Source organism: Lentibacillus sp. L22 (assembly GCF_040812445.1).
GTDB lineage: Bacteria > Bacillota > Bacilli > Bacillales > Amphibacillaceae > Lentibacillus_C > Lentibacillus_C daqui.
The window spans coordinates 1-49835 of sequence record NZ_JBFNXI010000023.1; the positions used below are offsets into that span (position 1 = coordinate 1).

Genomic DNA, 49835 nt, shown 5'->3' on the forward strand with positions numbered 1-49835 from the left:
CATGGTAGGGTTTCTCCTCTCTTTATTTGTTGTCCAATTTTGAGGATACCCTACCTCTTTTTTTCGTCTCAAATATTTTACACAAACTATTTTACGTCATCAAGTAATAAGAAAGATATTTATTCATAAAATGCTATATTAGATGATTAATTGTGTTTGGATAAGGTTCTCTTTGATGTTATGAATTAAAACGCGAAGGATGGATCGTAAAAAAAGGATGGATCGTAAAAAGTGGAAATTAATTTAAAACGAATGCTAAGCGATTTTTCTACAATTATTAGCTATACAAAATCACCAAATAATGGCTGTACTCGTTTTTCCTATAGTGATGAAGATAGGCAGGCAAGGAACTATCTTTTCTCACAGATAGAGAAGCTTGGTCTTTCGGTAAAGATAGATGCAGTTGGAAATATTCGAGCCATGTATGGGAAGGAAATTGACAAGCCCTCCATTATGATCGGCTCACACATTGATACTGTAGAAAATGGCGGAAAATATGATGGACTGACTGGTGTTTTGACAGCTTTGGAGACGATTAGAGTGTTAAAAGAAGAACAGGTAAACCTGCACCGCCCGATCGAATTGATTATTTTTGCCGAGGAGGAAGGATCAAATTTCGGTATTACCATGCTGGGAAGTAAGGTATTGACCGGCCAGTATGGATTGACTGCTCTCCAAACGATCACAAATGGGGCGGGTGATTCAGCTTATGATGTGATAAAAAAATTTGGCCTTGATGTGGAGCGTACCGGAAAGGACATTCTTGGCAAGGATGAAATAAATGCGATGATTGAACTACATATTGAGCAGGGTGCGGTGCTGGAGACGCAACAACAATCAATTGGCATTGTTCAGGCAATCGCCGGAATGAAAACATTTAAAATTACCTTGAAGGGTGAATCCAATCATGCGGGCACTACACCAATGAATTTGCGACAAGATCCGTTGGCGGGAGCAGCAAGTATTATTTCGCATATACGTAAGGCAGCCAAAACGCAAGCTTTACCAACAACGGTTGCCACGGTTGGTAAAATAACCTGTCAGCCAAATATGCCGAATGTGATCCCGCAAAAGGTAGAGTTCTACGTGGATGTCAGAGATGTAGAGACAAAGGGAATCGATATCATCGCCAACGAGATAAGAGAAAAAGTAAATGCCGTAGCTGATGAAGACAAACTCCATAGCAATATCGAATTGATTGGTGCATCTGATCCCGTAACACTATCGCCAAGAATTATTCAAGTGATTGAAGAAATAGCAAGCAAGCGTGACTATAACTATATGAAAATGAATAGCGGTGCAGTTCATGATGCGGCGATGATGACGGACTTGACCGATGTGGGGATGATTTTTATTCCAAGTATGGGAGGAAAAAGTCATTGTCCTGAGGAATATACAAGTAATGCAGATATCAAATTGGGAGGTGATTTGTTACTTCATGTAGTTAAAGCTTTAGCTACCAAAAAATGAGAAAACACAGACGACACCAAGTTAAACACTTGCAAATTTTCTAAAAGGAGGATATACATGCGTACATTAATTAAAAACGGAACCATTGTAACCGCAATTGATGAATTTGTTGGAGATGTATTAGTTGAGGGAGAAAAAATAGTTGCTGTCGGGGAACAGTTGGATACGTCTGCTGATGAGATCGTCGATGCCCAAGGGAAATATGTTCTTCCTGGTGGGGTCGATCAACATGTCCATTACTCCTTTGAATTTAAAGGGGAACGGGTACGAGGATTTGAAACTTCCAATGCTGCGGTTGCTGGAGGAACGACAACGGTTGTGGAATTTGTTAATCAGGAACAGGGAAAAGGCATGGCTGATACGATTTTTGAAATGGACAAAAATGAAGTCGCTCCCCAGGCGATGGCAGATTATTCATACCATGCGGTTGTCTGTGACCCGGTTGATGCGACTTTCGAGGAAATTGCTGAATTGCCAAGCCGAGGGATTTCTACGGTTAAATTATTTATGGCCTATAAAGGAATGCCGTTCCATAGTGATGATGAGGCTCTTTATAAGGCTCTAATAGCGGCAAAAAAAGCCGGCGTTACGGTTATGGTCCATTGTGAGAATGCCGATGTGATTGATTTTCTCCAAAAGAAAATGATAGCCGAGGGCAAGACAGATCCATATTATCATGCGTTATCCAGACCGGCACGGGTAGAACTGGAAGCAACCCAGCGCGTGATTCAGCTAGCAGCTTTAGCCGAGGCCCCGGTTTATATTGTGCATGTCACAGCTAAAGAAGTGATGGAAGCTATCCGGTCTGCAAAAAATGATGGATTGCCAGTGTATGGCGAAACTTGCGTCCAATATCTGATGCTTGATGAAAATGATTTAGCCAAGCCCAATTTCGAAGGGGCAAAATACGTGATGTCCCCGGCATTACGAACCAAGGATGATCAGGAAGCTTTATGGAAAGCAGTTGATCGTGGCTGGTTAAACGCCATCAGTACCGACCATTGCGGATTTGACTGGGAATCGCAAAAACATATGGGTGTGAACGATTTTACCAATATTCCAAACGGCGCACCGGGTGTACAAAACCGGTTGGGTATTCTGTGGACATATGGTGTAAATACTGGAAAAATCTCCAGACAACGGTTTGTTGACTTATTTGCAACCACGCCGGCCAAAAACATGGGGTTAGACCATTGCAAAGGACATATTGGTGTTGGTATGGATGCCGATATTGTGTTGTATGACCCGCATGGATCGTCCATTATCTCCAATGAAAATAGCTTGCATGGCGTTGATTATGACACATTTGAAGGATACAAGCAGGAAGGGAAAGTGGATAAAGTATTCCTTCGCGGCAAACTCGTGGTTGACGATGGGACATTTGTTGGCAAAAAAGGTGATGGCAAGTTTATCCCGGGAAAACCATTTGCACTATGTTTTGATGATACGAAGGCCGATAAGGAGTTAAAGCGGGTGTAAAATTATAGACGAAATCTAACTATGCAGCTTGTAAAAAAGTAACTACCCAGTATAGGCTACTACGGGTAGTTACTTTTTTAGAGGATGTTCAAAAAGTCCGGTAAAAATGACATGCCCCTTCAAAAGGGGTATGCCGACGCCTGAGCGCAAGCCCGTTTTTAGTCGGCCTTCCTTTGAAGAAGCTCGTTGGCTTGCTTTTCCGCTCCTCATGTACCCTTTTGTACATTCCGGTGCTCAAAGCTACGCCGCCTCCTTTTTGAACATGTACTTTCAGGTAAAAACCTTATAAAAAAATAAAACGAGTTGCTAGCACTGAAAGACTGTTGTCTGACCAACCAATCTTTTGATTAGAAAACTGGTTGCTATACAAGTCAGCATAAAACCTACTTACCCTGCTTTTTTGATAATTGGGTTCTATCTTCCATTTGGGGAGGTTCTTCCGTCCACCCGTGTTTAATCATGAGATCTCCTCCATCATTTGCAAAGGTAAAAGTATCCTTACCAACCACTGCCATTTTTGCTGGCAAGTCCTTCCTCAGGCTAAAGGAAGTGCCGATAGCATTGCTGCCTAAACCAAAGCTAGTCAAAATGGATGTATTATACATCATAAGCTTATCTGAAAAGGGTGATACTGTTGAGTCTGAAACTATTCCGGCTGCCGTAGACGGAACATTAATATCGCTATCCAATAACACTTCACTGAATTTCTCAATGATTGTTTTGGACAATTCCTTGCCTCTGAAAAAGTATTTTTGAACGTCTTTATGCTTAGCCGCTTGGGCAAAGCCCGTCATTAATTTCATCCCTGCAACATTTGATTCAATCGCTTGATAAAGATAAGCCACTTCAACCGTACTTAATGATCTTCTATGGCCCATCATTTTAAAACCTGACCGATAATCCTTCCCATCCGCAAATTCTACTTTGTTGGGTAAAGTAACCCCGGGTGATTTTGGGAGCAAACCTTTTTCTAATAAAAACTGTGTCGTCTTTATGCAAAATTCCTCTGAAAATGCCGAGAATCTTTTGTGCATCTCCATGATGTCCTTCCGATAACTCATAGACATGTGTAATGCATGAAGACCTGTAGCAACTTTCATCATTGTTCGTAAATACATGATTTCAAAAACATCATCAAACAACCTTGGAGCACTGTGATTCACATCATTTTCTGTAAACTCTATCGGAACAGCTGTACCCTCTTGTATGAAAACATTACTCAGTTCATTAACAAAGTTGCTTTCTCCATCGTGAAAGGTTTGCAATATTTCTATAGCTTCTGGATCTTGATTATGTGATAAAAAAGATTCAATCACTCTTAGCATCATGGTTTTTTTCTGATAAACAATCCAAAGAGTTGCAATCTCAGATGAAGTTATTGGATCAGTTGTCATTGATTTTTTCCTCCAAATCGAGTTGAAAGTATGGTTGTCAGTATCTTTTACCAACAGTGGAGAAATATTCATTTTCATAATGTAGTGGTTGGGGATAGTCAGGCAACAAGGTAACAATAATGGTAACGGATCCGATAAAGAAAATCAGGAATGTGACAGATGAGACTGTTCGTGGCAATTTTTACCGATTTAATTGGATTATCGGTAAGTCATTTATTAGTCAAGTATTTTTCCCATTGGACAATTTGTAAAATAATTCACTGTTGATGTTTAACGATTACTATTACATTCAATAATACTAGATTCCAGATCGTCGGAATAATCCAATTCTTCTTGTAATATTGCTCGTTTACATACATAAATTTGTACTAGGCCAGATTTTGATGAAATTGACCTGTCATACTTAAGTATTTGGGGCGAAGACTATGTCTACTAAGGACAATGGGGTGTGATTTTAGGCTCCAGTTTAATCTATATGATTAGTTACATGGGGGCTGTCGCATGTCGTTGACGGGCATACCACGATCATTGCCAAAAAACATCGACAAAAATATCAATCGCGATATCAGTCCTGAGGCAAAGGTTATTTCTACCTATATCTATAAACCAGTAAAAGGGTGAATGATATTGAGGATCATTAACGCGGAACAACTGGGCTTTAGCCAGGAGGAAATAAAACAGCAGTTGGAACAGTTGGATCAGGGGAGAACGTACCAGGCACAACGGCTGGTATATTATCCATATATAATTTTTGAATTCACAATTGATAGAAGAAGGTTCTTTCATCCGTTAAAAGGATATGTCGGTTGTACCATTGATGGCGTGAATAAGATTGGGGCTTTGGCGGATACATTCCCAGAGCTTGCAAAAGTGGAAGTATCCGACCAGAACATCATTGCATTGGACCTGACATTTGCCGAGGCAAAGAAAATAGCGGAGGACTTTTTATACAATTCTATTTCTGCAAGAAAGAAAGTCATTACCGCTCCTAAACTAAACTTAACCAAACAGGAACTATTTTACCGGCCGTACTGGGTTGTGGAAGGTGACGTAGATCTCCCCAGTCATTTTTTTATTACGGTTGATGCAGTAAGCGGAAAGTTTCATCCGTTATAGTACAGCTGATCCAAATTACCATTACAAAGTGACCAACAATCGTTAGCAATCTTTTTACACCATGTTAAATATATAATTAACTCTAAAAAAATATATAAGTGAAATAGGCAATGTAAGCGTTTCGAACTTTTTTTCTCTTAATAGTAAGCTATTTCTACAAAATGATATTTAGGGGGTGATTTTCGAATCAATTATCACTTCAGGTTAATGAAGGATTGTACAGGAGCTTTAATAATGAATGTGTTTTAACTGATGATCTTTGAAAGGAGGGCTTTTATTGGAACATGTATTGCAAAATATGTTGTCAGCAAATGATCTTGCAAAGAATTTTGATGAATCGAAGCCCAGTTACAATGCGCAGGAAGCCTTGGATGAAGCTAATCGCTGTCTGTACTGTTATGATGCACCCTGTATCAAAGCCTGCCCGACTGGAATTAATATCCCTGGTTTTATTAAAAAGATTGCATCCGGAAATGTAAAAGGGTCGGCAACAACGATTATGGAAGAAAATCCGATTGGAGCAAGCTGTGCGCGTGTTTGTCCAACAGAAGAATTGTGTGAGGGAGCTTGTGTACTCAACCATTCTACCAAACCGATCATGATTGGTGACTTACAACGATTTGCAACAGACTGGGCGATGAAAAATGAGCAAGTGTTGTTTAAAGCTGGAGAGAAAAACGGAAAGCGGATTGCGGTTGTTGGCAGTGGTCCAGCAGGGTTATCATCAGCCCGTGAACTGGCTCGACTCGGTTATGCGGTGACGATTTTTGAAGCTAAAGAGGAGGCGGGCGGTTTAGACACGCATGGGATTGTTCCATTTCGGCTGCCTAAGGATATTTCTTTATGGGAAGTGGAACAGGTGGAAAATTTGGGTGTTGAGATTCGTACGGGTACCGAAGTGGGCAAAGACATTTTGGCAAAGGATCTTATACGTGATTATGATGCGGTGATCGTTGCTGTCGGCATGTCCAAGGTCCCTATGTTAGGCATTGAAGGGGAGGATTTAGCTGGAATTTACGACGCCATTGATTTGGTTGAAGAAGTAAAGAACGGAAATTATCCAACTGAATTTGTCGGGAAACGTGTCGCGGTTATTGGGGCTGGAAATACAGCGATCGATGGAGCAACGACATCCGTCAGACTTGGAGCGGAAAACGTTAAAATTCTCTATCGACGGACGGAAGCGGAAATGTCGGCGTATGATTTCGAATACGAATTTGCCAAACAGGATGGCGTTGAATTTAGATGGTTGGTTACACCGAAACGCCTGATTGGTGATAATAGTGGCCATATCAAACAGATGGAATGTGTTCGCATGGAGTTAACAGAAGCCGAATCTGATGGACGGAAGCGACCAGTTGAAATCAAGGGATCCGAATTTCTCATGGATGTGGATATCGTTATTAAAGCGATTGGTCAGACACGGCATCATCAGCTAATCGAAGCATTCGGTCTGGAACATAATGGTGGTGTTGTGAAGGTAGACCCTAAAACCTTTCTTACTTCTCATCCGAAAGTATATGCTGCGGGTGATGTGGTTTTTGCCAAAGGTGTTGGGGAAGCGATGGCCGTATCCGCTGCACAACAGGGAAAAGAAACAGCCTACGTGGTACATCAGCAATTAAAAGAATCCAAGGAGTAAGTATAGAAAGATTGGAGGAATAAACATGGCCGATATCAGTATCAATTTTGCAGGAATTAAGTCCCCTAATCCCTATTGGCTCGCATCTGCGCCACCAACGAATACAGGGTACCAGGTTCAGCGTGCGTTTGAAGCTGGATGGGGTGGCGCAGTATGGAAAACACTTTGTGAACCAGTGTTGAATGTGACTTCTCGTTTTGGTGGCTATCATTTTAATGGTCAGCGGGTAGCTGGTTTTAACAATATTGAATTGGTTTCCGACCGGCCCATTGAGGAGAATCTACAGGAAATTTATGAAACAAAGAAACGATTCCCTGATCGGGTCATCATTGCCTCATTAATGGTAGAACCACAGCGGGATAAATGGCATGAAATTGTTAAACGGGTGCAAGCTGTCGGGGTAGATGGTTTTGAATTGAATCTTGGCTGTCCGCATGGCATGTCTGAACGTGGAATGGGATCGGCGGTCGGTCAGCATCCCGATTTGGTAGAAAAGTCAACCCTGTATGCCAAGGAAGTCGCCGAAGTGCCGGTCATTACCAAATTAACCCCGAATATTACCGATATAACTGCAACGGCAAAAGCTGCTGAACGCGGTGGAGCGGATGCGGTCAGTATGATCAATACGATTAACAGTTTAATCGGCGTAGATATCGATACGTGGAATCCGATACCGAATGTCAACGGTAAGGGAGCACATGGCGGATACTGCGGGCCGGCAGTTAAACCGATTGCTCTCAATATGGTCGGCGAATGTGCACGGCAGCCGGATTTCCATATTCCAATTTCAGGAATAGGCGGCATTTCGAACTGGCAAGATACGGTTGAATTTATGCTGATAGGTGCCGGGGGCGTGCAGATATGTACAGCAGCCATGCATCATGGATTCAGTATTATCGATGATTTGACCGAGGGCTTGAGCAATTATTTGGATGCGAAAGGGATTGCCTCGGTTAGTGAACTCATTGGCAAATCAGTAGAAAAATATACGGACTGGAGTAATTTGGATTTAAATCATCGAATGGTCGCTCGTATCAACAATGATGTTTGTATTAATTGCAATAAGTGTCATATTGCTTGTGAAGATACTGCTCATCAATGTATCGATATGCTGGTTGATGAAAATGGGGATGAATACTTGAAGGTCAGGGAAGATGATTGCGTCGGCTGCAACCTTTGTTCCATCGTTTGTCCGGTTGAGGGAGCAATTGACATGGTGGATCTGGTGCAAACGGAACCGCCAATGTCCTGGAATGACCGGCAAGCTGCTTTGCAAATGCTCAATAGCAGTAGATGATTTTCTTATTCATGCGTTTTACTGTGAAAATAAACAAACGAAAAAGGTGGAGGATTTTGTGAGTTGATGTGATTGATCGAGGAGCAAGCTGTTTGACAGATGTAGAAGTCAAACAGCTTTGAAACGCCTCAATAAATTATAAGGGGAAGAAAAATGGGAAAGACCGACAAAAACAACGCTTACCTTAAGTCACCGGATTTACTTCCAGTTGGTTACAATCAGCGGAAGATAGGAATCATGGGATTTTTTGCAATGTGGGTTGGAATGGCCATTCTTTTAGCAACCTTTGATATTGGCGCTTCCGGCGTTCAAAGTATTCCTCTGCCCTGGGTTGTACTGGCAACATTGATCGGCTGTATCGCAGTTGGAGGTTTTATTTCGATCGTCGGCGATATCGGGGTGGAACATGGCTTGTCTTTTCCAGTTTATATGCGGGCACCATTTGGCATCGTGGGTACCCATATCCCCTCGATAGCCCGGGCAGTTACAGCATCATTTTGGTTTGGGCTCAATACTTATTTCGGTTCAACCGCGATCAATTCGATCATTCATACGATTAATTCGGGATTTGATAACTGGTTATTATGTTATATCGTATTTGCCCTTGCCCAGCTGATTAATACTGCCTCTGGTATTAAATGGGTGGAGCGATTTGCTGATTTTGCTGCCCCTATCATTATTATTCTATCGTTAATCATCTACCACACGTTGACAACGGATATTGTTGACAAAGGTGGCGATGTTTGGGCTTGGGCAGCGAGTCCTGTTACAGGGGGTGCTGCGTTTACAGCGTTTATCATCGTTATTTTTGCCAATATGGGTTTTTGGGCAACGTTGGGGTGTGATATCCCGACCATATCTCGGTTTTTTAAAGCACCTAAACATGAAAGAAATTGGTTTAAACGAAATAGAACGAATTTGATCGGCAGTCTGATCGCCATGCCATTGACAGAAGCATTTATGATTATGATTGGTGCGGCAGCCTTTATGGTAGCAGGCAGCTCCAATCCGGTTGATGCCCTGCAGGAGACTGCGTCTGGCTGGATGCTGGCGATGCTGCTGCTCATGATTATCCTGACACAGTGGTCGACGAATACGGCTGCAAATATTGTACCTGCCGCTGCTATTTTTTCCAACGTATTGGGGCCTAAAGTATCCAATGCGATTGCGGTATTTGTTGTCGGGATTGTCGGAACGATTATTCAGCCATGGAGTGTCTATGAAATCTTGACGCAGGCACTTTTATTCTTTGGAGCTGTTTTGTCGGCAATCAGCGGGATTCTTGTTGTTGATTATTATTTGTTACGGAAACGACGGGTAAATGTCCAGGAACTGTACCAGCATAATGGGCAATTCAGATTCCATGGCGGTGTAAACATTGTTGGTTTTATTGCCTGGGTGATTGGTGGTGCTGTCGCTATTCTGCTCATGGATTATTCGTTTATTGTCGGATTTGTGTTAGCGGGTGCCATTTACTATGTACTGGCTAAACATTGGTATTTCAAAAAGTTTCCCCAGGCAGAAATAGAAGATCCAAGTGACGAAAAATATCTGGGAATTACCGTAGGCCGTGATTGGGTGATTGAGGAAAATAGCGGAAATAGTCAGGAAGAAGTGATAGATTAAGTGGCGAAGGAGGAAGATGGCGTTGTCGACCAATGATGCTTTTCAATCGGAAAAATTTCAAATGGATAATTTGCTTGAAAAAGGGTATATCATAAGTGATTCAAAAGGAACGCTGGACGGCGATTTAGTTGAATTCATGCATAAAACGACCTTTGATAAAAAGACAATACTTTTAACTAATCCGGATAGTCGTAAATATTTTGCCATACTTTGCATCAAGCAGCAAAAACAGGCGGCTGAGTAAATACGAAGAAGAGATAGAATGGGAGGCAATCAATGATGGAGAAACAAGGAATACGAATTAATAGAGAGCGGCTTAAAAACACCATAGAGGAATTCGCTGATTACGGACGAACGGAAAATAATGGCGTTACGCGTTTGGCGTTATCTGATGTGGATATTCAAGTAAGGAAACATTTCCAATCCGAATGTGAAAAACTTGGAATGACGGTTATCTATGATGATATGGCCAATATGTATGCAACGTTGCCTAGTATGGATAATGATCAGCCTCCAGTAGTTGTCGGGTCACATTTGGACTCAGTAAAAAAGGGTGGCCGATTTGATGGTGTACTCGGTGTGTTAACCGGTTTGGAAGTGGTTCGGACGATGGTTGAAAATGGCATTAGGCCACAGGTTCCTGTTGTAGTAGCTAATATCACCAATGAAGAGGGAGCGCGATTTGAACCCGCGATGATGTCTTCCGGTGTGATTTCAGGAAAATTTGATAAGCCAACTATGCTCAAGTCAACGGATGAAGATGGTGTGACATTTGGGGAAGCACTTGAATCAAGCGGCTTTGCAGGGAAAGAAGAAAATCGTTTAAAAGACGCAGCTGCCTTTTTGGAATTACACATTGAACAGGGTCCGGTATTAGAAAGTGAGTCACTGCAGATTGGGGTGGTTGAGGGCGTGGTTGGCATGGTCAATTATGAAATCGAAGTTACGGGTGATTCCGACCATGCTGGTACAACACCAATGTCCATGCGCAAAGATGCCTTGTTCGCTACCAATAATCTGATGACAGAGATACGGGAGAAAATGAGTAAACTGGATGATAAATTGGTTTATACGATTGGCCGCATGAATGTAAGCCCAAACATTCATACCGTCATTCCAAATAAGGTTGTGTTTACTATCGAGGCAAGACATCAGGATGCCAAAACTATCCGGCAAGTTGAGGAAATTATTCAGGGGCTTCCGGAATCCGCCGGCAAAGAAAAATGTAACGTGAAAGTAACTAAACAATGGGATCGGGATACGGTATGGTTTGATGAGAAACTTGTAAATGCCTTGGAGCAATCAGCAAAAAATATCGGTTATTCCTATAAGCGGATGGTAAGTGGTGCCGGACATGATTCCCAGTTTATTGCGACCTATATTCCAACTGCGATGATTTTTGTTCCAAGTGTAAATGGAAAGAGTCATGCTGAAGATGAACTGACGCTATGGGAAGACTGTGAAAACGGGGTTCATGTTGTGTTGCAGACGGTTTTGGAATTAACCACAAGATAAAAACAAATGGCTGAAAGAAATCCAAGTTTCATGATTTCTTTCAGCTACTTCCATTTGCTTTTTCTAAATAAAAGGCCTTAATCGCTATTTCCAAGGCCAAACGATTGTCCGGTTCCATAAAATCTTTTCCGAGTAACTCCTCTATTTTTCTTAAACGATGATATAGCGTCTGGCGAACGATAAATAATTGCGCTGCAGCCTCTTTTTTGGAACCACAGCAGTTCAAGTACACTTCCAGCGTTTTCAATAGTTCGCTATTGGCGTCCTGATCATATTTGATTACAGGTGCCAAACAGTCGGTAATGTATGATGTTAATTGTTCCCCATGATGGTCAAGAAGCAATCGATACACACCAATGTTTTCATAAAAAATCGATGCTTCAATGTTCGCCCGCTGCAGGGAAAGAACTTTCTTTGTTTCCTCATAACTCGTTACCAATGAAGATATATCTCTATTAACCTTACTAATTCCCAAAATACATTGACTGCCATCAAAAATGTTTTTGGCAGACATATTTTGTATCTTCTTGACAATTTGCGAAAACTTGGCAATATCATAATCGGAATCATCTTTCACTCTAAAAGAAGCGATGATAGCGGTGTCACTTTTACCGACGGATATGGCGGGTTGGAATCCATGTTGTTTAAACAGGGAACGGAACATCACCGAACGTTGCAATTTTATTTCGTTCCAGTCCTCTTCATCACGATTGACTTCGGGTTGGCCGGTTTGCATGACAATCAGTCTGTAATGGAAATCATTTTCGGAAAGAGGTGTTATTGCCTGCAGTTCATCAATATCATAATCTTTTCCATGTAACAGGTTTCGAACAATTTTGTCTTCTGCATTCTGTTTCCGCTCTTCAATGGTTCTGTTTCTTAACATGATTTGGGCAATCGCCAATGCGGCCCGATCCATCACAGAAAAGAGAAATTCCTCCAAACTGTTTGTTTCTACCTGCAAACATAAAAATCCCCAAATTTGTCCCAAACCCTTCACAGGTACGACAGCAAACTTTCCCTCGACCAGTGAAATCAATCGTTGATCATTCAAATCAGGTAAATGTGCCCGAATTTTTTCTTCTATGTATTTCGTTTCGGGTGGATAGTAATAAGATCGCGCTTCATCAGTAATATACAAGGTGTCTTTTTTTAAATAGGTATGCAGCTCCTGAAGGATTTTCAAAATGCCATTGGGCAACAAGGAAAGTTCATTGAATGTTGTTGAGAGTTCGTTTAATTGATTGAGCATTTGGTGGTGCTGGTTAATGATTAACGAATGAAGATCCTGGGTAATGTCAACAAATTTTACAAAATGTTCAAATATAATTATAGGGAATTGATTTTCATTGGCTAATTGTATGACCTCTTCAGAAATATGGCTAACGTGTGTGCCGATTTCTACACAAATGCCCACGGTCTCTCTCTTTATTAATTTTTTTACATAGGTTAATGCAGTTGACGATTCGAGTTGCAGACCTGCCCCAGTTGTAAGAATTAACTCCCCACCGTTTACAAACGAGTCAAATTGGTCTGTTTCCAAAATATGTGTCCATTTTACCTGTTTATGTAATCCGTTCTTACCGGCGATAACCTTTGCATGTTTAAATGTCTCCCTTTTAAGAATATCATCAATGGTTATTCCAAAACTACTCATCAAGTTCCATCCCTCCACAATGTTAAAGCAATCTGTTTATGATGTTACAAAGTGTGAAGTTACAATGTTATAAATTATTTGTAAAATAAATTATGAAGTAATGTTGAATGGTTGTCAACTTAGGAATGATTGGTTCAGATAGCGGAAAATAGTAATCGTTTACAATTGCTTGATAGTGGGTAAAGAATAAAAGTATTATGTATTTGGTGTTTTATGTTTTTTAATCTTTGAAAAGGAAAGAAGGAATTATTGAATTAAAGAAATTGGATAGGAAACTCAAAAAATTATATGCAAGTCCAGACAGTCAACTTGTCATGAAACTTTTGGAGGGGATCAAATGGAAAGTTTACATCGAAAAGAGAGAACTGATAAGGAAAAGCTTTGGAATTGGACAGCGGAGGAGTTAGCTCACGGGATTAAAACAGGATTGATATCATCGCGTGAGGCAGTCATGAGTTCATTAAACCGCATTCAAGAAGTTAATCCACATATAAACGCTTTGGTAGAGGTATCAGAAAAGGAAGCATTGGAGGCGGCGGATGAGGCGGATCGAAAAGTAGCTGAAGGTGGCTCACTCGGCCCCCTGCATGGTGTACCTGTCTCGATTAAGGTCAATATCGACCAAAAGGGACATGCGACAACAAACGGTGTGGTAGATTTACAAGATAATATCGCTTTGACAGATAGTCCGCAAGTTGCAAATTTACGGAAGGCTGGAGCTATATTCGTAGGCCGTAGTAATACGCCAGCTTTTTCCTTTAGATGGTTTACGGACAATGAATTACATGGTAAAACGTTAAATCCATGGAATGCGAAAAAAACTCCAGGAGGATCCAGTGGAGGGGCAGCAGCTTCGGTTGCGAGCGGTATGGTACCTGTGGCACTCGGTAATGATATAGGTGGTTCGGTTCGTTATCCTGCATATGCCTGTGGCGTAGCGGGAATCAGGCCAACTGTGGGGCGGATTCCAAGTTGGAATGATTCTGATCAACAAGATAAGCCTCTTTCGAACCAAATTATGTCTGTTCAAGGCCCGCTAGCTCATACCATATCCGATCTTCGGTTGGCATTTGCCAGCATGATTGGTTTTGATCCACGTGATCCAGTCTCTACGCCGGTGACCTTAAAAGAAGAGCCCTTAAAGCGACCAATTCATGTCGGGCTTTTACGAGATGTTGGTGTTGCTAAACCAACTGACGCTGTCAACGCGGCTTTGGATGAAGCTGCCTTAAAATTGCGTTCAGCCGGCTATATTGTTGAGGAGATTGAACTTCCTTTATTGGCTGAAGCGTACCGACTTTGGTATTTACTTTGTTTGGGGGATTTCCGGCAGAAGATGCCTCTTCTGAAGCAATCGGGTGATCAGGGAATTTTGAAAGCATTAAAGCATTATTCTGCCGTTGCTGAAGAATGGTGGGGACCGAACCCTGACCTTAAGGATTTCATGAAAGGTTATGCGCGCCGTGGTACGCTTATCGCTCAGCTTCAACAATTTTTGGAAGACTGTCCATTAATCTTATTACCGGTCTCGGCTACACAGGCCTTTGATCAGGATGCTGATATTGCTAGTATTGAGAGTATGCGTCATGTTGTATCAGCACAATGGCCGATGACATCGATTCCCACACTTGGATTTCCCGGAATTACTGTTCCAACATCCGTTGTAGATGGACTTCCTGCTGGTGTTCAGATTATTGGTAGAAGGTTTCGTGAAGATACCTTATTTGAGGCTGCTGATGTCATTGAGGCACATACGGAAAGAGTTACACCAATCGATCCGAATTAGGGTTTCCAAAATAATTGTAACTGTTCAGGTGGGGGTGTATGGAGGGAGCACGAATAGAGATGTAGTGCACCTCTAAATTGGTAGATATGGCCAGCTATTTCCTTTTTTGACGCGGAGAAAGAGGATTGTTTTTTATGGATGAAATGGCTCTTGTATCTGGCTCAACCGTTTGCCCCCTTCTAAACTGCAGAATGTTCCGGATACCTTCTGCTAGAACTTTGACCATGTGCAAACCTTTCAATCTGATTATTATCGAAAAGAATAAGTGGATTGGGCAAATGAAAATTATACACAGTGTATAGGGAGGTAGCTAATTATTAAAAAATGATAAATGATTTTGATTACTCGCTTGTATATTGTTGAAATGTGAAAATACAATATATTTCATCAACCTAATGATTATACCAGTCGATTTTGAATGCGCTCTCAATGATGAACGTTTAAACATTTTAGTTAGTTTATTTACGTTCGGTATCAACTAATGAAAATGTACTTGGGGAAGTAGCAATTTCACTACATCTATTTGGCCCATCAAAAAGAAAAATTTTATCCATACTTATCCGTAAAACTTTGAGGAGGATTTTAAATGGTACATCCGGCAGTTGAATTAACATCTCAATTAGTAAAAGTTAACTCTGAAAATCCAATTAATTATGAAAAAGAAATTACTAAGTTTATATGTAAATGGCTTCAAGAAAATGACATAAGATATCAACTACAAAAGGTAGAGCCTGATCGAAACAATATTATTGCACGACTTAGGGGGAATGGAACCCGTGATCCAATCATGATGGTTGCACATTGTGATACGGTCCCAGCGGGCGAAGGGTGGTCTCATGATCCCTTTGGTGGTGAATTGGTCGGGGGTAAAATGTTTGGACGTGGATCAGCAGATATGAAGTCGGGTCTAGCCGCAGCTCTTTATGCTTTAAAAGAAGCAAGCAAAGAATCGGAATTACCTGGGGACTTTATTGTTGCTGTTTCTGTGGATGAAGAGGGCCCTGACATGAAAGGCATAATGAAACTTTTGGAATTAGATTTTGTAGATTCTTCAATTATGACTATTGCACCCGAACCAACAAATTTAAATATTGTTCGCGCACATCGTGGAGTTATGTGGTACGAGATTATTGCCCACGGAAGGTCATCACATGGTGGACATGCAGAAAGGGGAATAGATGCAAATCATGCATTAGCTGAAATCATATGTGAATTAAAGTCTGTTGTAAATGGGTTACCATTTGACCACGAGCTTTTGGGAAAATCATTGTTATCCATTGGTAAAATGGAAGGTGGTTCTAAAACAAATGTAGTCCCTGATAAAGCACGGGCTGAAATTGATTTTAGAATTGTTCCGCCATTTGACGATAGTTATGCAAATAAATTAATGGAAAAGGCAGTTCATCGTGCAATTGGTAGGTTATCCGGTTCTGAAGTGGAAATTAGGAATCTTGGCCTACAACGACCACCAGTTGAAGTGCCTGATAATGCAGAAGTGGTTCAATTATTATCGAAAGGATACAAAAAAGTGATGAATAATAATCCTGTTCATAAGGGATATGTAGCATATACTGATGCAGCTGTTGTCTCTTGGCAACTGAATAACAAAAATGCAATTTGTTTTGGACCAGGAAATTTGGAACAGGCTCATGAGATTGATGAATGGGTCAGTGTCGAAGAAATAGAAAAGTGTGCAGAAATCTTCAAAGTCCTTGCTATTGAAAATTGATATATTTAATCTCTAATGAACCTATCTGTTTGAAATGCTCCAAAATAATACTTGGTGGAATAGAAGCCGTGTTTTAAACAAGGGGCAGAACATTACAGAACGGTTCATTTTTATTTCTTTCGAGTCTGTTATTGCCGGAGTTCATTGACAATATATACTTTTTATGGAATAGATTTTGAATAACATGTCCAATGTTCATGTAATTGCAGATGGTTTACTTCGATAGTCTTTGTTCCAAATATAAATGGATAGAATCATGAAGAAGCTGCGGAAAAGATAAACTAAAAACATGATAAGGTTTCGAAAAGAGAGCAAATACCCTGTTGGAAACAGCTTTGGCATTGGTGGTTAATTACAACACATTGCGTTTGAGAAAAGTAAGTATTTTAATTTAGACAACACTTGGTATGTATAGGTAAAACATAAAACAAGATAAGTCTGCAGAAGAAGCGGAATTTTAAAGTGTAAATTAAACAGAGCATCACTTTAATGAGGTGAATGGATTTGAAAGCTATTAAATTATTAATTTTAATCCCTTTTATCGGATACCTCGGTTTTCTACCTTGGGCGAATAGAATCGAACCTTATGTGTTAGGGATGCCATTTTTATTATTTTGGCTTGTGCTCTGGATGATACTCTCACCAATTATTTTAACGATTGTCTATAAACTGGATCCAGATAATAAGGATGGTGAGACGGAATGAATGTATCATTAGTTATTATAGGCCTGTTTCTTGTTTTAGCGCTTTTTCTCGGGATATTATCATCAAGAGGGAAAGAGATGAGCATGGAGCAATGGACTGTCGGGGGACGTGGATTTGGGTTACTCTTTATATTCTTACTAGTTGCGGGGGAAGTCTATACAACATTCACATTTCTTGGAGGCAGTGGTTGGACATACACTAGAGGTGCTGCGGTTTACTATGTACCTGCTTATATATTTATTGCTTATATACTATCCTATTGGTTTTTACCGAAGATATGGAGATATTGTAAGGAAAACAAGCTCATTTCACAACCGGACTTCTTTGCTTCTAAATATAATAGTACGGCATTGGGGGTATTAGTTGCGATTGTAGGGGGAGTGGCACTCATTCCTTATATTGTTATCCAATTTAAAGGTCTTGGTATTATTGTATCTCAGGCATCCTTTGGTACAATTTCTCCTGCTATTGCGAGTTGTATTGGTGCTACTGTAGTTGCAATTTACGTAATGATTTCCGGTATTCACGGCTCAGCATGGACAGCCATTATTAAAGATTTTATGATTGTTGTCGTTGTTATTTTTCTTGGCCTATATATCCCATTTTACTATTTCGGTGGCATTAAACCAATGTTTGAAGCAGTTGAAACGGTAAAGCCTGACCTTTTGACACTATCGAGTGCGGGGTTTAGTAACTCATGGTTTATTTCAACAGTTATTTTTAACGCGATTGGATTTTTTATCCTCCCCCATTCTTTTATGGTTGTTCTATCTGCAAACGGTGAAAAGAGTTTGCGTAAAAATGCAATCACGTTACCGTTGTATACAATTCTTCTTGTTTTTATTTTCTTTGTTGGATTCTCTGCTGTTACAATAATTCCGGAATTGAGTGCAGCACAAGGGGACCTTGCCTTATTATCGATTGCGATTAAAACATTTAATCCCTGGGTGATCGGGATCATAGGAGCAGCCGGCTTGTTGACCGCATTAGTACCATGCTCTGTTATGCTTATGTCGGCTTCAGCAGGAATTACGCAAAATGTATATAAATTACTTGTTCCCAAAGCATCTGATAAACATTTGCTAGCTACTTCTAAGGCTTTAATTATCGTTTTCTCATTGATTGCTCTTTATTTTACAGTTACTGGTGGGGAAGCAATGGCGATATTAAATATTATGTCGTATAGCCTTATTGTTCAATTGACGCCGGCATTATTCCTTAGTCTTCAAAAGAATAATTTCATCACTAAACAGGGAGCTTTTGTTGGTATTCTGTCTGGTGTGATAGTTGTCCTGTTCATGACGTTGAAGGATCTGGGCATTGGTGATCTCTTACCATTGGCCCCACAATGGATTCAGGACATAAACGGATCGTTTGTTGCGCTAATAATTAATATTTTGATGATGTATGGTGTCAGTGTGGCTTCAAAAGTATTTGTTTCAGTGAAGCAATCGCAATTTCAATAAATATATTGATCGTATTACAAGTAATTCAACTTTCATACCGATTTTTCGCCATTACGTAGCATCCACACGTTATTGACTCGTCAATCTGATAGTGGGCAGGTTATTGGAGAAAGACAAAGAGTTTCTTTATTGGAGGTGATCCGGATGTATACAATGAACGGAGCATATGCGTCATTTGAAGAAAAGTAAAAGGGAGCATAGAAGCAGGATAACTAGCCGATGTCATTGTATTTGATCGCTCCTTAATTAATTATACAAACGATGAACTGTTAGATGCCAAAGTTGATAAAATAATGATTGATGGGGAGTTTGTTTACACTCAACAAATTGTTATTGGTTCCGTAATCATTTTGGCATTATTGTTTGATTACTACTATTGAGTCCCATCCCTCCACAATGTTAAAGCAATCTGTTTATGATGTTACAAAGTGTGAAGTTACAATGTTATAAATTCTTTGTAAAATAAATTATGAAGTAATGTTGAATGGTTGTCAACTTGGGAACGATTGATTCAGTCGGGGAGATAACAGGTTAATAAAGTAATCGCTTACAATTACTGGGTAGTGGACAAAGGATAAAATGAATGGTTGGAAAGGAGAAATGGCGATGAGAACGGTTAATGAGGTACAGCAATCGCAGTCCATTAAGGAAAAAGACCGGCAAAATGTCTGGCATCATATTTCTCAATATAACGATCAGAAACGTCCGATGGTTGTAACAGAAGGGAAAGGGTCATGGATAACTGACTCTGAAGGAAACCGATTATTGGACGCCATGTCAGGTCTGTGGTGTGTTAATGTCGGATATGGTCGGGAAGAGCTGGCACGTGCGGCCTATGAACAAATGCAAAAAATGGCTTATACTTCGATGACGCAAAGCCACATACCAGGCATTGAGCTTGCTGAAAAATTAAATGAGCTGCTTGATGATGATTATATGATTTTTTATTCCAACAGTGGTTCCGATGCAAATGAAGTAGCCTTTAAAATCGCCCGTCAATATCATCAACAAAATGGGGAGCCTTCACGATATAAATTTATTTCACGTTACAGGGCGTATCATGGTGGATCGATGGGAGCATTGGCGGCAACAGGGCAACCGTTAAGGAAATATAAATACGAACCACTTGCCTCTGGATTCTTACATGTTGCACCGCCCGATAATTATCGGAAACCAGACGGTATATCGGTGAGAGATTATAACTTGCAACGGGCACAGGATCTGGAAGACACCATTATCTGGGAGCAAAAAGAAAGCATTGCCGGTGTGATTATGGAACCGTTAATAACAGGTGGTGGTATCCTGATTCCCGATCCAGTTTATGTGGAAAAAGTTCAGGAGATCTGTCAGCGTCATGGTGTGTTATTGATTATTGACGAGGTGATTTGTGGCTTTGGCCGGACTGGTAAAATGTTTGGTCATCAGCATTTTGATATTAAACCAGACATTGTCACGATGGCGAAAGGACTGACAAGTGCCTATTTGCCATTATCTGTCACGGCAGTTCGCAAAGATATTTATCAAACCTTTGAAAAGAATGGAGAAAACAATCATTTCCGTCATGTTAATACGTTTGGCGGCAACCCTGCAGCCTGTGCACTGGCACTGAAAAACATTGAAATTCTGCAAGAAGAGAAATTGGTCAATCGGGCAGCTGTTTTAGGGGAGCGGCTCCAAAATGAACTTGGCGAATTGACGAGTCACCCATATGTTGGAGATGTCCGAAGTTTAGGTTTTGTAATGGGGATCGAAATGGTCGAGGACAAAAACACAAAAGAACCAGCATCTTCAGAACGGGTTGGTAAAATCGTCAGTGATTGTAAAGCCAATGGCCTGATCATCGGTAAAAACGGAGATACTGTTGCCGGATATAATAATATTTTGGCACTATGTCCACCACTTTCTTGTTCCGATGATGATCTGGAATTTATTGTTTCTGTCATTAAGAAAGTGTTTAAGGAAAATCAATAACCGTAGAAATCATTTAAATAAACCAGCAGGAGGTATTCGTTCATATGACTACAACACAAGTAAAATCACTTAAAAACTATATTAATGGTGAATGGGTAGAGGCGTCATCTGATAAAACGGCAGAGGTATTTAACCCGGCTACAGGTGAAGTCATTGCACAGGTACCTTTATCTTCAAGAAAGGATTTAGACCAGGCAGTTGAAGTTGCTTCCGAGACATTTCAGACATGGAAGGAGTTTCCGGTTCCGAAACGGGCGCGCATTTTATTCAAATATCAACAACTACTTGTCGACCATTGGGAGGAACTTGCCGAGCTGGTCACGGTGGAAAATGGCAAGAGTTACAAAGAAGCGTATGGTGAGGTTCTTCGCGGAATTGAGTGTGTAGAATATGCAGCAGGTGCACCATCGTTGTCTATGGGATCACAGCTGCCATCGATTTCTTCCGGGCTGGAATCAGGTGTATATCGCTACCCAATCGGTGTCATCGGCGGCATTACCCCGTTCAACTTTCCGATGATGGTGCCATGCTGGATGTTCCCAATGGCGATTGTAACAGGAAATACATTTGTTCTGAAACCATCCGAACGAACACCACTGTTGGCTAATCGCCTGGCAGAATTACTAGAAGAAGCAGGAGTGCCAAACGGTGTATTGAATATCGTTCACGGCGCACATGATGTAGTTAACGGTCTTTTGGAACATGAACAGGTTGCTGCAATTTCTTTTGTCGGCTCACAGCCAGTCGCAGAATATGTCTATAAAAAAGGAACAGAAAACCTGAAGCGTGTGCAGGCACTGTCCGGAGCGAAAAACCATTCCATCGTACTAAAGGACGCCAATCTGGAAAATGCGGCAACACAAATCATTAGTGCAGCATTCGGGTCAGCCGGGGAGCGTTGCATGGCTTGTTCGGTAGTAGCTGTTGAGGAGGCAATCGCCGATGATTTGATTGAAAAACTGGTGCAAAAAGCAAATGAAATTAAGATTGGCAATGGATTGGATGAAGGAGTTTTCCTCGGACCGGTCATTCGCGATCAGCATAAAGAGCGAACACTACAGTATATCGAAACGGGCGAAAACGAAGGGGCGACACTTGTCCGGGATGGACGTAAAGATGAGAGTATCAAGCGGGAAGGATATTTTGTCGGTCCAACCATTTTTGACAATGTAACAAGTGAAATGAAGATCTGGCAGGATGAAATATTTGCTCCGGTTCTATCCATTTCCCGTGTCAAAGATCTCGATGAAGCAGTTAAATTGACCAATAAATCACGCTTTGCCAACGGATCATGTATTTTTACCAATGATGGTGGCAGTGTACGGCAATTCCATGAAACAATCGACGCCGGTATGCTTGGGGTAAATATTGGAGTACCTGCTCCCATGGCCTTTTTCCCATTCTCCGGCTGGAAAGATTCTTTCTATGGTGATCTGCATGTTAATGGGAAAGATGGAATTGAGTTTTACACAAGGAAGAAAGTTATTACAACACGATGGGTGTAAACAGGTTTTAAAAGGATGTCAAACAAGATATTTTTAAAGTATAAAGGATGGTGCGCTATTAAGGTGTGCTATCCTTTTATTCTTGTTCTACGTAAATACTAGCGCCATAGGGATGCTCCGGTGTTACTGAAAAAACACCTTACCGCCTATTGATTGAGCACTCTTTTAAATAGTCTCGATCAACTTTAAGGCCGGCTCGATCAACTTTCGCGATTTTCAATTAACTTTAAGGCTGTCACGATCAACTTTCATGGATTTCCGATCAACTTTAGGCTTCGCTCGATCAACTTTTGCGGTTTTCCAATCAACTATAAGCCGCCCCATCAACTTTGAGACAACTTCGATCAACTTATAGTCCAATGTTCTCCATCGTTTTTGCATTTCCGAATACAGTTGGCTCGTAAATGGGGTATTGGATTATTTATATAAATGGTATAATATGAAATATAAAGAATTGCTCGTGAAAAAAGGGGATCCAAAATGAGCCAAACCATTTTTGATAAGCTAAAGCCTATTTTTATCGTAGAAGATGATGAAAAAGAAGAAAATGTTTCCAAGAATTTAGCAGACTATCGTGATCAATATCTATTTTTATCCAGGAACAATAAAGTATATGCCTATGTAGATTTGAAAAAATGGACAACAAACGAAATAACAGACAAAGGTTTAAACATGAAGGAATTACGTTCACATGCCGTTTCAATCAAAAAAATTGGTGTATTTAATCCGAAACAACCCATATCTGTACCTTACATTTTTCAAATATTAGGTGAGCCTATTGTTTTGGTGAAGGGCGATAATCATGAATTGGCGGGATATCTGAGGCGGGAAGATATGCTCGTTGAAATGTTTCGTGAGGATCGTAATACGAATCTATTAAAGGTATTGCTTGCTTCGATACCGATGGGGATATTTGTCGTTGATCACCACAAGAAGATAGTGAATTATAACGATTCCGGCTTACAAATGATCCGGTCTACAGCCGAAAAAGTTATCGGAGCTGATGCGGGTGACATTTTTAACGGCGAACTTCTACATCAAGTGTTCTCTACCGGAAAGACCACGTTGAACCAAATTCATATCACAGATGAAATGGGGGTGCTGGTCGATTATAGCCCGATTGAGACTGCGGACGGAAAAGTGGACGGGGCAATTATTATCGTTCAAGATTTGCCAATGGTTGAAGAAATGGCCATGGAAATCGAAGCAGTTAAAAATTTAAATCGGGATATGAATGCGATTCTGTCTACCATTTATGATGAACTACTAGTTGTTGATCATGAAGGGACACTGATTAGACATAGCGAAAATTATATTACGGATTTTTGGAGGAGTGACCTAAAAGAGCTGGTTGGGAAAAATATACCGGAATTAGAGGAAACGGGTCATTTTTCTCCTTCTGTAACAAGAATGGTGCTAGAAAGACAGGAAAAGGTGTCTGTTGTACAAGAGACAAATAGCGGCAAAAAAATACTGGCTATCGGCAATCCTGTTTTTAATGATGATGGGGAATTAATGCGGATCGTTATTGCTTCCCGTGATATTACGGAAAATACAAAATTAAAAACAGAGTTAAAGCAAACCAAAGAAATCACGCAACGGTATAAGCAAGAGCTCTCCCGTTTAAAAAATAAAACCAATCCTTCAAATGATATCATCTACTGCAGCGCTAAAATGCAAAAGATCGTAAATCAAATAGAAAAAATAGCGGATTTTTCCTCAACGGTATTAATCCATGGGAAATCGGGGGTAGGCAAGGAATTAATTGCCCGTGCCATACATAGGGAAGGCAACCGATCAGATCAGCCGTTTTTGACCATCAACTGTGGTTCCATACCGGAAAACTTACTGGAGAGTGAATTGTTTGGCTATACGAAAGGATCCTTTACCGGAGCAAATGTAAATGGGAAGCAAGGATACTTTGAACAGGCAAATGGCGGTGTCTTATTCCTTGATGAAATTGGCGATATGCCATTTTCACTACAGGTTAAATTATTGCGGGTGCTACAAGAAAATGAAGTGGTTCCCATTGGCAGCGTTACCCCAATCCCGATTGATGTCCAAATTGTAGCTGCGACAAATAAGGACTTAAAAACGTTGGTTGAAAAGGGGGCTTTTCGCGAAGATTTATACTATCGGATCAATGTTATTCCAATCCATGTCCCGCCTCTGTGTGAAAGACCGGAGGATATACCGCTATTGGCTTATCACACACTGCAATCATTAAATCAGCGGTACGATAAAAATTACCATTTCTCACCCGGTGCATTAAATCTTTTGGAAAATTATTCGTGGCCGGGTAATATTCGTGAACTGCAGAATTTAATTGAGCGGATATTTGTTACGGCTGATGATGAGGTGATTAATGAGGATTTTGTTGGTCAATTTATGGTAACGGGAGAAGTTCAACGATCGAGGCCAATGGTTTCTGGAATTATTCCACTAAATGAGGCAAAGGAAGATGTGGAGCAACAATTAATTATGTTGGCAATGAAAAAGTACAAGACAACGACTAAAGCAGCCGAAGCACTAGGAATTAGTCAATCGGCGGTCAGTCGTAAATATAAAAGAATCATGCAGTATGAGTAATTTCTTGCAAATGTGGTTTATTACATCATAACAACGACTGTCTTTTTATGCATTTTATAATACATCTATGCGTTGCAGCATAAAATGATAGGTTATCAGGCAGAAATAAAGTGTAATTTTTCTTGATCTAACGTGGACAACTCCTGCTAAAACGAAGCCCAAGTCAATATTTGATAAAAGATCCTGGGTTGGCATATAAATTGCATGTTATAGAATGAATACTTGAAAAATACAAGGAGGCTTATGTTATGAGTCAGACAACAAATATGGCAAAATCCAGAGTAGCGGAATTAGTGGAGTTAGATAAAAAACATTTTATTCACCCTACAACAGCACCAAAAGCTGTGGCAGAAAACGGACCCGACATTATTTTTTCGGAAGGTAAGGGCGTTTATGCATATAATACCGAGGGAGAAGCATATATCGACGGAATGTCTATGCTTTGGAATGTTAATTTGGGACATGGACAAACGGAACTGGCTGACGCTTCTAGGGAGCAAATGCTGAAAATAGCTTATTCATCAGCATTTAAAGGTTTTTCTAGTGAACCAACCATTAAATTGGCTGAAAAATTGGCTTCGATCGCACCTGGCGACTTGAATGCTGTGTTTTTCACTTCGGGTGGTTCTGAATCGAATGACACCGCTTTCAAGACATCAAGGTTTTACTGGGCACAAAAAGGCAAACCGGAAAAGAAAAAAATTATTGCATTAAAGGATGGTTATCACGGGGTAACCCAAGCAGCGCAAAGTGCAACCGGCATTCCTTCAACACATGAATTTGCCGGAACCAGTGTAGAAGGTTTTATCCATGCTAAAGCACATCTCACCAATTGTGAATTAGGTGATAAAAGCGATCCAAATTATGCGGATTCGATTCGCGGCTTAATCGAACGAGAAGGGGCAGACACGATCGCCGCAGTAATTGTAGAAACAGTGCAAGGTGCAGGTGGGGTGAACATTCCTCCTGAAGGCTATTTAAAAGCAGTTCGGTCACTTTGCGATGAATTCAATATTTTATTTATTGCAGATGAAGTGATTTGTGGCTTTGGTCGCACTGGAAGAATGTTTGGCATAGAACATTGGGGAGTCGTTCCAGACTTAATGTGTATTGCCAAAGGGGTTACCAGTGGCTATGCACAACTAGGTGGCGTTTTGATCAGTGATAAAGTAAGAGAACAAATTGTCAATTTCGATGGTACTTTTGCCCATGGGTTCACTTATAGCGGGCATCCAACAGCGTGTGCAGTGGCATTGAAAAATATTGAAATATTGGAGCGGGAGCATGTAGTTGATAACGTACAACAAATGGAGAAGGAATTACAAAAAGGGCTTACCTATTTGGAAGAGAAACACGATATAGTAAGAAACTGCCGGGCCATTGGTTTGTTAGCAGCATTTGAAGTATTCGATCCTGAGACTGGTGATTATCTTGACGCATCGATAAATGCAGCATCAACCATCGTAGACGAATGTTTTGATCGTAAACTTATTCTGAGACCAATAGGAACTTTCCGGGTTGCTATTGCACCGCCATTGGTGATCAACAAACAAGAAATTGAAAAAATGATTGCAATCATCGATGAATCCTTAACAGCCTTTGAAGAAAAAATTAAATAAATGATCATATCATAACATTATGGAGAGGAGGGAATGGGTGATGAAGAAATTACAACTACAGGGAACGGCAAAGGAAATTGGTCGTGAACATGGGAGCAAGGGCAAACAGGAAGTTCATCACAGCCTGGAAACCTATGAAAAGTTATTTCACGGTTACCAACATATTACCTGGTCTGAAGCTAAAGAGCGTGCAAAATCCCATTTAACAGCGATTGAGAAATATGATACCGATATGATCGCGGAAATGGAAGGGATCGCTGCAGGGGCAGGAGTAGCGTTTGAGGATATTCTCGCATTAAATGCCCGTAGTGAGATAGCGCTAACCGGATATAAAGGAACAGCCTTTTCGGATGGTTGTACAGCGATGGCTATCACTAATCCAATTATATCAGACACCATTATTGGTCAAAATTGGGATTGGAAAGGTTCACAAAAAGAAAGCTTGCTACTGCTTGATATAAAGAACCAATCCAACCCTGATATAACGATGGTGACGGAAGGTGGGATCATTGGTAAGATTGGTTATAATTCTGCAGGCGTAGGGATTTGCTTTAATGCATTGATTACCGACAAAAAATCCAACGAGGTACCCATCCACTTAGGGTTAAGGGCCGTACTGAATTCACGCTCCCTGACTGAGGCGGTATCAAAAATAAAAGGCGGACAAATGGCTTCTGCCGCTAGTTTCCTAATTGGATATGACGAGGGAAATGGAAATGGCATGGCTGTGAATGCAGAAGTTTCTCCATTTGGCATCGATTATGTAGGCGGAGATCGTGGAACATTGGTACACACGAATCATATTTGCTCCGAAGAAGTTAAGAAAAATTTAGAAGACCGAAATGAATTTAAGTTTGATGATTCGGCACTTCGGAAAAAGCGAGCGGAACAGCTTATCCAAACAAGTATTGCGAACCAGGAATTAATTAATGAACAATCATTTAAGCGCTGGCTTTCTGATGAATTTAATGCACCTAATTCAATCAATCATTTTGAAAATGAGCGTGCCCCTGAGCATAGGAGGATGGAAACCGTGTTTTCTATCATTATCAACCTATCAAAAAGGCAAGCATTTCTACGTGTTGGGAATGCAGTGGAAACGGATTATGATAAAGTGGGAAGCAGGTTTCTTGTCAGTTAATTAGAAGCTGTCGTTTTACTTGTTCAAGCAGTTGCGTCTCAATGGAAATGAAAGTCGAAAATAACCACCTTGCTTGTTCAGGCTATGGGTGGTTATTTTCCCATTTCTGATAGTAACGCAACATCCCCCATCTCAGTGTGAAAGGGCTGTTCTTTGGATTTTTTCACATTTGCAGTTTAAGTTTAAAAAGGATCGTTCTTATACGGGCCCTTCAATGCCAGACGCATGAGTTTTGTTGCCATATACTTTGGCGTGTAGGGCATGTCGTTTTCCAACCACCAGCCAATCACCCCCAAAAAAGCGGAAGAAATATACGCAATTAATATTTTTCTGGGGACTACAAGTTGATCGTCATCCGGAGCAATAATAAAAATCCCCTCTGAAATGAATTCTGCAATAACGTCTATCATACCGGATGTTATTGCGGGAATCTTTTTTTCCACTAATACAACCTCAAAAAAGTCACTATTCAAAGAAATATATTCAAAAAGCTGAATAAAAACGTAAGGTGGTTGGTCACCCCGAAAGTCAATCTTTTCTGCCGCGGATTTTGATGAATGCAGATTTTTAGCCAAGCCATTCAAAATTTCCTCTGAACTTTGATAAAGCAAATCATGTTTATCACGATAATGGAGGTAAAATGTAGCACGATTCAATGTAGCCCGGTCAGCAATATTTTGAACGGTAATATTTTCATAACCTTTTTCATGAATTAATTCAAACAATGCGTCTCTAAACCATTTTCGTGTTCGTGCAACACGTGGATCGGTATTTTGCTCTTTTTTAGACATATTTACTCTCCTTGCCTAATTTTTTGCTATTTGTCAACAAGTATACTATAAATCGTAAACAAAACGACAAATTATCGTCTTTCGTTTTTGCATCAATGTTTTAAAATAATATATAATATACATGTTGTCAATAAGTAGTCACTATGTTGATTGAATAAAAGGAGTGTAAAGAATGACTGAAAACGATAAAATTGCGATAATCACTGGTGCAGGAAGCGGTATGGGGCGAGCCTCCAGTTTGAAGTTAGCAGAAAATCATATGAAGGTGGTTTTGGTTGACTTTAATCAACAGGCTGGGGAAGAAACGTTAGCGCTGGTAAAGGAAAAAGGTGGAGAAGGAATTTTTGTCAAAGCTGACGTATCCAATAGCAATGACATTCAGCGCTATGTTAATCAAGCGGTTGAAACATATGGGCGGATTGATGTATTTTTCAACAATGCTGGCGTTATTCAAAAACCATATCTATTGGCTGACATTCCGGACGAAGAATATGATCGTGTCGCGTCTGTCAATTTTAAAGGTGTATTTTTGGGGATGAAATACGTGTTAAAGGTGATGGAAAAACAAAATTCCGGGATCATCATCAATAACTCGTCCAGCTCAGGATTGCGTGTTGAGCATAGTTTGGCAGTTTATTCAGCCACCAAACATGCTGTTGTAGGATTGACGAAAGCAGCTGCCAAAGAATATGCTGGCAAAGGTATTCGTGTCAATGCAATCTGCCCAGGTGGAGTTGAAACCAATCTGGTGAAGGGATTTCAAAAAACTTGGGAAGAAACCGGAAATATCCCAGAAATTGAATATCCACCAATCGGACGAATGGGTGAACCTGAAGAAATCGCGAATGTCGTTGCGTTCCTTGCTACCTCAGGATCATCTTATATGACAGGTTCCATTATTGGAGTAGAAGGTGGCCTTACTCTATAGAAAAGCAAACCAGTTACATTACCACTGTCTTAATATAAAAGGAAAGGAATGTGTTAGTTATGGGTCGTTTGGATGGAAAAGTTGCTATTATTACTGGTGCTGCTAATGGGCAAGGAGCTACAGAGGCTGCCCTTTTTGCGAAAGAAGGTGCAAAAGTGGTGGCAACCGACTTAGAGATAGAAGCTTTACAAGAAGTCGTTGATCAAATTCGAGCGAATAACGGTGAAGCGATTGCCATTCAGCATAACGTGGCTTCCGAAGAGGAATGGAAAAGTGTTGTAGCTAAAGGAATTGAAGCCTTTGGCAAGATTGATGTGCTCGTCAATAACGCGGGAGTAAGTGAGCCCCGTACATTACTTGATATTTCCATGGATCAATGGCAAAAAGTAATGGATATTGATTTAACGGGCTGTGTCTTGGGGATGAAAAATACGATACCGGAAATGCAAAAAGCAGGCGGTGGCTCTGTAATCAATATTTCCTCAATCGGTGGTCTTGTCGGGATGGCAGGTACAAGCCCATATACAGCGGCAAAAGGAGCGTTACGTTCATTATCAAAAGCAGCAGCCGTGGAGTATGCAAAACAAAATGTCCGGGTCAACTCTGTGCATCCCGGTATTGTTGTCACACCAATGATTGAAGAGCATTTCGATGAACAAGCAAAACAATATTATGAAAGCTTGACGCAATTACCACGTTTAGGCAAACCAGAAGATATCGCTTACGGTGTACTTTATTTAGCTTCAGATGAATCTTCTTTCATGACAGGTTCAGAAATGGTCATTGATGGCGGTTGGACCGCACTTTAATGATAATTGATTTTTGTGTACCATAATGTGTTAACTATTTCTATTACGTAAAAACACAAAGGTTTAGATGTTTAATGCTAAAAATGTCTCGCATATGTATTAAAAAAGACAAGGTGCCCAATGGGGTTCCTTGTCAATAAATGTTATGGCAACGGCTGCTGTTGGGTAATACAGTGAATATTTCCGCCGCCAACAGAAATTTCTCTTGTATAAACGGGAACAATTTCGCGATCAGGAAATATTTCTTTAAACGTATTGATAGCTATTTCATCGTGCGGATCATTAAATGCAGGGATAACAACCCCGCCGTTGCACAAATAACAATTAATATATGTTGCAATAAATGTATCGTCCGATGAACGGTTGTAACTAGACGCGGTAACATCAATTTCCTGGCTTTCTTCTTCACTTAAGGAAATTTGTTCGGGAAGTTGTATTTTATGAATTTTAAACTTTCTCCCTTTTGCATCAGTTTCCTTCGTTAGTTGCTCATAAGCCTGATGCAGTACATTATACTGCGGGTGGTTAGGATCGTCTGTCCAGCCTATTACCAATTCTCCCGGGCGAGCAAAAAATACGACTTCATCGACATGGCCATCTGTTTCATCGCCAACTAAACCATCCTTTAGCCAAATTACTTTATCAATGTTTAAATAATCGCTTAATTTTTTCTCCACATCCAGCTTGGATAAATGCGGGTTTCGATTCGGATTTAACAAACATTGTTCGGTTGTAATTAATGTGCCTTCACCGTCTACTGTAATTGCCCCACCTTCCAATACAATATCGGATGCATCATATCGATGAGTTTGCGCTATCTCAAAAACTTTTGGTTTGACTAGTGAATCCTGATCCCAGGGGAAATATAATCCTTCATCCAGCCCGCCCCATGCATTAAACGTCCAATCTATTCCGCGAACTTCTCCTTTATCATTTTTGACAAATGTTGGACCAATATCACGCATCCATGCATCATTCGAGGAAATTTCAACCACCCGAATATTCTTTGGTAGTAATGCACGTGCATGCTCGAATTGGTTGCTGGTCACGCCAATGGTTACAGGTTCGAAACGAGAGATTGATTTAGCAACTTCTACATATGCTTTTTGGGCAGGTTTTGCTCCCGATCTCCATGTATCTGTTCTCGTCGGCCACAGCATCCAGGTACCTAGATGTTGCTCAAATTCACCAGGCATTCTAAATCCATCTATTTTGGGTTTGCTATCTATTGTTGAGACCATTTGAATACCTCCTTTTACTGTTATTATGCAAGTTTTGTGCCACGATCAATATTTTGTTAAAAAGTATATCGTAGAATTACTTACATCAGAGTCATCGTTGGTTCAATTAAAGATTATATTTTTTTAGCCTTCGTACAAAAGCAGATTGCGTGATGCCAAGCGATTTAGCTGCCTTCCTGGTGGATTTATGCTTTATTTTAGCGTTCTTTATTATTTCACTTTCGATACCCTCCAAATAATCTGTAAGGTTCTGCTCACCCAAATTATACGTATCTCCCACATATTGATTTTCTTGTAATATTTTTTTCGGAAGTGCGGCCGTTTCTATGACATCTGATTTAGCAGTCACCACCAAATATTCCATCATATTTTCCAATTCTCGAATATTCCCCGGCCAACGATAATTTTTAAGTTTATCAATTACCTCCTCACTTAAGGCAGAAGTTTTATGATGCTTATTCTTGAAAAAGTCAAAAAAGTAATGAACCAAAAGTGGTATATCATCAGGTCTTTCCCGTAATGAGGGAACCTGAATGGATACAACATTTAACCGATAGTATAGATCTTCCCTGAATAGCTTGTCTTTTACCATTTGATGAAGATCCTGATTTGTGGCCGTAATGATTCTTATATCTACTTGTTCAAGCTCAGTCCCGCCAATTGGGATAAAGGATTTATTTTGAACTAATTGCAGAATTTTAGGTTGCAGGGTCAGTGGCAGTTCCGCGATTTCATCCAAAAAAAGAGTTCCTCCGTCTGCTTTTCTGACCAAACCCGCTTTACCTGCGTTATTCGCCCCGGTGAAAGCTCCTTTTTTATATCCGAATAACTCTGATTCCAATAATGTTTCCGGGATCGCACCACAATTGATTTGGATAAATGGTTTATTGGGTCGGTTACTTAGTTGATGGATATATTCTGCAATAACACTTTTGCCGACTCCTGTTTCCCCATTTAAAAGAATTGTTGTATCGACAGGGGCAACCTGTTTGATTAAATCGATCATTTCTTCATGTTTTTTGCTTGTTCCAATTACCAGTTGTTTTTGATTTTCACTGGTTTGCTTTTGCTTCAATTGGTTCAGTTCTTCCCAATATTTTTGCACAAGAACCTCTGCTTTTTCAAGTTTGAATGAAGCCTTGACTGTTTCCGTAATATCCTTTACCTGGACGAGTATGTACTCTGTTTTTTCTTCCGGGACTTTTACTAAATATCCTGTTGCTATATATTGACGGTCTTTAGATGTTTGAACCTTGGTCACAGTTTCCTTTTTATCTAAAACGATTCTTGTTACGGAAGGAGTGAATAAACCATTACGCTCTAAATCTTTTACATGTCTTCCTACTATTTCCGAGCGGGGAACTCCCAATTGTTTCGTACTTGTATCATTTGCCCAAATAGCTACTCCAGTATGATCGGTTATAAATATTCCGTCTTTGAGATGATTGAAAACGCTATGAAAATGTTTGTCGTGAATAAATTCGCCGTTCATCGTAACTGCCTCCTCTGCACCAGGCGATTTTGAACCGATTTCAATTCGATAATTGAATCGAAAGTGAATTTAAATTAATTATATACTATTAATCTTTGAAATGAAATGTCGAAAAATCTATTATTTTGTTGATGTTTTTTGGCATAAAAATTGCATTGTTATAATTGATGCTAGTTGGAAGAAGAGATGGAAAGGTATTCGCGCGTATTAATAACAAGGTAGAAGCTTGATAATAACGCCTGACAAAGGATAATAATTTTATATTAGCAAGAGTGGAGGGTGATAAAATTGGACAATGAATCGGGTAAATTAAAAAGATCGCTTGGCTTGAGACACGTTGTTTTTTTTGGTTTGGCTTTTATGGCACCTGGAACAGTGTTTGATACATATGGTGTTGCAGCGTTTCAAAGTAATGGAATGATTGCGATCGGGTATATGATAGCATTATTTGTGATGCTATTTACGGCATATAGTTACGCGCAGTTGGTAAAGGAATTTCCTTCAGCTGGAGCAGCTTATTCTTTCGCTCAAAAGGCGATGAATCCCCATTTGGGCTTTTTGGTTGGGCTATTTTGTTGGACTACATGTTAAGCCCGATGATTAGTGCTTTACTTTTGGGGATATCCTTAACAGCATATTTTCCCGCTGTTCCGATGTTCGTTTGGATTATTCTTTTTGTAATCGTTATCACCACGGTTAATATTCTTGGCATTAAATTTGCGGCAAATTTCAATACTTTTATATTTCTCCTTTCTTTGGTTGCGTTTGTTCTTTTTGTTATTTACGCTATAAAGTTTTTATTGAATGGTGGGGGTGTAGGAACCACATTTTCCATCTTACCTTTTCATGACAAGGAGGTACAATTTTCGGGTCTGATGGGAGTAGTCCCGATCCTGTGCTTTACCTATTTAGGGTTTGATGCAATTACAGCTTTATCAGAGGAAACAAAAAATCCTACAAAGACAATCCCGAAAGCTATTTTCATTATTCCGTTAACCGGCAGTGTCCTTTACATCACGGCAACTTATTTACTGCAATTGGTGTATCCGGATATTCGTTCTTTTGTTGATCCGCAGTCAGTTCAGTATAATATTTTTTATTTGATTGGCGGAATATTTTTGAAAACAGTTTTTGTTGGTACGGGGATCTTTGCGAGCACAATTTCTGCAGTCGCTTCCGGTTCCAGTGCTTCCAGAATTATGTACGCCATGGGAAGGGGAAACGTTCTTCCCAAGAAGATATTTGGATATATTTCACCAAAATTTCATACCCCGGTTTATAATATTTTAATAGTAGGCCTTGTAGCACTTTCAGCTTTGTTTTTTAACCTTACTGCTGCAACGTCGCTTATTAATTTTGGCGCTTTTTTTGCGTTTGCTTTTGTTAATATATCCGTTATTAGTCATTTTTATATTAAGAAAAGAAATCGATCATTTAAGGGGGTGATAAAATACCTGATAATACCGGCAATCGGAGCTATTTTTATCTTTAGCTTATGGTTGAACTTGGGGTGGCATTCCTTCTTATTGGGAGGTATATGGCTTATGATTGGCTTCATATATCTTGTCAATCAAACCAAAATGTTCAAGCGTCCCCCTGAAGAAGTATTCTCGGAGGCCAGTGAATTATAAACCAATCTCACTCTATCGATTTTTTATAAAAATATTGGAGGTATGAATGTCTATGCGTAACGAAAAAAAGGCAGATATCATTTTATCAAGCAATGCTGTATTCACAGGTACAACACACAAGCCAATCCCGGCTTCTATTGCAATTTCTGGCAACCAAATTGTGGCGGTTGGATCTGACAAGGAAATAGAGGAATATCGTGGACCAAATACAAAAATGTATGATTATGAAGATCAATTAATCGTACCGGGCTTTCATGATTTCCACCTGCACCTCATGTCGGGAATCGTGATGGAAAATGGTGTGAACCTGTCCGAGGCACGGTCAGAAGAAGAGGCAGTACAAATGGTTAAGCAATATGCGGAACAACACCCTGATGAAGAATGGATAATCGGGGTAGGTTGGGATGCCAGCTACTGGGAACGGAATCAATTGCCGAGCAGATTTTCATTGGATCAAGCAGTTCCCGATCGACTGGTTATGCTTAATCACGCGGAACTGCATTATGCTTGGGTGAATAGTAAAACATTGGATTTTTGTAATATCAATCGGGATACGGAAAATCCGCCTTATGGGTTTATTGAAAAAGATGAGAACGGGGAACTAACCGGTGTATTATATGAAAAAGCTGCTAAATTGGTGGACGATAAAGTATTTGATTTATCGAGGGATAAAGAAAGGGAATTGCTGGATCAATTCCTGGAGCTTGCTGCCGGTGTAGGTGTCACATCGGTAAATGACATGTATGGGGATGGCAATGAAAAGTATTATGAACTGTTTAAGGAATTTGATGAAAAGGATAGGTTAACAACCCGGATTCATATTTTACCGTCAATTGATTTTGATTTGGAGAAGCACAAACAATGGCGTAACGAATTTACATCAGATAAACTGCGGTTTTCAGGTTTGAAAGGGTTTATTGATGGAGTGGTAACTAGCCGAACCGCGTATATGGTTGGACCTTATGCAGATGATCCGGATACATGCGGGGAATTGGTTTATTCGCCGGAAGAGATTAAGCAAAAAGTGGTTGAAGCAGATAAAGAAGGCTTTCGGGTCCGATTCCACGCCATTGGTGACGGAGCAGTCCGATTAGCACTTGATACGTTTGAAGCGGCGCAAAAAGCGAATGGGAAAAGGGATTCGCGGCATACAATTGAGCATGTTGAAACGATTCAAGAGGACGATATTTCCCGTTTTAGCGAATTGGGTGTACTTGCTTCCATGCAGCCGGAACATATGGCCCAAAGCGAGAGAGAAGCTTATACTGCCCGTATCGGTAAGGAAAAAGAACCGTATGTATTTCCGATTAATACATTAAAAAACGCGGGGGTAAAAGTGGGACTTGGGACTGACTTCCCGGTTGCTACGTTAAATCCACTACTAGAAATTTATCGTGCTGTTACAAGAGTATCCAGTAATGGTCAACCATGGCATGTGCATGAATCTATTTCACTTGCCGAAGCGTTAAAAGACTATACTAAAACCCCAGCGTATGGAACATTCAGAGAAAATGAATTGGGAACACTTGAGGTTGGGAAACTGGCGGATATTGTAGTTTTAGACAGAAATCTCTTTGAAGTTTCTCCTGAAGAAATCCTGGAAACAAAAGTAAATTTAACAATTGCCGATGGTCAGGTTGTTTATGAAAATAAATATAGCCTCAAGGATGAAAAAGTTCATAACTAAAAGTATTTAAACAAGAAATACTGTTTGCGCAGGGGATTGCATTACAAAAATGAACAGGAGGAGGGAAATGCCTCTTCCTTTTATATGAACGAAGCAACTTCCGAAATTTCTATTAAACCCTTAAATTGCTTTTGATGTCATTATAATCGCTATCAAAAATAGGGACATGAATAGTTAAAGCAAATTAAAAACGTACTACAAAATAAAAAGATTGAAAGGTGATCGTAATGAAAGCCGATACAGAGTTTAGAAAAGTACTTACTTTGTTTCCTGTTGTATTATTTGGATTAGCTTATATGGTTCCTTTAACCGTATTTACAACATATGGAATTGTATCCCAGCTAACTGAAGGGATGCTACCAATGGCATATGTTGTAACCCTGTTGACTATGTTGTTTACAGCTTTTAGCTATGGGCGGATGGTTAAAGCATTTCCGTATTCCGGTTCCGCCTATACCTATGCGCAAAGATCCCTTAATTCGCACGTCGGTTTTTTCGTTGGATGGGTATTATTATTGGACTATATGTTTTTACCGATGATTAACTATTTAATTATTGGAATATATCTACATGCCGAATTTCCTGCAGTTCCGGTATGGATTTGGATAATACTATCGATTGTAATTGTAACTATCGTTAATGTTAGAGGAATTAAGGTGGTTGCAGGGGTCAATCTCACTTTGATTTCTTTCCAAATGATTTTTGTTGCTTTATTTATTATTCTTTCTGTGAAAAGTCTTTTAGGTGGTGAAGGTTCGGGGACTCTATTCTCATCACTGCCATTTTTTAATCCTGAGGGTTCAACTTCTTTGGTTTTTGCGGGAGCTGCAATTTTATGCCTTTCGTTTCTGGGCTTTGATGCTGTGACAACATTGTCTGAGGAAACGATTAATGCCAAAAAAACAATACCAAAGGCAATCTTTCTAGTAACTATTATTGGCGGTTTATTATTCATCATTGTTTCCTACCTCGGTCAACTTGTGTTTCCTAACTATATGTCGTTTAAGGATCCGGATTCTGCCGGTCTGGAAATTGCGGGATTCCTTGGTGGCAATTTATTTAAATCGTTCTTTTTAGCAGCATATATCATTGGCTGTTTTGCTTCAGCCACAAGTTCACATGCAAGTGTATCAAGAATACTATATGCGATGGGGCGGGATACAATTCTTCCCAAAAAAGTATTTGGCAATCTTTATTCAAAATATCGAACCCCTGTATTCAACATCATTATTGTAAGCGTTGTAGCATTGTTAGCCTTATTTTTCAGTTTGGAAACCGTCTCTTCCTTCATTAGTTTTGGAGCACTTTCTGCTTTTACCTTTGTACATATATCTGTATTCGCTCATTTTTATGTAAGGAGCAGAAAACGCACATTCAAAGACTTGATACTATATGTGTTAGTGCCGTTTATCGGAGTTATATTATGTATTTGGTTGTGGACCAGTTTGAGTAAATTTGCTTTTATGTTGGGAATCAGTTGGTTAACTATTGGATTAATTTATTTAATGTATCTGACCCGGATGTTTAAGAAACAGCCTCCTAAAATATCATTTGAGGAATCGATTGATGATGTAGAGAACACACCATAAAAGAAGTTATTTATTTCACTGATTTGGTATATACGGTATTGAACATTCTTTAAACAAAATTTCGTTGCTAACTGACACAGCAGCCTTCTTTTTAAATAATGTTTTCAACAAAATTCGGGAAGTGACATCGCCTGTTGAGTTGAAAATAACTCAATAAACGAATCGTTATTGATTCAAAACTAATTATCTTCTAGCATTCTATGGCAAAGAAATCCGATAGTTCTTTATTTAATATTTTGGCATAAAAATTGCATCACCATAATCGACAGCGGTGAAGGGGGAGAGACATGGAGAAGGTAATCTATCAAATAAATAAAAGCCGCTTACTTGAAACCATTAAAGTAAGTGCTTCCATTGGTGCTACAGAAAATGGCGGATTAAATCGTTTGGCATTGACACAAGAAGATAAAACCATGAGGGACATCTTTGTTAATTGGCTGAAGGAAGAAGGGCTTAACATCCGTATTGATGACTTTGGCAATATATATGGCCGGAGAAAAGGAAGAAAAAACAGTGGGCCAGTAATTGCCATCGGCTCCCATTTGGATACACAACCATGCGGTGGCCGGTTCGACGGTGTTTTGGGTGTTTTATCAGCACTGGAAGTTATCCGTGTATTGAACGATAATCAAGTCGAGACAGAATATCCTATTGAAATCATTAATTTTACTAATGAAGAAGGAGCTCGCTTTAGACCGCCCATGCTCGGTTCTGGTGGGGCTGTGGAAGTATTCACACAAGATTTTGTATATCATACCAAGGACAGTAAGGATGTCACGTTTGAACAGGCACTTAAGCAAATAGGCTACGTGGGGAAAAAGGCGAATCGCTTAAAAAACGTGAAGAACTATATCGAACTTCATATCGAGCAAGGACCGGTTTTGGAAAAGAAAAATAAATCAATCGGGATTGTTCAAGGAATCCAGGGAATGAGCTGGTTAACAATTTCGGTAACAGGGGAAACAAATCATGCTGGACCTACGCCTATGGACGGCAGAAGGGATGCACTAGTTCCCGCTGCTAAAATGATCGCGAACGTTAATCAGTTAACAAAAGAAATAGATGGATTAAAGATTACAGTTGGCAAAATGGATGTTTCACCAAATGTATCCAATGTGATTTCAGGCAAAGTAGAGTTTACAGTAGATATCAGACATCAAGATGATGAGGCTAGAGCGAATGCGATTGAAATATTAAGGGAGCAGCTAAGTACCATTGCATTAACACATGATGTCGATCTAACCATCGAAACGGATTGGAAGTCGGATGCTGTTGAATTTTCCCCCGATGTCATAAAAGGTATTGCAGAAGGTGCTGAGGAATTTGGATATCCCGCCATGGAGTTATTCAGTGGCCCGGGGCATGATGCGAAATATGTTGCGCAAGTAGCTGATACAGGAATGATTTTTATCCCTAGTCATAAAGGGATTAGTCATAACGAACAGGAATTATCGTTTCATGATGATATTGAAAAAGGGGCAAATGTTCTACTCTATGCCGTTACAAAACTGGCAAACGTTATCAATTAATTTATTTGGGAGGAATCAACATGAGTCAAAATCAACAATTAGATAAAACAGAAGAACTGAAAAATGAATTATCCAGCATCGACAAGAAGCATATTCTTCACCCATCAACCAATCCGAAGCAACAGAGTGAAAATGGTCCGAAAATTATCTTTAAAGATGGTCAAGGGATCTATTTAAAAGATATGGATGGTAGAACCTATATTGATGGGGTGTCCATGCTGTGGAATGTGAATCTGGGTCATGGAAACAAAGAATTGGCAGAAGCATCGTATCAGCAAATGGCAAAAGCAGCATACACGACAACGTTTTATGGCTATGCGAATGAATCAACCGTACGATTAGCTGAAAAAATCACGTCATTAACGCCAGGAGATTTAAACACCATTTTCTTTACCTCTGGTGGTTCGGAGTCCAATGATTCCGCATTAAATTATCCAGATTCTATTGGCAGTTAAAAGGTTTTAAAGAAAAAAGAATCATCATTTCGTTGAAGCGCGGTTACCATGGGGTGACAATTGCAGCTCAACGTGCAACGGGAATTGATGCCTACCGGGAATTTTCAGGTTCATCAGATCCAGACATTGTTAATGCGAAACCACATCTGACAGCTTGTGAATTGGGAGATACAAGCGATCCGGAATATGAAGGATGTATTCGTGACGTTATCGACAAATATGGAGCGGATAAAATTGCTGCCGTTATCGTAGAACCAATTCAAGGAGCAGGTGGTGTTCACGTTCCTCCAGAAGGATATTTACAGGCAGTTAGAAAACTTTGCGATGAAAAAAACGTTCATTTTATTGCGGACGAAGTCATTTGTGGTTTTGGCCGAACTGGAAAAATGTTCGGTGTCGATCATTGGGAAGTGATGCCTGACTTCATGTCTGTTGCCAAAGGAATCACCAGTGGTTATGCACAACTTGGCGGTGTTGTCATGAAAGAGGAAATCAGTAATACCATTAACCAATATGATGACATGTTGGCACATGGCTTTACGTATAGCGGCCATCCAACTGCTTGTGCAATCGGATTAAAAAATATTGAAATTATTGAACGTGATGGACTGGTTGCCCATGCAGATGCTATGGGACACGAACTGAAAAAGGGCTTGGATTACCTGCAAGACAAGTATTCCTTCTTTGCCAATACACGATCCAGAGGCTTGTTAGCCGGATTTGATTTGGTTAAAGATCGCGATGCCAACATTCCTTTTGACCATTCAGTAGGCGCTGCCGGTACACTTGTGGAAGAATGTTATCAAAGAGATCTGCTCATCCGTCCATTTGATTTTGAACCGGGGATGAACATTGTTGCAGTTGCACCCCCACTCATTGTTACGAAAAGCGAAATAGAGAAGATTATTGAGATCATTGATGATGCAGCGGCAGCTTTTTCAAAAAAGATCGGATAAACGTAATCGAAAATGAAATATAATGGTGGGGTATTCAAAAAGGAAGGTAAAAAACGATGATATTTAAAGATTATTTTTACCGGGCTTTTTTGAACATCTCCCAAGGAGGTTTATAAATGAGTAGCAAAGTACTAGAACTAAATCCTAAAGTGGTAGAATTCTTAAAGGATCCTATCAAACTGTTTATTGATGGTGAGTGGCAAGCATCGGTAGAAGAAAATACGTTTACTGCCGAGAATCCTGCTACAGGCGAAGTATTGGCAGTGGTGCATGAAGCAGGGGAGCAAGATGTGGATAAAGCGGTTAAGGCTGCTAAACAAGCTTTTGAAACAGGGGAGTGGCCTGCGCTTAGTGCTTATGAGCGTTCCCAGTTAATGCATAAACTTGCTAATTTAATGGAACGGGACTTTGAGATTCTTGCCCAACTGGATACGTTGGATAACGGTAAACCATTGAAAGAAGTAACGGGCAGCGATTTGCCGGGAGCGATTGAGAATCTGAGATATTTTGCCGGTTGGACGACGAAAATGACAGGTCAAACGATTCCTGTCTCTGAATCCTTTTTCAACTATACAAGACATGAGCCAGTTGGGGTGGTAGGACAAATCATTCCTTGGAATTTTCCGATTATGATGGCATTATGGAAAATCGCCCCCGCCATCGCAACAGGTTGTACCGTTGTGCTGAAACCAGCCGAGCAAACACCGCTATCTGCACTGTATTTGGCAAAGCTTGTTGAAGAAGCTGGATTTCCTAAAGGTGTAATCAATATTGTTAATGGCTTTGGAAAAACGGCTGGTAATGCACTGGTAAGCCATCCGGATGTAAACAAAATTGCCTTTACAGGTTCTACTGCAACAGGCCGTGCCATCATGAAGTCTGCAGCAGACACGATGAAGCGGGTGACATTGGAACTCGGCGGAAAATCGCCAAATATTATCCTGCCTGATGCTGATCTGGACAAAGCCATTCCGGGAGTGTTTAACGGAATTATGGTCAACCAGGGAGAGGTTTGCTGTGCCGGATCCCGGGTTTATATACCGGATGACATTTTTGATGAGGTAGTCAACAAGATGAAGGAATACGCCGAAAATGTAACATTGGGTGACGGCCTGGATGCAGAAACAGATATGGGTCCGCTCGTTTCCAAGAAGCAGTTTGAAACAGTGACTTCCTATATAGAAAAGGGCATTAAGGAAGGCGCAACGATGTTAGTTGGCGGCGAAAACAAAGGTAAAGGATATTTTGTCTCGCCGACCGTGTTTACAGGGGTAGACGAGGACATGACCATTGCCAAAGAAGAAATATTCGGTCCTGTTGTTGTTGCAATGCCATATAGCAGTATCGATGAAGTGATCGAACGTGCCAATGCTTCTTCATATGGTTTGGCTGCAGGACTTTGGACAGAGAATCTGAAAAATGCACATAGGATATCCAATAAATTAAAAGCGGGTACTGTCTGGGTGAATTGCTATAACCTGACCAATGCAGCTGTCCCGTTTGGCGGCTATAAAGAATCAGGGTTTGGCCGGGAAATGGGTTCGTATGCGTTGGAAAATTATACAGAAGTGAAAAGTGTGTGGATTGGGTTGGATTAGTAACGTGAATGTACTTGTGATGTGATTTGTACATTACTGGTACTGAGGTCGGGAAACTTTCTGCTGATGTGTTCATACCTCGCCTAACAAATGAATTGTTAGGCGGGAAATTTCAATAAGTACATTTGTAAACGCATCCAAATACGTGTGAATACCAGTATATGTTTATTTGAGGAGTTGATTTGGTGAATGATAATGATAAGAATCAGATACAACGGAAACTCAGGTTAGTACATGTTGTAGCGATCGGTTTGGCTTACATGTCCCCGTTTGCGGTATTTGATACATTTGGAATTGCATCGGACGTATCTTCAGGACATGTGCCTACTGCCTATGTGGTGGTATTTCTAGCCATCCTCTTTACAGCCATGAGCTATGGAAAACTAGTTAAAAGATTTCCAAACGCGGGGTCTGTTTATACCTATACGAAAAATATTCTAAATCCGTATTTGGGTGTCATGGTTGGCTGGGTTTCGTTTATTGCTTATTTAGCACTTCCAATGATTAATGCATTGCTTGCGAAAATTTATTTATCAGCCGGTTTTCCCAATGTACCAGGTTGGGTGTGGATTGTCGGACTAATAGCGGTGATTACGGTATTGAATATATTCGGGGTAAAGATTGCAGCCTCAGTAAATATTTTATTAGTCGTATTTCAAGTTTTGGTTGGCGTCACTTTCATATTTCTAACGGTTCGTTCTATTCAGACCGGACCAGAACATTTTATGTCTTTTGCTGAGTTGTTCCCTGCCGCTAATGAGTATTCGGGGTTGTTTGGTGCGGCTGCATTATTAGCTTTATCTTTTATTGGTTTCGATGCCATAACGACTCTATCGGAGGATACGGTTGAACCAAAGAAAAATATCCCTAGAGCAATTTTACTTGTTGCATCTATCGGCGGGGTATTTTTCTTTACGGTGACTTACTTCATGCAATCGCTATTTCCGGATGTGTCATTATTTAATGATATTGAGGGTGCATCTCCTGAAATTGCGGTAATGATTGGAGGAAACTTATTTCTTTCGTTTTTCCTTGGCGGAGCCCTGTTTTCTGTATTTGCTTCAGGCTTAGCAGCACAGGTGAGTGCATCGCGATTATTATACGCAATGGGAAGAGATAAAGTAATTCCCAAACGATTTTTTGGCTATTTACACCCCAAGTTTAATTCTCCAGTACTTAATATCGTATTGGTCGGTGCGATGGCTTTGTCCGCATTGCTTTTGGACTTGGAAGCAGCAACATCATTAATTAATGTAGGGGCATTTACTGCGTTTTCATTTGTTAATATTTGTGTAGTTAAAAGCTTTTTTACAACTGAAAGAAAACGCTCCCTTGGTTATGTTCTAAGTAATTTAATTGCACCTTGTATCGGATTGCTGTTTGTTGTGTACTTATGGGTAAATCTTGCTCTCTTTTCTCTGACTATTGGGGGAATTTGGACCGTTTTGGGGTTAGCTTATCTAGCTATATCGACCGGATTCTTTAAAAAGAATCCTCCTGAAATTGATTTTGATGAATTGGAGGCGTAGGGGGTATTCATAGTGGAGTTAAATATAAAAACGTAAAGGGGAATTATATGGGATTAAGTGAAGCTAAAGAATTAGACGTTCCGTTTAATCAAGAATCGCCAAAGGGACAACTAAAACGTTCATTAAAATTAAGGCATGTAGTTTTCATTGGAATAGCCTATATGTCTCCGCTGGCTGTTTTTGACACATTCGGAATTATCTCTGATATAACAAATGGTCATGTTCCTGCTGCTTATATGCTAGTTATAATCGCCATTTTATTTACTGCATATTGTTATGGGAAAATGGTAAAAATCTATCCGTATGCTGGCTCAATATACACTTATACAAGAAAAACAATCAACGCTCATTTAGGGTTTTTGGTAGGATGGGCAGCCATATGATATTGAAAAAGGGGCAAATGTTCTACTCTATGCCGTTACAAAACTGGCAAACGTTATCAATTAATTGATGGACAGGCTTCACTAAAAAAAGATCGTGTGGATACCAATTTCATAATAAACGGGATAAACAATTTTTATTTCATATATAAAGTTTATTGATAAATCTATATTAAGGGAATGATAGTGAACAAATGTCAAACAAGATTAATTACGATAATATTACTGAAGAGCAGCGAAAAAGGCTGGTTAGAAGAGCCGGTCTTGCAAGCGTAGTTGGAACATCCATTGAATGGTATGATTTCTTTCTTTTTGGAACGATGTCAGCTTTGGTATTTCCACAATTGTTTTTTCCAGAATCAGATCCATATGTTGGATTATTACAATCGTTCACCGCACTATTTATTGGATTCCTAGCCCGTCCGATTGGAGCTGCCTTTTTCGGAAATTTCGGTGATCGTATTGGTCGTAAAACAACTTTAGTAACGACTCTTCTATTAATGGGAGTTAGCAGTACCCTCATCGGATTATTGCCAACTTACGAAAATGCCGGTATTATTGTGACAGTTTTACTAACACTTTTTCGGTTTTGCCAAGGATTCGGTGCTGGGGGCGAGTGGGGAGGATCGGTCGTACTCTCTGTTGAATGGGGGACTAAGAAGAGCAGGGGATTAATGGGAAGTCTAACTCAAATAGGGTCACCTATTGCTCTGCTCTTATCTTCAGGCGTTGTTTCCCTCACGATTTTAATAACAGGAGATAACTTTTATACTTGGGGATGGAGAATTCCCTTTCTCTTTAGTGCTGTACTTGTTATAATCGGTTTCATTATTCGACGTGGAGTTATGGATTCTCCCCAATTCACAAAAATGAAGAAAGAAAATCTCATAGCGAAACAACCAGTGTTAGAGGTTTTTAAAAAACACAGTAAAGTATTACTAATGGTTGTTTGTGCTAGCTTGGCGCAAGGTGTCCCTTTCTATATTTTTACTACTTTTTCTATCAGTTACGGGACTGAACAATTACAACTAGATAAAGGGTTTTTAACTAATACACTTATGTTTGCATCGATAGTCGAGATCATTGCGATCCTTTATGCAGCACATTTATCAGACAAATTCAATAGAAAATTAGTATTTTATATCGGAAGTTTATGTACAATAGTAATTGCATTCCCATTCTTTTGGCTTTTTGATACAAAGATAACAATATTGGTTATTCTAGCAATGGGCATTTCTGTTATTGGTGCCGGAGCAGTGTATGGACCTTTAGCGGCACTCATTGCGGAGTCTTTTCCGGCCAATGTTCGTTATAGCGGGAGCTCACTAGGTTATCAAATTTCGGCTTCTGTTCAAGGAGTTTCCCCATTGCTATGTGTGTATCTATTAAATACCTTTAATAGTACTGTTCCTATCAGTACCTATCTTATTATTGCCTGCCTTATTTCTATTGCAGCCGTTTCCATTTTGGGAAGAAAAATACTTAAAAGTGATAGGATGGATATGGTAGGTTGATTCAAAACGCAGACATCAAAGAGCAACAAAAATTCAGATCAAGTATCAAGAGGTTACCGAAGGGAGATACAAACATGAAAAAAACTGGATTCATCTGGGATGAGAGTTATTTTTGGCATCAGACTGGTCAGGGGGCATTAAATATCAATTCAGGTGGTTGGATCCAAGCGGACACTCATGCTGAAAATCCGGAAACTAAACGGCGAGTGAAAAATCTGCTTGATCGCTCGAAATTTATCAAAGAGCTGCAGCAAATCGAACCGAGACCCGCTATAAGAAAAGAAGTGGAGATGAATCATGCCCCAGTCTATCTTGACCGACTAAAACAGTTAAGTGATGCGGGTGGCGGGGATGCCGGGGAACATGCGATAGTAGGGCCTGATACTTATGAGATTGCCCTATTATCTGCTGGCGGGGCATTAACCGCGGTCGATGCTGTGATGCAGGAAAAGGTGAAAAATGCTTATGCCCTAACTCGCCCGCCTGGACATCATGCGGAATATGAAATAGGAGCAGGTTTTTGCCTGGTTAATAACATTGCCATTGCCGCAAAGTATGCTCGAGAAACATATGGGCTAAAACGGATTTTAATACTAGACTGGGATGTACATCATGGGAACGGAACCGAGAGTGCCTTTCGATCTGATTCCGATGTTTTATTCATTTCTATCCACCAGGAAAATATTTTCCCCAAAAACCGAGGCCAAATTATATATACAGGTGAGGGAGATGGAGAAGGGTATACGGTTAATATCGAACTACCGGCCGGCACGGGGAATGAAGGATACTTGTATACTTTCGACAAGGTAATTGAACCAATTGTTGATCAGTATCAACCAGAGCTCATCCTTATATCTGCTGGTCAAGATCCAAGCCGATTTGATCCATTAGGACGGATGTTGTTGACTGCGGAAGGATTTTACAATATGACTGCAAGAGTGAAAGCATTGGCTGAAAAACATTGTAACGGTCGCTTGGTTGGTTGTCACGAAGGCGGCTACAGCACCGCCTATGTTCCTTTTTGTACACTTAGAGTTTTGGAAGCACTAGCTGGAAAACAAAGTGGAGTAGACGATCCATTCGATCAAGGTTACCATGAAGGACCACTCTACCAAAACCAGGTAGAAGCGATTAATAAGGTATTAAAGATTCAGAAAAAGTATTGGGATTTGTAGAGAGACCTTACCTAGGGCTACTGAAAAAATTAACTGGCATATTTCATGCTTTTAGGATACACCTTTACCTATATCCAAAACTGTGATAGTACCAAACGCTTGGCTCTGGAATCCGGACGGTGGAGTTCTTTTTCTATACCTTGAAGTCGTAAAAAACATCTAAATCCCAAAAACCTTATTATCTTCTATAATTTAGGTTTTTTGGGTGAATGATATTGTATACAATCCAAGAAAAATAAATTTGATGGAATGTGAACTTGATAATGAGAAAGAGAACATGCGTGTCGCTTACATGAAGATTTCCGAGCGTAATGTGCATAACAAGTAGGAGCGGGTAGAAACTCGAAAACTGGGGGTGCAATAACTCAAAAAACGAGCGATCTTCTGCAAGTATCTATGAATAAGGAAGAAGTTGATCTAGGGGGGTAGATAAATATAAAATTTTAAAATGCCCCTAATAGACAGTTTTTTTGTAATAAAGTGTTACTTGCTATTGGGGAAAATTTGACTTTTTACAGTAATTTGTTTCCCTTCTACTTTACCAAGCCTTGTTCACATACAGGGATATATTACCTCTTACATTATGTTTATTACAAACCCATACAGGGAATATACTATCTGTAATATGAATTTTAGCAGAGGTGAAGGAAATGAGTAAGGTAGCGGTTATAACTGGCGGTGCCCAAGGAATCGGAAAAGGGATTGCTAAACGTTTGGGGAAAGATGGCTTTAATATCGTCATTAGTGATATGAACATTGAATTGGCACAGCAAACAGTTGAGGAATTTAAAAATATGGATATTCATGCGATTGCTGTAGAAGGGGATGTTTCAATACAGGAAGACCAATTCGCACTGGTTTCAGAAGCTGTCGAACAATTTGGCTCCGTAGATGTGTTTATTAATAATGCGGGAATTGATCAGGTACAGGCAGTTGAAGACATAACCCCGGAAAACCTGGAGAAGATTTTCAACGTCAATGTGTTTGGAACGACATATGGTATCCAAGCGGCAGCAAAACAAATGAAAAAACAAGAAAAGGGTGGGAAAATAATCAATGCCTGCAGTATTGCCGGAAAAACGGCATTCAATTTGTTAGGCGCTTATTCGGCAACTAAATTTGCTGTACATGGTTTGACCCAAGTAGCTGCAAAAGAGCTCGCTCAATTTAAAATCACCGTAAATGCCTATTGTCCAGGAATTGTTGGAACTGGTATGTGGGATCGCATTGATGCCGGGATGGTAGAATACATGGGATTAAAACCAGGAGAGGCTTGGCAGCAAAACGTTGACAATATTCCGCTCCAACGTTCGCAAACACCAGAAGATGTCGCAAAACTCGTATCTTATCTAGCATCGGAGGATTCTGATTATATGACTGGACAAGCAATTAATATTGATGGGGGAATTGAGTTACATTAACGTGATCTCTTTTAAGACACGAAAAAATGTGGCATATTCCCGGCAATTTTTTCGTGTCCGCTTCTCTCCCTCTTTATTTGGTAAAAGAGATTAATTGGGGGGGGTAGCACTTTCGAAAACCCCTACGATTCACTTGCACCATTCATCCGCCCCCTCATTTCCTTGATTTCTTCAACATGTAAACCAGCCATATCAGCAATTAAATGGTCGGACATTCCATTTTTGATCATATTTTGAACTACCATTTTCTTGCCTTGATTAATTCCTTCTTCTCTTCCTTCTTCCCTATACAAATTCGGTAGTTCAAGTACGCGATCCGCTTCTTTTTCAGGTAGTTTGCTAATTTCTTTTCGCATTTGTTTTTCTTCCTCCTCATTTAGGGTTCACTCATTCCCAAGTCATTACTGTCAACCTTGTTCATTCCAATTTTGGAGCATCCTAATAAAATTTTGAGCAGCTTTGGATAGGCGATGATTTTTTAGCCATATTAATCCGACTGATCCGGTCAGTGGAGTCGCATCCGAAATTTTGTGCGCGTAGATGGGATATCCCCGATACCGATTGAGTAACGTTTCGGGAACAATAGATGTACCAAAGTCAGATGCGATTAAATCCATCAACAGACTGATATCGGAGCATTCCGCAACAATGTTTGGGTATAATTGAAGCGGGAAAATGCCTCCAAAATCAAGTAATGCACACCTAATCCCTCTGTACTCGGTAAAAGGAGGGGATAATTTTGAATGTCAGTAAGTGAGATTTCATGATCGATTGATTTTTGCTGTTTGGAGGTAATAAAGTAAAACGGCTCAGTATGAAGATGAAGAGTAGAGAATTCATCCAATTTTAGTGGCAATCGAATAATTGCCAGCTCTACGTCACGGTTTCTCACCAAATTACAGAGATGGGCGGATTCATTTTGTTGAATTTTATAAGTGATTTTCGGGTATTGCTTTTGAAATTGATCAAGTATTTCAGGTAACCTATCAACCGAAAACGTATTGACGTCTATCGTAAGTTTTCCGTTTATCCCTTCGCCAACTTCCTTCACCTCCATTTTGGCTTCTTCCATTAGCTGAGTCAATTGCAAGGCATATTTATATAAGGCTTTTCCCGCCTCTGTCATTTCTAAAAATTTGCCGTTTCTCTCTACTAATTTGGAGCCAAGTTCCGCTTCCATTGTTTTCAATTGTTGACTTAATGGGGGCTGAGAGATATGAAGTCTTCCAGCAGCGACGGAGATTTTCCTTTCTTCTACAATCGCTATAAAATATCGCAGTTGTCTGATATCCATCATCGTATGCACCTCTTTTATATATGAAAAAGTTAAGTAAAAATAAGGGTCAACACCAAAACCAATGGTTGATATTGATAGGTAAATATGGTAATGGTGCTAAATAAAT

At 40.1% G+C, this 49835-nt stretch carries 34 protein-coding genes and 4 pseudogenes; 31 read left to right on the forward strand and 7 right to left on the reverse strand.

Annotation, left to right across the window (positions count from 1 at the left end):
- The first annotated feature begins 231 nt into the window (after positions 1–231).
- Both ABRT01_RS11210 and hydA read left to right on the forward strand, forming a co-directional pair.
- On the forward strand, positions 232–1470 hold the full coding sequence (locus ABRT01_RS11210; protein ID WP_269410046.1) for a Zn-dependent hydrolase: 1239 nt from the start codon (positions 232–234) through the stop codon (positions 1468–1470).
- 57 nt (positions 1471–1527) lie between these two features.
- Positions 1528–2949, forward strand: a complete 1422-nt coding sequence (gene hydA / locus ABRT01_RS11215) for a dihydropyrimidinase (RefSeq protein ID WP_269410045.1) — start codon at positions 1528–1530, stop codon at positions 2947–2949.
- Positions 2950–3332: 383 nt separating this feature from the next.
- On the opposite strand, the gene ABRT01_RS11220 is transcribed toward hydA, so the two are convergent.
- Positions 3333–4343 carry a DUF3231 family protein gene (locus ABRT01_RS11220; protein ID WP_269410043.1) on the reverse strand — a complete coding sequence of 337 codons (1011 nt, stop codon included), beginning with the start codon at positions 4341–4343 and terminating at the stop codon, positions 3333–3335.
- Between the two features lie 627 nt (positions 4344–4970).
- Between ABRT01_RS11220 and ABRT01_RS11225 the strand changes: the two genes are divergently transcribed.
- The 6 genes from ABRT01_RS11225 (at position 4971) to ABRT01_RS11250 (ending at position 11539) form a co-directional block, all read left to right on the forward strand.
- A complete protein-coding gene (locus ABRT01_RS11225) occupies positions 4971–5459 on the forward strand; it encodes a hypothetical protein (RefSeq protein WP_367747181.1) in 489 nt (162 codons plus the stop codon).
- Positions 5460–5757: 298 nt separating this feature from the next.
- Positions 5758–7101, forward strand: coding sequence for an NAD(P)-dependent oxidoreductase (locus ABRT01_RS11230; RefSeq protein WP_367747229.1), 1344 nt, complete (start codon positions 5758–5760; stop codon positions 7099–7101).
- A gap of 25 nt (positions 7102–7126) precedes the next feature.
- Complete coding sequence (gene preA / locus ABRT01_RS11235; protein WP_367747183.1) at positions 7127–8398, forward strand: NAD-dependent dihydropyrimidine dehydrogenase subunit PreA; 1272 nt, start codon at positions 7127–7129, stop codon at positions 8396–8398.
- Between the two features lie 153 nt (positions 8399–8551).
- Positions 8552–10024, forward strand: coding sequence for an NCS1 family transporter (locus ABRT01_RS11240; RefSeq protein ID WP_367747185.1), 1473 nt, complete (start codon positions 8552–8554; stop codon positions 10022–10024).
- A gap of 16 nt (positions 10025–10040) precedes the next feature.
- Entirely contained in the window at positions 10041–10268 is a 228-nt protein-coding gene (locus ABRT01_RS11245) for a hypothetical protein (RefSeq protein WP_367747187.1), read from the forward strand.
- 35 nt (positions 10269–10303) lie between these two features.
- Positions 10304–11539 carry a Zn-dependent hydrolase gene (locus ABRT01_RS11250; RefSeq protein ID WP_367747230.1) on the forward strand — a complete coding sequence of 412 codons (1236 nt, stop codon included), beginning with the start codon at positions 10304–10306 and terminating at the stop codon, positions 11537–11539.
- 40 nt (positions 11540–11579) lie between these two features.
- Here ABRT01_RS11250 and ABRT01_RS11255 read toward each other — a convergent pair whose 3' ends face one another.
- The gene (locus tag ABRT01_RS11255; protein WP_269410034.1) at positions 11580–13196 is read right to left on the reverse strand and encodes a PucR family transcriptional regulator; all 1617 of its coding nucleotides are present in this window, start codon (positions 13194–13196) and stop codon (positions 11580–11582) included.
- Between the two features lie 337 nt (positions 13197–13533).
- On the opposite strand from ABRT01_RS11255, the gene ABRT01_RS11260 reads away from it, so the two are divergent.
- The 10 genes from ABRT01_RS11260 to ABRT01_RS11305 all read left to right on the forward strand — a co-directional run bounded on the left by ABRT01_RS11260 (position 13534) and on the right by ABRT01_RS11305 (position 27707).
- Entirely contained in the window at positions 13534–14982 is a 1449-nt protein-coding gene (locus ABRT01_RS11260; RefSeq protein ID WP_367747189.1) for an amidase family protein, read from the forward strand.
- A 586-nt stretch (positions 14983–15568) separates the two neighbouring features.
- Positions 15569–16711 carry a M20 family metallopeptidase gene (locus ABRT01_RS11265; RefSeq protein WP_367747191.1) on the forward strand — a complete coding sequence of 381 codons (1143 nt, stop codon included), beginning with the start codon at positions 15569–15571 and terminating at the stop codon, positions 16709–16711.
- 504 nt (positions 16712–17215) lie between these two features.
- Positions 17216–17416 carry a DUF3311 domain-containing protein gene (locus ABRT01_RS11270; RefSeq protein WP_367747193.1) on the forward strand — a complete coding sequence of 67 codons (201 nt, stop codon included), beginning with the start codon at positions 17216–17218 and terminating at the stop codon, positions 17414–17416.
- A complete protein-coding gene (locus tag ABRT01_RS11275; RefSeq protein ID WP_367747195.1) occupies positions 17413–18882 on the forward strand; it encodes a sodium:solute symporter family protein in 1470 nt (489 codons plus the stop codon). The genes ABRT01_RS11270 and ABRT01_RS11275 overlap by 4 nt, the downstream gene beginning before the upstream one ends.
- A 72-nt stretch (positions 18883–18954) precedes the next feature.
- Positions 18955–19071 carry a hypothetical protein gene (locus ABRT01_RS11280; protein WP_367747197.1) on the forward strand — a complete coding sequence of 39 codons (117 nt, stop codon included), beginning with the start codon at positions 18955–18957 and terminating at the stop codon, positions 19069–19071.
- A gap of 417 nt (positions 19072–19488) precedes the next feature.
- Positions 19489–20853, forward strand: a complete 1365-nt coding sequence (locus ABRT01_RS11285) for an aspartate aminotransferase family protein (RefSeq protein ID WP_269410029.1) — start codon at positions 19489–19491, stop codon at positions 20851–20853.
- 44 nt (positions 20854–20897) lie between these two features.
- On the forward strand, positions 20898–22358 hold the full coding sequence (locus ABRT01_RS11290; RefSeq protein ID WP_367747199.1) for a CoA-acylating methylmalonate-semialdehyde dehydrogenase: 1461 nt from the start codon (positions 20898–20900) through the stop codon (positions 22356–22358).
- A gap of 480 nt (positions 22359–22838) precedes the next feature.
- A complete protein-coding gene (locus ABRT01_RS11295; RefSeq protein ID WP_367747201.1) occupies positions 22839–24947 on the forward strand; it encodes a sigma 54-interacting transcriptional regulator in 2109 nt (702 codons plus the stop codon).
- 248 nt (positions 24948–25195) lie between these two features.
- The gene (locus ABRT01_RS11300) at positions 25196–26566 is read left to right on the forward strand and encodes an aminotransferase family protein (RefSeq protein ID WP_269410025.1); all 1371 of its coding nucleotides are present in this window, start codon (positions 25196–25198) and stop codon (positions 26564–26566) included.
- Positions 26567–26606: 40 nt separating this feature from the next.
- The gene (locus ABRT01_RS11305) at positions 26607–27707 is read left to right on the forward strand and encodes a C45 family autoproteolytic acyltransferase/hydrolase (RefSeq protein ID WP_269410024.1); all 1101 of its coding nucleotides are present in this window, start codon (positions 26607–26609) and stop codon (positions 27705–27707) included.
- 182 nt (positions 27708–27889) lie between these two features.
- Here the strand turns inward: ABRT01_RS11305 and ABRT01_RS11310 are convergent, their stop codons facing one another.
- Positions 27890–28498, reverse strand: coding sequence for a TetR/AcrR family transcriptional regulator (locus tag ABRT01_RS11310; protein WP_269410023.1), 609 nt, complete (start codon positions 28496–28498; stop codon positions 27890–27892).
- Positions 28499–28670: 172 nt separating this feature from the next.
- Between ABRT01_RS11310 and ABRT01_RS11315 the strand changes: the two genes are divergently transcribed.
- Positions 28671–29426 (forward strand): SDR family NAD(P)-dependent oxidoreductase, encoded by a 756-nt coding sequence (locus tag ABRT01_RS11315; RefSeq protein ID WP_269410022.1) that lies wholly within the window; start codon positions 28671–28673, stop codon positions 29424–29426.
- Between the two features lie 59 nt (positions 29427–29485).
- Positions 29486–30235 (forward strand): SDR family NAD(P)-dependent oxidoreductase, encoded by a 750-nt coding sequence (locus tag ABRT01_RS11320; RefSeq protein ID WP_367747205.1) that lies wholly within the window; start codon positions 29486–29488, stop codon positions 30233–30235.
- A gap of 143 nt (positions 30236–30378) precedes the next feature.
- Here the strand turns inward: ABRT01_RS11320 and aguA are convergent, their stop codons facing one another.
- Entirely contained in the window at positions 30379–31476 is a 1098-nt protein-coding gene (gene aguA, locus ABRT01_RS11325; protein ID WP_367747207.1) for an agmatine deiminase, read from the reverse strand.
- Positions 31477–31582: 106 nt separating this feature from the next.
- Positions 31583–32968: a sigma-54 interaction domain-containing protein gene (locus ABRT01_RS11330; protein ID WP_367747209.1), complete on the reverse strand. Its 1386-nt coding sequence runs from the start codon at positions 32966–32968 to the stop codon at positions 31583–31585.
- 360 nt (positions 32969–33328) lie between these two features.
- Here ABRT01_RS11330 and ABRT01_RS11335 point away from each other — a divergent pair.
- From ABRT01_RS11335 to ABRT01_RS11385, 11 genes and pseudogenes are all read left to right on the forward strand, one after another.
- A pseudogene (locus ABRT01_RS11335) lies at positions 33329–34599 on the forward strand (APC family permease).
- 52 nt (positions 34600–34651) lie between these two features.
- A complete protein-coding gene (locus ABRT01_RS11340) occupies positions 34652–36286 on the forward strand; it encodes an amidohydrolase (RefSeq protein ID WP_367747212.1) in 1635 nt (544 codons plus the stop codon).
- A gap of 227 nt (positions 36287–36513) precedes the next feature.
- Positions 36514–37875, forward strand: a complete 1362-nt coding sequence (locus ABRT01_RS11345) for an APC family permease (RefSeq protein WP_367747214.1) — start codon at positions 36514–36516, stop codon at positions 37873–37875.
- Between the two features lie 287 nt (positions 37876–38162).
- A complete protein-coding gene (locus tag ABRT01_RS11350; RefSeq protein WP_367747216.1) occupies positions 38163–39404 on the forward strand; it encodes a M20 family metallo-hydrolase in 1242 nt (413 codons plus the stop codon).
- A 182-nt stretch (positions 39405–39586) separates the two neighbouring features.
- Positions 39587–40815 (forward strand): annotated as a pseudogene (locus ABRT01_RS11355) (aminotransferase family protein).
- A 116-nt stretch (positions 40816–40931) separates the two neighbouring features.
- The gene (locus tag ABRT01_RS11360; RefSeq protein ID WP_367747218.1) at positions 40932–42413 is read left to right on the forward strand and encodes an aldehyde dehydrogenase family protein; all 1482 of its coding nucleotides are present in this window, start codon (positions 40932–40934) and stop codon (positions 42411–42413) included.
- 185 nt (positions 42414–42598) lie between these two features.
- Positions 42599–43942 (forward strand): APC family permease, encoded by a 1344-nt coding sequence (locus ABRT01_RS11365; RefSeq protein WP_367747220.1) that lies wholly within the window; start codon positions 42599–42601, stop codon positions 43940–43942.
- A 47-nt stretch (positions 43943–43989) separates the two neighbouring features.
- Positions 43990–44322: pseudogene (locus tag ABRT01_RS11370) on the forward strand (Putrescine importer PuuP); the annotation flags it as partial.
- 194 nt (positions 44323–44516) lie between these two features.
- The gene (locus ABRT01_RS11375) at positions 44517–45836 is read left to right on the forward strand and encodes an MFS transporter (protein ID WP_367747222.1); all 1320 of its coding nucleotides are present in this window, start codon (positions 44517–44519) and stop codon (positions 45834–45836) included.
- 74 nt (positions 45837–45910) lie between these two features.
- Positions 45911–47011, forward strand: a complete 1101-nt coding sequence (locus ABRT01_RS11380; protein ID WP_367747224.1) for a class II histone deacetylase — start codon at positions 45911–45913, stop codon at positions 47009–47011.
- A gap of 650 nt (positions 47012–47661) precedes the next feature.
- Positions 47662–48432: an acetoin reductase gene (locus tag ABRT01_RS11385; RefSeq protein WP_367747226.1), complete on the forward strand. Its 771-nt coding sequence runs from the start codon at positions 47662–47664 to the stop codon at positions 48430–48432.
- A 122-nt stretch (positions 48433–48554) separates the two neighbouring features.
- On the opposite strand, the gene ABRT01_RS11390 is transcribed toward ABRT01_RS11385, so the two are convergent.
- Together ABRT01_RS11390 and ABRT01_RS11395 are read right to left on the reverse strand one after the other, a co-directional pair.
- Positions 48555–48788, reverse strand: coding sequence for a hypothetical protein (locus ABRT01_RS11390; protein WP_269409999.1), 234 nt, complete (start codon positions 48786–48788; stop codon positions 48555–48557).
- Between the two features lie 51 nt (positions 48789–48839).
- Positions 48840–49726, reverse strand: a pseudogene (locus tag ABRT01_RS11395) (LysR family transcriptional regulator).
- Between the last annotated feature and the right edge of the window lie 109 nt (positions 49727–49835).

What these genes read in the sequence shown, in the direction of transcription:
- preA (WP_367747183.1), top strand. Translation starts at nt 7,127, where the DNA reads ATGGCCGATATCAGTATCAATTTTGCAGGAATTAAGTCCCCTAATCCC.
- ABRT01_RS11380 (WP_367747224.1), top strand. Translation starts at nt 45,911, where the DNA reads ATGAAAAAAACTGGATTCATCTGGGATGAGAGTTATTTTTGGCATCAG.
- ABRT01_RS11290 (WP_367747199.1), top strand. Translation starts at nt 20,898, where the DNA reads ATGACTACAACACAAGTAAAATCACTTAAAAACTATATTAATGGTGAA.
- ABRT01_RS11230 (WP_367747229.1), top strand. Translation starts at nt 5,758, where the DNA reads ATGTTGTCAGCAAATGATCTTGCAAAGAATTTTGATGAATCGAAGCCC.
- ABRT01_RS11330 (WP_367747209.1), bottom strand. Translation starts at nt 32,968, where the DNA reads ATGAACGGCGAATTTATTCACGACAAACATTTTCATAGCGTTTTCAAT.
- ABRT01_RS11295 (WP_367747201.1), top strand. Translation starts at nt 22,839, where the DNA reads ATGAGCCAAACCATTTTTGATAAGCTAAAGCCTATTTTTATCGTAGAA.
- ABRT01_RS11360 (WP_367747218.1), top strand. Translation starts at nt 40,932, where the DNA reads ATGAGTAGCAAAGTACTAGAACTAAATCCTAAAGTGGTAGAATTCTTA.
- ABRT01_RS11260 (WP_367747189.1), top strand. Translation starts at nt 13,534, where the DNA reads ATGGAAAGTTTACATCGAAAAGAGAGAACTGATAAGGAAAAGCTTTGG.
- ABRT01_RS11390 (WP_269409999.1), bottom strand. Translation starts at nt 48,788, where the DNA reads ATGCGAAAAGAAATTAGCAAACTACCTGAAAAAGAAGCGGATCGCGTA.
- ABRT01_RS11310 (WP_269410023.1), bottom strand. Translation starts at nt 28,498, where the DNA reads ATGTCTAAAAAAGAGCAAAATACCGATCCACGTGTTGCACGAACACGA.
- ABRT01_RS11285 (WP_269410029.1), top strand. Translation starts at nt 19,489, where the DNA reads ATGAGAACGGTTAATGAGGTACAGCAATCGCAGTCCATTAAGGAAAAA.
- aguA (WP_367747207.1), bottom strand. Translation starts at nt 31,476, where the DNA reads ATGGTCTCAACAATAGATAGCAAACCCAAAATAGATGGATTTAGAATG.
- ABRT01_RS11240 (WP_367747185.1), top strand. Translation starts at nt 8,552, where the DNA reads ATGGGAAAGACCGACAAAAACAACGCTTACCTTAAGTCACCGGATTTA.
- hydA (WP_269410045.1), top strand. Translation starts at nt 1,528, where the DNA reads ATGCGTACATTAATTAAAAACGGAACCATTGTAACCGCAATTGATGAA.
- ABRT01_RS11375 (WP_367747222.1), top strand. Translation starts at nt 44,517, where the DNA reads ATGTCAAACAAGATTAATTACGATAATATTACTGAAGAGCAGCGAAAA.
- ABRT01_RS11340 (WP_367747212.1), top strand. Translation starts at nt 34,652, where the DNA reads ATGCGTAACGAAAAAAAGGCAGATATCATTTTATCAAGCAATGCTGTA.
- ABRT01_RS11255 (WP_269410034.1), bottom strand. Translation starts at nt 13,196, where the DNA reads ATGAGTAGTTTTGGAATAACCATTGATGATATTCTTAAAAGGGAGACA.
- ABRT01_RS11385 (WP_367747226.1), top strand. Translation starts at nt 47,662, where the DNA reads ATGAGTAAGGTAGCGGTTATAACTGGCGGTGCCCAAGGAATCGGAAAA.
- ABRT01_RS11345 (WP_367747214.1), top strand. Translation starts at nt 36,514, where the DNA reads ATGAAAGCCGATACAGAGTTTAGAAAAGTACTTACTTTGTTTCCTGTT.
- ABRT01_RS11315 (WP_269410022.1), top strand. Translation starts at nt 28,671, where the DNA reads ATGACTGAAAACGATAAAATTGCGATAATCACTGGTGCAGGAAGCGGT.
- ABRT01_RS11220 (WP_269410043.1), bottom strand. Translation starts at nt 4,343, where the DNA reads ATGACAACTGATCCAATAACTTCATCTGAGATTGCAACTCTTTGGATT.
- ABRT01_RS11305 (WP_269410024.1), top strand. Translation starts at nt 26,607, where the DNA reads ATGAAGAAATTACAACTACAGGGAACGGCAAAGGAAATTGGTCGTGAA.
- ABRT01_RS11320 (WP_367747205.1), top strand. Translation starts at nt 29,486, where the DNA reads ATGGGTCGTTTGGATGGAAAAGTTGCTATTATTACTGGTGCTGCTAAT.
- ABRT01_RS11350 (WP_367747216.1), top strand. Translation starts at nt 38,163, where the DNA reads ATGGAGAAGGTAATCTATCAAATAAATAAAAGCCGCTTACTTGAAACC.
- ABRT01_RS11250 (WP_367747230.1), top strand. Translation starts at nt 10,304, where the DNA reads ATGGAGAAACAAGGAATACGAATTAATAGAGAGCGGCTTAAAAACACC.
- ABRT01_RS11265 (WP_367747191.1), top strand. Translation starts at nt 15,569, where the DNA reads ATGGTACATCCGGCAGTTGAATTAACATCTCAATTAGTAAAAGTTAAC.
- ABRT01_RS11245 (WP_367747187.1), top strand. Translation starts at nt 10,041, where the DNA reads ATGGCGTTGTCGACCAATGATGCTTTTCAATCGGAAAAATTTCAAATG.
- ABRT01_RS11275 (WP_367747195.1), top strand. Translation starts at nt 17,413, where the DNA reads ATGAATGTATCATTAGTTATTATAGGCCTGTTTCTTGTTTTAGCGCTT.
- ABRT01_RS11300 (WP_269410025.1), top strand. Translation starts at nt 25,196, where the DNA reads ATGAGTCAGACAACAAATATGGCAAAATCCAGAGTAGCGGAATTAGTG.